This is a genomic window from Gordonia sp. NPDC003424 (assembly GCF_053588655.1).
In genome coordinates, this window is the sequence record NZ_JBSFQJ010000015.1 from 113363 (window position 1) to 154030 (window position 40668).

A 40668-nucleotide genomic window follows, 5' to 3' on the forward strand; every position below is an offset into this window, starting at 1 on the left:
ATGACCGCCTGGGGCCGCCGGTCGTCTCCGACGACCGGCGCGTCCGGTGCGGTGTCGGTGTATGCCCAGAGGGTGAGCGCCGACGGACCGGCACCGGTGGGCCGCACGACCCGCAACGCCGAGACGTCGATGCCGCGTCGTGTCAGTGTGCGGACCGCGTCGTCGAGCGGCACGACCAGTGCGGGGGTGCCGGCCACCCAGACGATCAGCGCGCCGACGAACCACCCGGTCGACAGCCCCAGGATCGCGCGGGACGGGACCACCGAACTGACCACCAGGTGGATGGGCACGAACGCCAACAGCAGCGTCCACCACCATCGCCGCTGCCGGGCCGGCAGCCACGGACCGGACACGGTGAGCACCGCGGCCAGCATCCCGATCCAGCGGGGGTCGTCGAGGAACTGCGACAGCAGAGAATTCAGCTGGTCGTCGACGTCGATGTGCCACTGCGGGGCGGCGATCCCGTTCTCCGTGATGGACAGGGCCAGGACACTGACCACCGCGGCGGCCCCGTAGGCCGCCAGCATCCGCCATTGGCGGGCGGCCAGCAGACCGAGGAGGATCGCGAACGGCAGCGCCAGGATCGCGAGACCGTAGGCGAGATACACCAGATTCGACAGCGTGGGCGACAGCACGCCGACGATGCCGGAGATGGACTCCTCCAGCGCCACCCAGTCGTTGCGGGTGATCAACGAACTGGCGACGACGACGGCGAGGACCGTGGTGGCGAGCAGGAGGCGCAGGATGTCGCTGGTGCGTCGGGTCAACGGCTGCAGCAGGCTGCCCGTAACGGTGATCTCCCGCCCGTCGACCCGCATCTGCCTGAAGTCTCCCCGCCGTCTGCTCTTCGGGCCGACGTGTCGCGGCCGGTCCGCTGACCAACATATCGGGGTCGGTCCGCGGGGATGTCGGGTCAGTCGGCCTTGCGGCGGAAACCGAACCGCAACGCCTCCCGGTTGACGGCCGCGACGGCGTTGAGCTCGATGCCGGCCGGGCAGACGTCGGCGCACTCGCCGTAGGTGGAGCACGGTCCGAAATCCTGTTCCATCGCCCCGGTGATCGCCCGGGCGCGGCGTCCGCGTTCGGCCCGTCCGTAGGCGGTGGCCGCGAGGTGCAGCAGCTTCGCGCCGGCGAACAGGTGGGCGGCGCCGTTGGGGCAGGCGGCGACGCAGGCGCCGCACCCGATGCAGGCCGCGTAGTCGAGGGACTGCTCACTGGTCGCGTGCGGGGTCAGGGTCTCGTCCGCGTCGGCGGCCTGCCCCGCGTTGATCGCCACGTGGCCACCGGCCTCGATCACCCGGTCGAGTGCCGCCCGATCCACCACGAGATCCCGGATCACGGGAAAAGACTTGGCGCGCAAGGGTTCCAGCTTCAGGGTGGTGACGGTGTCGGGGAAATGCCGCAGATGCTGACGGCACGACGGGGTGTTCGGCGTGGGGCCGTGCGGACGGCCGTTGACCATCATCCCGCACGCGCCACAGACCCCCTCGCGACAATCCGAGTCGAAGGCGATCGGTTCGACGCCGGCCTCGACCAGGTTCTCGTTGAGCCGGTCGAGCACCTCGGGCAGCGACATCTCCGGTGTCGCGTCCTCGACGACGTACGTCTCGAAATGGCCGTCCGCGCCGGTGTCGGTCTGCCGCCAGGCCTCGATGGTGATCCGCATGCGTCCCCCTACCGGTAGTTCCGTGTCTGCAGCGGCACCGCGGTGAAATCCAGCGGTTCCCGATGGCGCACGTGGCCGCCCTCGGGGGTGGTCTCCCACGCCGAGGCGAAGCACCAGCTGTCGTCGTCGCGTAACGCCTCGCCGCGGTCGGTCTGGTGATCGGTGCGGAAATGGGCACCGCAGGATTCGTCGCGATCGAGGGCGTCGATACACATCAACCGGGCGAGTTCGAGGAAGTCCGCGACCCGGCCGGCGTGTTCGAGTTCCTGGTTGAAACCGTTGCCCGAGCCGGTGACCCGCAGATCCGACCAGAACTCGGCGGTCAGCGCGTCGATGCCGTCGATGGCGCCCGACAGCGACTCGACGCTGCGGGAGACACCGCAGCCGGCGTAGAGGATCTCGCCCAGCCGGCGGTGGAACACCCGTGCACTCTGGGTGCCGCCGACCGACGTGAGCCGCGAGATCCGGTCTCCGACGGCCGCGGCCGCCGACATCACCGCGTCGTCGTCCTGGCCGAGGATCGGCTCGCCGAGGTGACCGGCCAGATAGTTCGGCACCGAGTAGGGGAGCGTGAACCAGCCGTCGACGCAGGCCGACAGCAGCGAGTTGGCGCCGAGGCGGTTGGCGCCGTGGTAGCCCCAGCCGACCTCGCCGCCGACGAACAGGCCCGGGATGGACGTCATCTGGTCGTAGTCCGACCACAGCCCGCCCATCGTGAAGTGCGCGGCGGGCGCGATCCGCATCGGCACGACGTACGGGTCCTCGCCGGTGGCGTCGTGATACATCGAGAACAGATTTCCGTAGCGCTCGGCGATGGTGGCCTTGCCCAGGCGGCCGAGCGCGTCGGCGAAGTCCAGGTACACGCTGTTGTGCAGCGGTCCGACCCCGTGCCCGCTCTCGATCTGTTCGCGCGCGGCCCGCGACGCGACGTCCCGGGGCGTGAGGTTGCCGTAGGTCGGGTACTTGCGTTCCAGGTAGTAGTCGCGCTCGGCCTCGGGGATGCTGCCCGGGGGTCGGTCGTCGCCGGGCTGCCGGGGCACCCAGATCCGCCCGTCGTTGCGCAGCGACTCGCTCATCAGCGTGGTCTTCGACTGCCACGGCGCGCTGACCGGCAACGCGGTCGGATGGAACTGGACGAACGACGGCGACGCCAGGTAGGCGCCGCGCCGATGCGCCCGCCACGACGCGGTGGCGTTGCAGTTGCGGGCCAGCGTCGACTGGTAGAACACGGTGCCGTAGCCGCCGGTCGCGAGGACCACGGCGTGCGCGGTCTCCGCGGTGATCTGCCCGGTGACCAGGTCGCGCGCGACGATGCCCTGCGCGCGACCGTCGGCGACGATCAGGTCGAGCATCTCGTGGCGGGTGTGCAGCGTGACCGTGCCTGCGGCGACCTGCCGCAGCAGCGCCTGCGATGCGGCCACCTGCAACTGCTGTCCGGTCTGGCCGCGCGTGTAGTAGGTACGGGAGACCTGCACCCCGCCGAAGCTGCGGGTCGCCAGCGCGCCGCCGTACTCGCGGGCGAACGGGGCGCCGATCGCGTTCAGGTGGTCGATGACGCGGATGGACTCCTCGGCCAGGCGGAAGGCGTCGGCCTCGCGGCCCCGGAAGTCGCCGCCCTTGACCGTGTCGACGACGAACCGGTGGATCGAGTCGTTGTCGACCTTGCGGGCGCGTGCCGCGTTGATGCCGCCCTGCGCGGCGACGCTGTGGGCGCGGCGCGGTGCGTCGTGAAAGGTGTACGACGACACGTTGTAGCCCAGTTCGCCGAGCGCCGCCGCGCAGCCGGCGCCGGCCAGCCCGGTGCCCACGACGATGACGGTGAATTTCCGGCGGTTCAGCGGGCCGACCAGCGTGTACGAGTCGCGGCGTCGCCGCCATGCGGTGGCCGGGTCCCCGTCGGGCAGCCCCGAGGAGACGTCGTCGCCGACCGAGCGGAGTGCGTCGATGTCGGTGGTGACCGGGCGGGCGTGGCTCATCTCAGCTCACCACCCCGGTCAGCACCGCGAGCGGGATGGTGATGTTGCCCAGCATGACCGCGGCCGCGAGCAGGAACGCGACCGCCGCGCCGACCTGACGGACCCGCCGGCCGGTCGCCCCCAGGTCGTTGACCACGCTCCACAGCCCGTGCACCAGATGGATCCCGAGCAGGACCATCACCACGACGTAGAACAGCGCGACCGGCCAGCGCGCAAAGCTCTCCACCAGATTGTGGTAGGCGTGCGAACTCTGCTCGGTGGTGCCGATGAACTCCTCGCTGGCGACCGGCCGGGTTCCGGTGGTCAGGTCCAGGATGTGGAAGACGATGAAGACCAGCAGGATGATGCCCGTGTAGGGCATGAGAGTTGCCGGCAGTCGTCGCCAGCCCATGCCCGTGCGGCGGTAGCGACCCTTGGCCTTGTGCGCGCGACCGATCAGCATGAACGATGCCCCCACATGGGCGACGAGGCACACCAGCAACACGATGCGGAAGATCCACAGCGCGCCCTCGTAGGGGAGGAGGGGCTCGAGCAGGGTGCGCAGCCAATGGGCGTAGGCGTCGAAGTGCTCGGCGCCGGTGTAGACCTTCAGGTTGCCGATCATGTGGACCAGGACGAACAGGGCGAACACCGTGCCGGTCAGCGCCATCGTGACCTTGAGGGTGATGTTGCTCGGACGCGGTGGCGAGGTGGTCGGCTCGACACGCACGCTGCGCGGGGTGGGGATCGACCCGTCGGCGTCGTCGAGTTCGTGGCCGGTGTCGGGTGGCACAACCGTGCTCATGTGCAGGCCTTCCGGGTCGGCTCGGGGCTGGCGAGCCGGGTTCAGGTCCCTGTCGTGAGGTTAGAGTGCCGATGACACCGGTGCTCGGTGAATCGCCGATCGTCGCGCGCATCGACGCCACCCGCGGACACGTCAGCCGGCCACCGGAGGGCGGATTTGAATCCGCACCCCGACCTGGTGCATACTTGTCGGGTTGCCTTGACCGGCGGACGCGGGCTTTTGTGCGGCCTCCGATCGGGTGAATGACTCCCAGGACCCGGAAATCCGGCCTTGGGCGTGTAACGCGTGCCCTGAATCAGGCGTACGGACACGACACGCCCGACCGCGGGTGCCGGAGCGAAACGGTTCGTCCCAGTGACGAGCCAACGTACAACGACAGATGAACAGCGTCGATCCCCGAATCTCACACGGGTGGTCATGTGCCCACCGGCCATCGAGCCGGCCCCTCGCCAGGGGAACCCCAAGGGTCACGCGGTGTTTGTCTGTCGAGAACAACTGACGGAAGAGGACACAGCGTGGCGGGACAGAAGATCCGCATCAGGCTCAAGGCCTACGACCACGAGGCGATCGACGCTTCGGCGCGCAAGATCGTGGAAACCGTGACCCGTACCGGGGCACGCGTGGTCGGCCCGGTGCCGTTGCCCACCGAAAAGAACGTCTACTGCGTCATCCGTTCGCCGCATAAGTACAAGGACAGCCGCGAACATTTCGAGATGCGCACCCACAAACGACTCATCGACATCCTCGACCCGACGCCGAAGACGGTCGACGCGCTGATGCGCATCGACCTGCCGGCGAGCGTCGACGTCAACATCCAGTAGGCGGGGGGCGAAGAGAATCATGAGCAATCAATCTGCGACCAAGGGCATTCTGGGCACCAAGCTCGGCATGACCCAGGTCTTCGACGAGAACAACCGTGTCGTTCCGGTGACGGTCATCCAGGCCGGACCCAACGTCATCACCCAGCTCCGTACGAGCGACCGCGACGGCTACACCGCCGTGCAGCTCGCCTACGGCGCCACCGACCCGCGCAAGGTCTCCAAGCCGGTTGCCGGGCAGTACGCCAAGGCCGGGGTCACCCCGCGCCGCCACCTCGCCGAGATCCGCATCGCGGACGTCTCGGAGCTCGAGGTCGGCCAGGAACTGACCGCCGAGATCTTCGAGTCCGGCGCCAAGGTCGACGTGACCGGTACCTCCAAGGGCAAGGGATTCGCCGGCGCCATGAAGCGCCACGGCTTCTCCGGCCTGGGTGCCAGCCACGGCGCGCACCGCGTGCACCGCGCACCGGGCTCGATCGGTGGCTGCGCCACCCCGGGCCGCGTGTTCAAGGGCATGCGGATGGCCGGTCGGATGGGTAACGACACCGTGACCACACAGAACCTGACCGTGCACAAGGTGGATGCCGACGCCGGTCTGCTGTTGATCAAGGGCGCGATCCCCGGCCGCAAGGGCGGCATCGTGGTGATCCGCGACGCAGTGAAGGGTGGTGCGACCAAGTGAGCACCGAAGCAACAACGAAGCTGACGCTGGACGTCAAGACCGCGGACGGCAAGACCAACGGAACCGTTGATCTGCCCGCCGAGCTGTTCGACGCCCCGGCCAACATCGCGCTGATGCATCAGGTCGTGGTGGCCCAGCAGGCCGCCGCTCGCCAGGGCACCCACGCGACCAAGACCCGCGGCAATGTCAGCGGTGGCGGCGCCAAGCCGTACCGCCAGAAGGGCACCGGCCGCGCCCGCCAGGGGTCGACCCGCGCACCGCAGTTCGCCGGCGGTGGCACCGTCCACGGCCCGCAGCCGCGTGACTACAGCCAGCGCACCCCCAAGAAGATGAAGGCCGCCGCCCTGCGCGGTGCCCTCTCGGACCGGGCGCGCAACGAGCGCATCCACGTGATCACCGAACTGGTGGCCGGACAGACCCCGTCGACCAAGTCGGCGCGGCTGTTCCTCGAGTCGCTCAGTGACCGCCGCAAGTTCCTGGTGGTGCTCGGCCGTGAGGACGACACCGCATGGCGCAGCGTCGCGAACCTGCAGAACGTGCTGCCGATCGCGCCGGATCAGCTCAACACCTACGACGTGCTGGATTCCGATGAGGTCGTGTTCAGCGTCGAGACGCTCAACGCGTTCATCGCGTCGAATACGAAAGAGGAGGCGTGAGCATGGCTACGCAGGCTGACCCCCGCGACATCATCCTGGCGCCGGTGATCTCGGAGAAGAGCTACGGGCTCATCGAGGACAACGTGTACACCTTCCTGGTGCACCCGGACTCGAACAAGACCCAGATCAAGATCGCGGTCGAGCAGATCTTCGACGTCACCGTCACCAGCGTCAACACCGCCAACCGTCAGGGCAAGCGCAAGCGCACCCGCTTCGGCTACGGCCAGCGCAAGTCGACCAAGCGCGCGATCGTGACGCTGGCCGCCGACAGCAAGCCCATCGAGATCTTCGGGGGACCGGTCAGCTGACCGGGACTCGAGAGTTGAGGGACTAGAGACATGGCTATTCGTAAGTACAAGCCGACGACCCCGGGTCGTCGTGGCGCTTCCGGCGCCGACTTCGCCGAGGTCACCCGTGACCATCCGGAGAAGTCGCTGGTTCGCCCGCTGCACGGTCGCGGCGGACGCAACGCGCACGGTCGCATCACCACCCGTCACAAGGGTGGCGGTCACAAGCGCGCCTACCGGTTGATCGACTTCCGTCGCAACGACAAGGACGGCGTCAACGCCAAGGTCGCACACATCGAGTACGACCCGAACCGCACCGCGCGCATCGCGCTGCTGCACTACGTCGACGGCGAGAAGCGCTACATCATCGCGCCGAAGGGTCTGAACCAGGGCGACACGGTGGAGAGCGGTCCGACCGCCGACATCAAGCCGGGCAACAACCTGCCGCTGCGCAACATCCCGACCGGTACCCAGGTGCACGCCGTCGAGCTGCGTCCGGGTGGCGGCGCCAAGATGGCCCGCAGTGCCGGCGCCTCGATCCAGCTGCTGGGCAAGGAGGGTGCACACGCCACCCTGCGTATGCCCTCGGGCGAGATCCGTCGCGTCGACGTGCGCTGCCGCGCCACCGTCGGCGAGGTCGGCAACGCCGAGCAGAGCAACATCAACTGGGGCAAGGCCGGCCGTATGCGCTGGAAGGGCAAGCGCCCGACCGTCCGCGGTGTCGTGATGAACCCGGTCGACCACCCGCACGGTGGTGGCGAGGGCAAGACCTCGGGTGGTCGCCACCCGGTCAGCCCGTGGGGTCAGCCGGAAGGCCGCACCCGCAAGAACAAGGCCAGCGACAAGATGATCGTTCGTCGTCGTCGCACCGGCAAGAACAAGCGATAAGCACAGGAGGGAGTTAGAGAATGCCACGCAGCCTCAAGAAGGGCCCGTTCGTCGACGACCACCTGCTTGCCAAGGTGGACGCGCAGAACGAGAAGGGCACCAAGCAGGTCATCAAGACCTGGTCGCGCCGTTCGACCATCATCCCCGACTTCATCGGTCACACCTTCGCCGTCCACGACGGTCGCAAGCACGTCCCGGTGTTCATCTCGGACAACATGGTCGGACACAAGCTGGGCGAGTTCGCGCCCACCCGTACCTTCAAGGGTCACATCAAGGATGACCGGAAAGCGAAGCGCCGCTGATGACTACGCAGACCGATAATCCGACCGCCAAGGCGACCGCCAAGCACGTGCGTGTCACCCCGATGAAGGCACGTCGCGTGATCGCCCTGATCCGCGGCAAGAATGTCGACGAGGCCCTGGACATCCTGCGGTTCGCCCCGCAGTCGGCGTCCGAGCCGGTGTACAAGGTGCTCGCCAGCGCCGTCGCGAACGCGGAGAACAACCTGGGTCTGGATCGCCGGACCCTCGTCGTGAACACCGCGTTCGCCGACGAAGGTGCCACGCTCAAGCGGTTCCAGCCGCGTGCGCAGGGCCGTGCGTTCCGCATCCGCAAGCGCACCAGCCACATCACCGTCGTCGTCGAGAGCCTTCCCGAGAAGGCCACCGCGTCGCGTGCTCGTTCGCGTCAGCCCAAGAAGGGAGCCCAGTAGTGGGACAGAAAATCAACCCGCACGGCTTCCGTCTGGGCATCACCACGGGATGGAACTCGCGGTGGTACGCCGACAAGCAGTACGCGGACTACGTGAAGGAAGACGTCGCCATCCGCAAGCTCCTCTCGCAGGGGCTCGAGCGCGCCGGCATCTCCAAGGTGGAGATCGAACGCACCCGTGACCGGGTCCGCGTCGACATCCACACCGCCCGTCCGGGCATCGTCATCGGTCGCCGCGGCGCCGAGGCCGACCGGATCCGTGGCGACCTGGAGAAGCTGACCGGCAAGCAGGTGCAGCTGAACATCCTCGAGGTCAAGAACCCCGAGTCGGATGCGCAGCTCGTCGCGCAGGGTGTCGCCGAGCAGCTGAGCAACCGTGTGGCGTTCCGCCGCGCGATGCGCAAGGCGATCCAGTCGGCGATGCGTCAGCCGAACGTGAAGGGCATCCGGGTACAGTGCTCGGGTCGCCTCGGCGGCGCCGAGATGAGCCGCAGTGAGTTCTACCGCGAGGGTCGCGTGCCGCTGCACACGCTGCGCGCCGACATCGACTACGGACTCTACGAAGCCAAGACCACCTTCGGCCGGATCGGCGTGAAGGTGTGGATCTACAAGGGCGACATCGTCGGTGGCAAGCGTGAGCTGACCGCAGCCGCGCCGGCCGCCGAGGACCGTCGTCCCCGCCGGCCCAGCCGGCCCCGGCGCAGCGGTGCTTCCGGCACCACTGCCACGAGCACCGATGCGGGTCGTGCCGCGGATGCTCCGGCCGAGGCCACTGCTGCGGCGGGCGCCGAGAAGCAGGAGGGCTGATCATGCTGATCCCCCGTCGGGTCAAGCACCGCAAGCAGCATCACCCGAGCCTGAAGGGTCAGGCCAAGGGCGGCACCAAGGTGACGTTCGGTGACTACGGCATCCAGGCTCTGGAGAGCGCCTACATCACCAACCGTCAGATCGAGTCCGCTCGTATCGCGATCAACCGGCACATCAAGCGTGGCGGCAAGGTGTGGATCAACATCTTCCCCGACCGCCCGCTGACCAAGAAGCCCGCCGAGACCCGCATGGGTTCGGGTAAGGGTTCGCCGGAGTGGTGGGTCGCCCCGGTCAAGCCGGGTCGTGTGCTGTTCGAGATGACCTACCCCAACGAGGAGATTGCTCGCGAGGCCCTGCGTCGCGCGCAGCACAAGCTCCCGATCAAGACCCGAATCGTGACCAGAGAGGAGCAGTTCTGATGGGACTCGGAGTTGCTGCGTCCGAACTGCGCGACCTCAATGACGCTGATCTGGTGGATCGCCTGAAGGAGTCGAAGGAAGAGCTGTTCAACCTTCGTTTCCAGATGGCCACCGGCCAGCTCGACAACAACCGTCGTCTGCGGACCGTGCGTCGTGAGATCGCCCGGATCTACACGGTGATGCGTGAGCGTGAGCTGGGTCTGGCGTCGGGACCGGAAGGTGATGACGCATGAGTGAGGACCAGAACGTGACGACAACGCAAGCACGCAACCGCCGCAAGGAGCGGATCGGTTACGTGGTCAGCGACAAGATGCAGAAGACCATCGTGGTCGAGCTGGAAGATCGTAAGAGCCACCCGCTCTACGGCAAGATCATCCGGACCACGAGCAAGGTCAAGGCGCACGACGAGCAGGAGATCGCCGGTGTCGGTGACCGCGTGCGGATCATGGAGACCCGCCCGCTGTCGGCGACCAAGCACTGGCGCCTCGTCGAGGTGATGGAGAAGGCCAAGTAAGGCGTCCTCCCCACGAGCTACACCACGAACGGCCCGTTCCCCATTGGGGAGCGGGCCGTTCGTCGTGGGAGGCATAATCCGCTCATGATGTGCGCTGACCACGCCGCGGCCGACGATGAGTGACGCCACCATCGCGGTGATCTGCCTGCTCATCTTCGCCTGGGCGGTCACCTCGCGGCTGCTGACGCGGCACGATGTGACCGGTCCGCTGCTGTTCGTGGTCGCCGGGTATGTCCTGGCGAATCCGACGTGGGGGGTGCTGACCGTCGACGTCGACACGTCGACGGTGCATCGGCTCGCCGAGCTCACGCTGGCGCTGGTGCTGTTCACCGATGCCTCGCGGGTCGACGTCGGCCGGTTGCGCCGTGCAGTCCGGTTGCCGGCCAGGCTGCTGCTGATCGGTCTGCCGCTGACCATGCTGCTGGGCACGCTGGGGGCGCAGTGGATGTTCGGCTCCCTCGGCTGGGCGCTGGCGTTGTTCGTCGGTGCGTCGCTGGCGCCGACCGATGCCGCGCTGAGCGTGCAGGTGATCAACGACGAGCGGATCCCACGTCGGCTGCGGCTGACGCTGAACGTGGAGAGCGGACTCAACGACGGTATCGCCACCCCGGTGGTCACCCTCGCCATCGCGCTGGCGGCGACCACGTTGGGGCTCGGCGAATCCGAGCACATCACCGTGCGCGACGCGGTCGTCGAACTGCTGGTCGGAGTGGTGATCGGCGTCGTGGTCGGCGCGCTGTGCGCGTGGATGACCAATCAGTCGGCGACGAGGCGGCTCTCGTCGGAGTCCACGCGGCAGATCGCCGCACTCGCGACCGCACTCGGGGTGTTCGTCCTCGCGATCGCGATCGACGGCAACGGGTTCATCGCCGCGTTCGTCGCGGGGATGACGTTCGGGTACGTCATCGACCGGGGGCGGGTGGAGTCCGACGACGAGGGCGCCCCGTCGGCACTCGGGGACGATCCGGCGCTCGAGGTACTCCCAGAACTCGGTGGGGAACTGCTGGCCGTGGTCGTGTGGTTTCTCTTCGGCGCCGCGTTGGTGCCTCTCGCACTGCGGGTCCTCGAGGCCGGTGACCTGATGCTGATGATCGTGTACGCGGTCTTGAGCCTCACCGTGTTCCGGATGGTGCCGGTGGCGTTGTCGCTGATCGGTGCCCGGCTGCCGCTGCGGGACGTGGCGATCATCGGATGGTTCGGGCCGCGCGGGCTCGCGTCCGTGGTGTTCGCGCTGCTCGGCGTCGAAGAACTCGCCGGGTCGAACGGGACGGCGGCGCCGATCGCGGCGTCGGCGATCGGCGTGACCGTGCTGCTGAGTGTGATCGCGCACGGGGTGTCGGCGGGGCCGGTGGCGCGGCGGTATCCGCAGGGCGGACCCGACACGGCCGCGGAGCCGGACGAGGCCGTCGCGACGGTGCGATCCCGGGGGATATTCGTCCGGCGATTCCTCACACCGGACCGTCGACCGACCACGGGAAGTTGATCCACTTGTCGGTGGTGCGCCAGCAGTAGTCGGGCCGGGTGATGGTGTGCGGCTTCTGGTAGATCACCGCGTTGCGGACCTCGGCGACGCGGCCCTGGTGTTCGCAGTAGTCGTCGACGAGCTTGAGCGTCTTGCCGGAGTCGGCGACGTCGTCGACCACCAGCACCTTCTGATCGTGCAGACCGCTCGACTCCAGCAGCGACGGCAGCATCACCGGTTCGGCCAGCGTCTCGCCGACGCCGGTGTAGAACTCGACGTTGAGCGAGATGAGGATCTTGCAGTCCAGCGCGTAGGCGAGGGCGCCGGCCGGGATGAGGCCGCCGCGCGCGATGCCGAGGATGATGTCGGGGACGAACCCGTCGTCGGCGACCATCCGGGCGAGTTCTCGGCAGGCCTGACCGTTGAGTTCCCAGGTGAGGATTTCGCGGTCGGCGGAGGCGGGTGGGGTGGTCATTCGTGTCACTCTGCCAAGGGTCGGGGTGGTGCGCCGGGCGAGGTCGGGCGTTGGTGGGCCTGAGGGCTGCGGATATGGTGACCTCGGTGCCGGTTTGTCGAATGGGCACGGGTCACCGTGGGCGCCGCGTAGTTCGAATGAGCGAAGCCGGCCCGATGTAGGACGCATTTCGCCGGATCTTTGGGAGACTCGCTAACCAAAAGGTCTCCGACAACGATTCACTGCGTAGGTTTGATTCGGAGTGCGTAGGTACGAATGAAGGAAACGATGTCCGAGGTTGCTGACGGTCCATACCCTGGTGTCGTCAGCGGCGGACGCCACCGTCGGCCGGACGCGTTGACACTTCCACCCGACCAGTCTGACCCGGTAATGGAGAAGCTGCGTCGGTGGCGTGAGGAAACCGACGCCCAACGCAGTCGGGGTCGCCACCGTCGAGTCGGCGATGACGTCGCTCCGGTGACGCCGATCGCGGTCCTGCCGACGGCTGAGTCGCACGTGCAGCCCACCGGTCTCGAAGAACCAGACGCCGTGGAGCATGCCGACCCGCCGGCGATCGAGGTGCGCAACCTGCACAAGCGTTTCAAGGACATGGTCGCGGTCGACGACGTGAGCTTCAGTGTGCCGGCGGGCCGGATCGTGGCGCTGTTGGGCCCCAACGGCGCCGGCAAGACCACGACGGTCAACATGTTGTGCACGTTGCTCAAACCGGACAGGGGGACAGCAACCGTCCACGGATTCGATGTGGTCGATGACGCTGCGGACGTGCGGCGCTGCATCATGCTGACCGGCCAGTTCGCGGCTCTCGACGAATCGTTGTCCGGCCGGGAGAACCTGGTGCTTTTCGGCAGGCTGTTGGGTTTGTCGAGCGCGGCGGCCCGGGCACGGGCCGATGAACTGCTGACGATGTTCTCGCTCGGTGACGCCGGTGGGCGGCGCGTCGGGCAGTACTCGGGCGGCATGCGCCGCCGCATCGACATCGCGTGCGGCCTGGTGACCGCGCCCAAGGTCGTGTTCCTCGACGAACCGACCACCGGCTTGGACCCGCGCAGCCGCCAGGAGGTGTGGACCCTCGTTCAGCGATTGCGGGATTCGGGGGTCACGATTCTCCTGACGACGCAGTATCTGGAAGAGGCCGACGCCATGGCGGACAAGATCGTGGTGATCGACCACGGCAAGGTGATCGCGGAGGGAACGGCAGACGAGCTGAAGGAAGCGACGGGTGCCGCGTACTGCGAGGTGATCCCTGCCGACATCGTGGATCTGCCGCAGTTGCACAGCGTCCTCGCCGACATGATGCCGGAGGGACATACCGAGGTTCGCCAGGATAATTCGGTCGCGGTTCCCGCCATCCACGGGACCGAGACGCTCGTCGAGGTGATCCAGCGCACCACGAAGGCGAACATCCGACTGTCGGACGTGACCATGCGGCGACCTTCACTCGACGAGGCGTTCCTGGCCCTCACCGAACCCGGAAAGGGAGACGAGTAGTCGTGGTTTCGCAGATGGTCGGCACCCGATCGGTGACCGACGGAACCTCCGAAGGACGTGCTCCGGGTACCGATCCCGGTGGAGGGGCGATCGGCGAATATCCGGTCCATATCAATGCATTTCGCCAATGGTGGGCGCTGACCGTCCGGGGAATCACCAAAGTGGCCCGAAATGGCGAATTCATTCTCGCGGTCGCGTCCCCGGTGCTTCTCGCGGTGTGTTTCTATATTCCACTCCGCAAGCTGATGGATTCTATTCCCGGCGTGAACTATGGGCAATTCCTGATGCCGATCATCATTTTGCAGTCGGTGTCGTTTGCCGCGTCCTCGGCTGCGATGCGCGCGGCCTACGACGCCGCCGAGGGCATCAACACCCGCTTCCGCGTGTTGCCGATGTCGTCGGCGACCCCGATGCTGGCGCGCACCGCCACGAACGGGGTGCTCCTGGCGGAGTCCTTGGCGTGCGCCGCCATAGCCTGCCTGCTGATGGGCTGGCGACCGCAGGCGGGAGTGACCGGAACGGTCACCCTGTTCGCGGTGGCGGCGGCCATCGGCCTGCTGCTGGGACAGGTCGCCGACGGGGTCGGCATGGTGGCGAGCAGTCCCCAGGCGACCAGTCAGGCGCTCGCGTTGCCCACATTGATCCTCGGCATGCTCTCGACCGGCTTCCTGCCGCTGCAGGGCTTTCCCACATGGATTCAGCCGTTCGTGCGAAACCAGCCGATCTCCCAGTTCACCAACGTCATGCGCGCCGCCGACCAGGGCACCCTGACCTGGCAGAAATTCCAGCCCACGCTGTTCTGGTGGATCGGGTTGATCGTGGCGTCTGCGCTGCTGCTCTGGATCCACGGGCGGCGGGTGGCCCGATGACCGATGCAGCTCTGAGCGCCGCGATGCATCAGCGCCCGGCGAGCGCAACCGGGCAACAGTCGGGCGTCAACGCGATTTCATCGACATTTCCGCAGCCACGGATCTGGGCTGAGGAATCGGTGCGCGCATGGGCGCGGCAAAGTGCGATTCTTGCCGGACGCCAGGTCCGTGTCTTTGCTCGGGACGTGCCCACCCTGTTGCAGGCACTCATCTTTCCCGCGCTCAGCATGGTCATGTTCAAGGTGGTCTTGGGTGACGTCATCGGCCGGGCCACCGGACAGAACAGCGCCTACGGAACAGTGCCGTTGGTCATCCTCGTCGGCGCGATGTTCGGCACCGTCGCGTCGGCGGCCCGCCTCAACAATGAGCGTCGCACCGCGTTGCTGAGCCGGCTGTATGTGCTCCCCTTGAACAGGTCGGCCGATCTGACGTCGCGAGTGATCGGCGAGATCGTCCGGGTGTTCGTCACGACCGTGATCCTGCTTGCCGCGGGGCACCTCATCGGGTTTCGGTTCACCCAGGGACTCGGACCGGCGCTGGGTCTGGTCGGCGTCGCGCTCGCCTATGGTGCCGCGTTCGCCATATTCACTCTGGCCATCGCGGTCAGCGCACGGCCCGGCTCACCGGTGGTGCCGGTACTCTCGTTGATCTCGACACTGCTGATGTTCTTCAATTCCGGCTTCGCCCCGGTCAGCGGGTATCCGGGCTGGTTACAGCCGATCGTGGCAAACCAGCCGATGACGCCGGCGATCGAAGTCATGCGGTCGCTCGCGGCGGGTGGCCCCATTGCCGCTAACCTCATCAAGGTCGCGATCTGGACGGTGGTCATCACAGCGTTGTCGATCAAGCCGGCCCTTCGCGGTTACCGCAAGGCGGCGACCGGACACTGACGTCGGTGGCCGCGCCGGCGTGTCGGTTGAACGAAGGAGTGCTGCCAGAGTATTAGCCCGTTCAGACGACATTGGCGACGATAAAGAGTCGATTTGAAGAAACAAAGAGGATTAAAGTAAGTACCGGACGTAACGATCGGTGACCCTTGTCAAGATAAACATTGAGTCGGTGATCCCTGGGCGAACTGTATGCACACGCGGATTACCGATTGCGGATTCGGGAGGGTAGGAAGATTGGCGCTGACTGTGGACGGTGGGACTGATAGTGATGACGCGGGCGTCACCATTGCCGCTGCATCGCATGGCGCCCTACGCCGCGAACTGCTGCCGCTGACCGCACCTCAGCGAGGGCTGTGGTTCGCGGAAACGCTGTCTCCGGGGTTCTCGGTCAACATCGCGCAGTACATCGACATCCGGCACGAGCCGGGTGGACTCGACATCGATCTGTTCGTCGAATGCTGCTACACGGTCGGCAAACTGATGGAGATCCCCTACATCCGCCTCGCCGATGCTGACGGCGTGCCGATGCAGTACCTCGACTTCGACTACGACCAGCACATCGAGTTCCTCGACTTCAGCGGTGAGCCCGACCCGTTCGCGGCCGCCGTCGAATGGATGGAGACCGAGTACCGGTTGCCGGTGGACCTCGTCAACGATCAATTGATCGTGGTCAATTTCCTGCGCGTCGCCGACGACCACACGTTGTTCTACCAGCGCGCCCATCACATCATCGTCGATGGCAACGCCGCTCTGACGATGGCGCGGCGCGCAGTGGACCGCTACAACGCCCTGCGCCGCGGGCAGGTGCCCGACGACAAGCCGGTGGCCACGCTCGCGGAAATCATCGCCTATGAGGCCGATTACCGGGACAGCACCCGCTACGTCCGCGACAAGGAACATTGGGGCGCACGGATCTCCGAGTTCCCGGAACCGGTGTCGCTCTCGACGGTGCCGGGTCCGGTTCCGCTGTCGTTCGACAACGTCGTTGCCGGCGGTGCGCTGCCGCAGAACCTGCAAGATCGGCTCGATGCGCTCGCCGGAGAGCTGCAGACATCCGTCGCGGTCCTGCTCACGGCCGCGTTCGCCGCGTTCATGGGCCGGATGGCCGGCAGCGACGACGTCGTCCTCAGTCTTCCGGTGACGGGGCGCGCGACCGCCAAGATCAAGGCCTCTGGCGGCATGGTGTCCAACGTTCTGCCCATCCGGCTGCGCGACGTCAGTGCGCGCACTGCCCGGGAGTTGATCGACGACGCCCAACTCGAGCTCACGGGCGCCCTGCGACACCAGCGCTACCGCTCCGACGACATCAGGCGGGACGCGGGCCTCGACGGGGGATCGGTCTATTTCGGTCCCGCCATCAACATGATGTTCTTCGACCAGTTGGAGATCGACGGGACGACCCTCGACTACCGGGTCCTCACCACCGGCATCATCGAGGATCTCGCCGTCAACCTGTACCAACCGGTGCCCGGGGAACCGCTTGCCATGGATTTCCACGGCAACCCGAATCTGTACTCGCAGAACGAGATCGAGGATCACCATCGCCGGTTCCTGGTCTTCGCGCGCCGGTTCGTCGACGGACTCGACCATTCGGTGGGCTCGATCGATCTGCTCGTCGCCGGCGAACACGAGCAGCTCGAGTCGGCATCGGCGGGTGGGTCCCGAGAATGGACGGTCGCCGACATCGGCCACGGCAACCTGCTGGACCTGTTCACGCGGAACGCAACCGACCACCCCGCACGGACCGCCGTGCTCGACGATTCGAGATCGTGGACGTACCGCGAACTCGACTGGCTACGCAGAGACCTGGCGGAGCGACTCGGCGAAGACGGCGTGGAGTCCGGTGACCGGGTGGCGATCTGTCTGCCTCGGGGTATCGACCAGGTCGTCGCGATCTATGCCGTGCTGACGGTCGGCGCCGCCTACGTTCCCGTCGACGTCGACGCACCCCATTCCCGCCGCCAACACATCCTGGAGACGGCGCGCCCGGTGCGGGTCGTCGACGCCGACTTCATCACCCGGGTGGGATTCCGGGCCGACCGGCCCGCGCCGGCCGAACTTCCCGAACTGCCGCCGAGGGTGGCCGCGGACGCCCCCGCGTACGTGATCTTCACGTCCGGGTCGACCGGCCGTCCGAAGGGTGTCGAGGTCTCGCATCGGGCGGTGCTCAATCGACTCGCGTGGGTGCAGGAGCGATTCGCGCTCGACGAGAACGACGTGTGGCTCTACAAGACCCCGTTCACCTTCGATCCGTCGGTGATCGAGTACCTGTGGCCGCTGCAGCGCGGTGCTCGGACCGTCATCGCCCGGGCGGGCGGCCACCGGGATCCCCGGTATCTGCGCGAGGTCATCGAGCGGCACGGCGTCACGGTCCTGCACTTCGTACCGTCGATGCTCGACGTGTTCGCCGACGATGTGCCCGACGCCGATGCCGTCATCCCGCCCGGGGTACGGATGGTCTTCGCATCCGGTGAGGCGCTTCCCGCCGGCCTGGCCGGCCGGATTCGGGCGCATTCGCAGGCCGAACTGATCAACCTGTACGGTCCGACCGAGGCTGCCGTCGACGTCACCGAACACGTGGTGACCGGCGACGAGCAGACGGTTCCGATCGGCCGGGTGGTCGCCAACACACAGGCGTACGTGCTTGATCGTCGCCTGCGTCCGTTGCCGTTCGGCCGCGTCGGAGAGCTGTATCTGGCCGGCGTGCAGCTTGCGCACGGCTATTTCGGTGCCGGTGGGCTCACCGCCGACCGGTTCATCGCCAATCCCTTCGTGCCGGGCGAACGGATGTACCGCACCGGCGATCTCGTGAGCTGGAACGCGAACGGGGAACTCGAGTATCTGGGGCGCACCGACTTCCAGGTCAAGGTGCGCGGACAGCGTGTCGAGCTGGGGGAGATCGAGAACACCCTCCTCGCGGAGGACTCGGTTCGTGCGGCCGTCGTGGTGCCCCGCGAGCTGCCCGGCAGCACGGCGCTCGTCGCGTACGTGAAGGTCGACGGCGCTCGGGCGGAGTCCCATCCGGAGGCCCCCGGTGCCGAGGAGCGTCTGCTGCATTGGTGCCGCTCGGAGTTGCCCGCCCACATGGTGCCGTCCGCCGTCGTGACGCTCGACACGCTCCCGACCAACTCGTCCGGCAAGCTCGATCGTGCAGCGCTGCCGGACCCGGTGGCGTCGACCTCGGAGCGTTCATATGTTGCGCCGCGCTCCGCCGCCGAACGCGAGATCGTCGCGCTGCTCGAGGAGCTGATCGACGTCACACCGATCAGCGTCAGCGACAACATCTTCAGCCTGGGGGCGAATTCCCTGGTGGCGGCCCGGCTCGCTGCCCGCGCGCGTTCGGTCGCGGGCTATGACATCGCGCTCGCGGACATCTTCGAGAGTGGGTCGGTGGCCGACATCGCGGCTGCCGCGCGACCGGTGGACGTATCCCAGGTGCGGCCGCCGCTCGTGCCGATGGAGCGGCCCGACCTGATCCCGCTCTCCTATCCCCAAGCGCGCCTGTGGTTCATCAACCGCGTGGACCCGGCAGCGCCCACCTACAACATGCCGGGGGCGATTCGGTTACCCGACGACATCGACGTCGCCGCGATGCGCGTCGCGGTCGCCGACCTGATCACTCGCCACGAGTCCCTGCGCACCCGGTTTCCGTCCGTGGACGGTGATCCCGTTCAGGAGATCGTCGACGTCGCCGAAGCGGTGGAATCGTGCCGGCTCTACACGGCGACGGTCGGTGAAGCGAAACTGCGTGACGCCGTCGCCGTGGAGGCGGCGATCGGCTTCGACCTGGCCACCGCCCTTCCGGTGCGCTGCTCGTTGTTCACCATCACCGACGACGACGGTGCCACGTGCGGGCATGTGCTCATGGTGGTTCTGCATCACATCGCCGGAGACGGTGCATCGTTGCGTCCGCTGATCAGGGATCTGCTGGTCGCGTACAGCGCGCGAGCCGCCGGGGTCGAACCGCCCTTGACGCCGTTGGCGGTCCAGTACGCGGACTTCGGGTTGTGGCAGCGTGAGGTGCTCGGTGACCGGCAGGACCCCCAATCGCGCATCCATGCCGAACTGGAGTTCTGGCGATCCGAACTCCGCGGTGCGCCCGAACTGCTGCCGCTGCCGACAGATCATCCCCGCCCCAGTGTGCCGACGGGCCGCGGCGGCTATGTGGACGTGGTGCTCGACGGTACGACCGTGGCCGCGATGCGCTCGCTGGCCGGCCGGTTCCGGGTGACCACCTTCACGGTGCTCCATCTGGCGCTGGCGACCTTGCTGTCGCGGCTCGCCGGTACCGAGGAGGTCTCGATCGGCACACCGGTGGCCGGCCGTGACGAGCCGGAGACCGAGAATCTGATCGGCATGTTCGTCAACACCGTGGTGCTGCGCACGCGGGTGGCGCCGGCGGACACCGTCGCGGAGGCCTTGGCCCACGCACACCGTGTGCGCTCGGACGCCCTGTCGCATGCACAGGTTCCGTTCGAACAGGTGGTGGAGGCACTCGGGGTGCAGCGATCGTTGTCGCGCACTCCGTTGTTCCAGGTCGCGCTCACCATGGTCGACGACCACCGCCGGGAGCTCGACATCGACGGCGTCAGCATCCTGGACGCCCGTGTGCCGGCCGCGAAGTACGAGCTCGCGGTGACGGCGGTCCAGATCCGCGGCGACGGCACCCCGAACGGTGATCAGATCGAACTCGAGTTCGCCTACTCGACGGACCTGTTCACATCGGAGTCGATGGAACGTATGGCGGGATATCTCGTCGACATCATCGGCACCATGGCGGCCCGTCCGCAGGGCCGGCTCGGCGGCATCGATCTGCTACCGGCCGACGAGACGCAGCTGGCGGTGCAGCAGGAGGGGCGGGGCGAGCCGCCGGCCACACTGCGCACCCTGCTGGCTGCCGGAACGGCCGCGGCCGACACCGGGACTCCGGCCATTCTCGGCACCGCGCACATCGACCGGCAGCATTTCGCGACCGCGACCAACCAACTCGCCCACGAACTGATCGCCCGGGGTGTGGGGCCGGGCGACGTTGTCGCGCTGGCAGTTCCGCGCTCGCACCTCTCGATCCTCGCGACCGTCGCGGTGATCAAGACGGGAGCGGCATTCCTCGGCGTCGATCCGCGACACCCGTTCGAGCGTCGCGCCGCGATGCTGGCCGACAGCCGTGCGATCCTGGGGATCGCATCCGCCGAGTCCGCGCCCGAGTTGACCGGGCACACCGATGTCGACTGGATCATCCTGGGTGACGCCACCCACGACGCGCGGATTCGTACCGCTCTGCCCACCGAACCGTCCGACGACGATCTGACGCGACCGATTCACCTCGATGACCCGGCGTACCTGATCTACACGTCGGGGTCCACGGGCCGGCCGAAGGCCACCGTCATCTCCAATCGAGGAGTGGCGAATCTGTTCGCGGCCGAGCGCGGGCACCTCGGCCTGACGAAACAGTCACGCGTACTGCACGTCGCGTCACCGAGCTTCGATGCATCTGTCCTCGAACTGACGATGGCGCTCGGCGTCGGTGCAACCCTTGTGGTCGCCGACGTGCACACCTTCGGCGGCCATGAACTGGAGTCCGTCATCGCCGGCCACCGGGTGACCCACGTGATGATGACGCCATCTGTTCTCGCCACCGTCGATCCCGAGGCGGTGCCCAGCGTGCGATGGGTGCTCAGCGGAGGGGAAGCATGCCCGCCTGAACTGATGCGGCGCTGGAGCACCGGCGGTCGCCGGTTCATGAATCTGTACGGACCGACCGAGGTCACCATCTGGAGTACGGTCGACGGTCCGTTGCAGCCCGACGACGATCTCACCATCGGTCGCCCCCTCAACGGCGTCGGCGCCGTCGTGCTCGATGCGTGCCTGCGACCCGCACCGGTCGGCGTCACGGGCGAGCTCTACCTCGCCGGAGACCAACTCGGTCTCGGCTACCTGCACCGGACCGAGCTCACGGCCACCCGCTTCGTCGCGAATCCCTTCGACTCGGGCACGCGGCTGTACCGCACGGGCGACCGGGTCGCACGACGACCCGACGGACGCCTGGACTACTTCGGACGCAGCGACTTCCAGCTGAAGATCCGCGGCCTGCGGATCGAACCGGCAGAGGTCGACTCGGTGCTGCTCGACCATCCGTGGGTGAGCAACGCCTTGACCGTCGGAGCGCCCGGACCCGCCGGAGAGACGTTGCTCGTCTCCTATATCGCGCCGGCCGACGGGCACGTGCTCACCGCCGACGACGCGCTCGCGCACGCGCGCAACCGACTTCCGTCGCACCTCGTTCCGCACTCGGTGGTGATCCTCGAGGAGTTTCCGACCACCACCGTGGGCAAGATCAACCGGCGAGAGCTGCCCGCGGTCGACTTCAACATCGGCCGAGAATTCGTCGCACCCCGGACACCGCTCGAAGAGGTGGTTGCCGAGGTGTTCGCCCAGGTGCTCGGGCTCGATCGGGTCAGCGTCGGGGCAGGGTTCTTCGAGCTCGGTGGCAACTCGCTGGGTGCCGCCAAGCTCGCGACCGCGTTGTCGAAGGTGGTGGGCCGGCCGATGCCGATCCGCGTGCTTCTCGAGGCGTCGACGGTGGCCGCCGTGGCCGAGTACATCGATCAACTGACCGGTGAGGGCGTCATGACGGTCCCGCTGGTCGCCCGTCATCGGCCCGATGTGGTGCCGGTCTCCGAAGTGCAGCGCGGTCTGTGGCTGCTCAACCGGGCCGAGCCGGACTCACCGAACTACAACGTGGATCTGGCCTTGCGGCTCACCGGTCACCTCGATGTGATGGCCCTCGACCAGGCGATCGTCGACCTGCTGCGCCGCCAGCAGTCACTGCGGACGTACTACCCCATGGTCGGTGGCGGACCGGTGCAGGTGCTCGCCGGTGTCGAGGAGGTGCTCGACACGCTGGACCTGCGGCCGACCCCGGTCACCGCCGAATCGCTGCGGGACGCGATCTGGGAGGTGAGCGGCCGAGGCTTCGACGTGACCACCGAGGTACCGCTGCGGCTGCGCCTGTTCCGGCTCGGCCCGGACGACCATGTCCTCATCTTCGTGATCCACCACCTGAACGCGGACGGTGCATCGATCCTGCCGATGGCGAGAGACTTCGTGTCGGCCTATGCGGCTCGGACGGCCGGCCAAGCACCGGCATGGCTGCCGCTGCGTGTGCATTACTCGGATTTCGCCCTGTGGCAGCGCGACCGCCTCGCAGTGGTCGATGCGGGCGGCCACAGCGAGCGTGATCGGCAGCTGGCCTATTGGCGCGAGCGGCTCGCGGGCGCACCCGAGGAGATCGGACTACCTTTCGACCGACCCCGCCCGCCAGTCCCGTCCTACGCCGGCGCCGAGGTCGCCTTCGAGGTCCCGGCCGAACTGGTCGCGGTGCTCGAATCGATCGCCCGCAGTCACAACGCCACGTTGTTCATGGTCCTGCACTCCGCCGTCTCGATCCTTCTCAGCCGCCTCAACGGCAGCGACGACATCGTCGTCGGAACACCGTACGCGGGGCGCACCGAACCCGCTCTCGACGACGTCGTCGGCATGTTCGTCAACTCGCTGGCGCTGCGCACCGCGGTCGATCCGACGATGGCCTATGGCGCGTTCCTGGACCAGATCCGCGACTCGGACCTGGCCGACATGACCAACGCCGACGTCGCCTTCGAGTCGGTGGTCGAAGCGGCCGGGGCCGCGCGGACCGCAGCGTTCAACCCGCTCTTCCAAGTGATGCTCGTCTACCAGAACGTCGAATTCCCGCGCGTCTCGCTGGCGGGCATCGAGGTGGCGCCGCACGACGAGCGTGTGGTTTCGGCCAAGGTCGACCTCGAACTGACTCTGTTCCCCGGCGACATGGCAGGTTCCGGGTCGGCAGACCCGCAACCCATGCGGGGCGCTCTGGTGTACGCCACCGACCTGTACGACGCCGCCACCGTCGAGGTGTTCGCCGAGCGATTCGTCGGTGTGCTCGAAGCGATAGCCGTCGACCCACACATACCGGTCGGCGACCTCTCGGTGTCCACGGTCGATGAGCTGCGCGCCGCCGCGGCACCGGCCCCCGAACCGACCATGTCGCTGCCCGACCTGGTATGGACCGCAGCCTCCGCGGCGCCCGACCATCCCGCGTTCGCGCACGGAGCGGTGGTCGTCACCTTCGCCGCGCTCGCCGAGGCGGCGCGTGCCATGGCCGCGGCGATGCCCGACGCCGATTCGGCGCTGGTCACCGCCCTGATGACCCTGGTCCCCACCGTGGCCGGTGCGGGACCGCAGGCACTGGGCGATGCGCTCGCCACAGTGCGAGAGACAGCACTCGCCACCGCACGCACGTCCTCCCACCTGACCGTGACCGAAGGAACCTGATCGGAATTGCTAGGCACTGACTCCTGCGTCGCCTTCTCGAACCTCTGGGGAAACCACCCAACCACCCTCAACCTGATCGCATTCGCCGCGGAGGCGGAGCCGGAGCGTACCGCTCTGATGGGCCCGGCCGGCCCCGTGTCGTTCGCGACGCTGCATGCGCAGGTCTCGGCGACCGCGCAGGTGTTCGCCGCGCAAGGGATGGACACAGAGGTCGCGGTCACGGCAGCGGTGACCGGACTGATCGCCGCCGCGGGGCGGGCGCCAGGCCAGGTCGCCGCGGTCATGCAAGAGACCGTTGCGCAACTTCGGCACAGCGCACTCGAGGTCGTCGGCAGCCACGACCTGGGGTCCCTGCCCGGCATCTTCGCCGCGGTCGTGGCACACAACCTCGACCGGCCCGCGGTCACCGACGACCGCGGGGAGACGTTGAACTATGGCGAACTCGACGAGCGGTCCACCGCCCTGGCCCGGTCGCTGGTCGCGGCCGGCGCCGGCCCGGAGACCCTGATAGGTGTCGCTCTGCCGCGCACCGTCGACCTGATCGTGGCCATCGTCGGCATCCTGAAGTCCGGAGCGGCATACCTGCCGCTGGATCTGTCGCAGCCGGCCGACCGGCTGACGAACATCGTGACCGACGCCGCACCGGTGCTCGTCATCGCCGAGAACGGTCAACTGTCGGGTGTCGACTCCACGGGCATTCCCGTCGTGGATCTCGGTGACCTGCCACCGACCGATCGGGCGATCGAACTGCCACCTGTCCACGACGGCCGTCTGCGCGCCTACATCATCGCCACATCGGGCTCGACCGGTCGGCCGAAGGGCGTGGAGATCACCCACCGCGACGTGGTGGCCCTGATGGCGGCCGCCGCCCGCGATATGGAGCTCCGCTCCGACGACGTGTGGACGATGTTCCACTCGTACGCCTTCGACTTCTCCGTATGGGAATTGTGGGGCGCGCTGCTGACGGGCGGGCGACTGGTGGTCGTCGATCGTGCGACCACTCGCGATCCGGAAGCGTTTCTGAGCCTGCTGGTCCGTGAGCAGGTCACCATGCTCAGTCAGACACCGTCGGCGTTCTACCAGCTCATCGACGCCCGGGCGCGCGGCGGTGTGCCACTCGAGCGGCTGCGCTACCTCGTCCTCGGTGGCGAGGCGCTGAGCTTCGATCAGGTCCGACGCTGGTATGCGAACAATCCCGCCGACACGTCGCGACTGGTCAACATGTACGGCATCACCGAGACGACCGTGCACGTGACCTTCCGGCCACTCGATCCGGCGTCGGTCGGCTCCGACGCCTCGCTGATCGGGCGGCCGTTGTCCTCGCTGCAGATGCACATCCTCGACTCCCGACTGCGGCCGGTCGTCGATGGAGCGATCGGCGAGATCTATGTGGGCGGCGACCAACTCGCCCGTGGCTATCTCCATCAACCGACGCTGACCTCCACCAGGTTTGTCGCGGACCCGTTCGCCACCGGGTCGCGGCTGTATCGCACCGGCGATCTCGCCCGCCGCCTCGGCGACGACATCGAATACCTGGGACGCGGCGACGCGCAGGTTCAGCTGCGCGGATTCCGCATCGAATACGGTGAGGTCGAGGGCGCCCTGTTGTCCGCGGACGGGGTGCTGGCGGCCGCAGCCGTCGTCAAGCACCGGGACGGTTTCGTCGACCAACTGGTCGGGTATGTCGTGGCGAACCCGGGCGAAGGCGATGCGGTCGACCTCGCTGACGTGAAACGCGCGGTCGCCGCACGGGTACCCGACTACATGGTGCCCGATGTCATCCTGCGCGTGCGGCGGCTCCCACTGAACGTCAACGGCAAACTCGACCGTCAGGCCCTCCCGGACCCGGTGAACCCGGAGAGCCGCAAGGTGTGGCGAGACGTATTGGCGCCGCTCTCCGCGCCGACCCTGGTCACCGGGGGACTGCAACTGAGCCGCACGCCAGACGCGGGCACTCGGACGGCGGTGCGGCCACTCGACGCGGCGTTGTGCGCAGATCTGGAAACGGCCGCCGCCGAACGTTCGGTGAGCCCGTCCACGTTCGTGCAGTTGGCATGGGCGGTGCTGGTGTCCCGGCTGACCGCTCAACAGGTCGTCGCGTTCGGTGACACGCGGCCGTCGCGCCAGGATGGCGGCTCGGTCCAGGAGTCCTTGGCGGTGGTGGATTCACCGGAGTCCACGATGCCGGTCATCGTGGATGTGGATCCCAGCGCCACGGTGGCGGACATCCTGACGCAGATCCGCGACACCGCGGCAAAGGTCGACGGGGTCGGGCATCCGGGATCGGAAGAGCTGGCGACACTGACCGGGCTGCCCACTCTGTTCGACACGGCCATCGAGTTCCGCCGATCATCCGACGTCGCGGCCGACCGCGGCGTGCATGCGGTACAGCTGACAGTTGCACTCTCCGGCGCTGTGCCGACCCTCGCCATCGAGGATGCGACAGCCCAGTTCGACGACACCGAACTGTCGACATTCGCGGTCGTGATCGAACGCATCCTGGCCGCAGCGATGGCCGCGCCGTCCACGCGCATCGGCGACATCGAACTGGTCGGCGCCGCCGAGGCGGCGGAGTTGCTGCCGGTGACCGGCGGCGACGGGCACGAACCGCAAAGCCTGGCCACCCTGTTCGGGAACGCCGCTCGCCGGTGGCCCGACCGCGTCGCAGTGGTCGACGACACCGGGGCCCGATTGACGTACGCCGAGCTCGACGAGCGGTCGAATGCGCTGGCGCGCCGGCTGATTGCCGACGGGGTCGCGGCGGAATCTCTGGTCGCGGTGGCGATCGGGCGATCCGTCGAACTCCTGACGGCGATCTGGGCCATCGCGAAGACGGGCGCCGGCTATGTGCCGGTCGACCCCGAGTACGGGGCCGAACGCGGGTCCTTCATGATCACCGACGCAGGCGTGCGTCGCGGACTCACGATGTCCGGCGTCGAGCTGCCTCCCGGTGACGTCGACTGGCTGATGCTCGATGACCCGGCGTTGCTCGACAGCCTCGACGGATACGGCACGGCGGCCATCGCCGGCACCGAACTGCGCACCCCGGTACGTCCGCACAACGTGGCCTACGTCATCTACACGTCGGGCTCCACCGGTCGGCCCAAGGGCGTCGCAGTCACGCACACCGGTCTGGCCAATTTCGCACGTGAGGAATCCGCGTGGCTGGCCGCCGAGGGACAGCCGGTGGTGCTCGGCTTCGCCTCGCCGAGCTTCGATGCGTCGCTGCTGGAGTATCTCCTCGCCACCGTCAACGGCGGCACGCTGGCCTATCGGTCCGCGGCGGCCGTCTGCGGTGAGGCCCTGGAAGACTTCATGCGTCTGCACCGGGTGACCCACACTTTTCTCACGCCCACCGTGCTGTCGACCCTGGATCCGGTCCGGCTTCCCGACCTCGGCACGCTGGCAGCCGGTGGTGAAACGGTGCCGCAGGTTCTCGTCGATGCCTGGGCCGAGCACACCCACATGCACAACGTCTACGGACCCACCGAGACCACCATCGTCGTGACGATCGGGGCGCCGATGACACCCGGTCGCCCGGTGCGGATGGGAGGACCGATCGCGGGAGTCGGGCACCAGATCCTCGACGCCGCCCTACGTCCCGTTCCGGTGGGGGTTCCGGGCGAGCTGTACGTGTCGGGATGTGCTCTGTCCCGCGGCTATCACCGCCGGCCCGGACTGACCGCGCACCGCTTCATCGCCGATCCGCACGGCGGCGTCGGAGCACGGATGTACCGCACCGGAGACATGGTCCGGTGGCGGCGGGATCCGTCGGGCGAGCTCGTCATGGAGTATGTCGGGCGTAGCGACGATCAGGTGAAGCTTCGCGGTCTGCGCATCGAACTCGGCGAGATCGAATCGGTCCTCGCCGCCCATCCGGCCGTGACCTCGTCGGTCGTCGTCGGGGTCGGGGGATCGGTGGCGACCGCACTGGCCGGCTATGTGGTCACCTCGGCGCCCATCGACACCACCGAACTCCGCGATTTCGCGCGTCGCCGATTGCCGTCCTACATGGTGCCGGCGTCGATCACCGTGCTCGACGCGCTGCCGCTGACCCCGGTGGGCAAGCTGGACAAGCGGGCGCTGCCCGCCCCGGTCATCGAAGCCGGCGAGTACGTGGCGCCCGACGGTCCCACCGAGGCGGCGATCGCGAACGTGTTCGGCGAGGTACTCGACGTGCATCACATCGGGGCAACCGAATCGTTCTTCGACCTCGGCGGCAACTCGCTCTCGGCGACCCGGCTCGTGTTGCGGGTGGCCGAGGAACTCGGCGTGGAGCTCTCGGTCCGCGATCTGTTCGAGACCCCGACGGTGCGTGGCCTGGCGGTCACCGCGGCAGGTCGTGGCGCCGCCCGGAAACCCATCGTGGCAGTCACCCCGCGACCCGAACGGGTGCCGCTGTCGTTCGCGCAGCAGCGGATGTGGTTCATCAACCGGTTCGACCCCACCGCGGCGACGTACAACATCCCGGTGGCGCTGCGTCTGACGGGTCACCTCGATCTGGACGCGCTGCGGAGTGCGATGGCCGACGTGGTCGTGCGGCACGAGGTGCTGCGCACGACCTTCCCGTCGGTGGACGGGGTGGCCTGGCAGCAGGTGCATCCGATCGACACGCTCGCCGAGCGACTCGACTGGCGGTCCGTGGACTCGGCGGCGGCCTTCGCAGCCGCGGTGACGGCCGGTTTCGATCTCGCCGTCGAGTGGCCCATCCGTGCGGTGTCGTGGTCCCAGGCACCGGACGAGTGCACGTTCGCGGTGGTCGCCCACCATATCGCCGCCGACGGCGAATCGATGTTGCCGCTGGTGACAGATGTGCTGACCGCCTACAGCGCACGAGTCCGCGGTCGGTCACCCGAGTTCGCCGCGCTTGCGGTGCAGTTCGCCGACTTCGCGATCTGGCAGCACGAGGTGCTCGGTGACCCTGCCGACGCGCAGTCGCCGGTCGGCGTCCAGCTCGCGTACTGGACCGATCGTCTCGCCGGACTGCCGGACGTCCTCGAGCTTCCGTCCGACCGAGCCCGGCCCAAGACCGCCTCCCATGCGGGGTCACAGGTCACGTTCGAGATCCCGGCAGAGATCGCCGACCGGGTCGCCGCGCTGGCGGCCTCCCGCGAGATGACGCCCTTCATGGTGGTCCACGCGGTGTTGTCGGTGCTGTTGGCGCGGCTGTCGGCGAGCGACGACATCGCGATCGGCACGCCGGTCGCCGGCCGGGGACAGAGCATCCTCGAACCGGTCGTCGGCATGTTCGTGAACACCCTGGTGCTGCGCGCACAGGTCGGGCCGGGCGTCGTCTTCGACGACCTTCTCGATGCCGTCCGCACCACCGACCTCGACGCACTGGCTCATGCCGACGTGCCGTTCGAGGCGGTTGTGGACGCGCTCGATCCCGTTCGTTCGGCTGCGTTCGCGCCTCTCGCCCAGGTGGTTTTGTCGTTCGATCCGGCGGCGTCGGCCCTGCGGTCCGAATTGTCCGTCGAGGGGCTGACCGCCGCCCTGCTCGATCCGCCGGTTCTGCCCGCGCAATTCGACATGACCTGGGAGATCGGGTCCGCGTCCGCGGGCGAGGCGTGGACCGCGACGATCATTTTCGCGACCGACCTGTTCGATGCCCCGACCGTGTCGGGCTTCGCCGATCGATTCGTCCGGCTCCTGGATACGTTGACCGCCGACCCGCGGAGCTGCGTCGGTGACGCGCCCGTGCTCACGGCCGACGAACGTGCGCGGCTCACCCGGGTGCAGCCGCCGATCACGGACACGATCCATGCCGGACGCAGTCTCGTCTCGCTGTTCGACGACGCGTCCGCCACCCACGCCGATCGGTCCGCGGTGACGGCGCTGGACGTGACGTTGACGTATGCCGAACTCGACGCACGGTCGAATGCGGTCGCCGCGGGTCTGCGTGCGCGCGGCGTGCTCGTCGGCGACCTCGTCGGTGTCGCCACCGGGCGCTCGGTGGATCTCGTGGTCGCGATCCTCGGTGTCCTCAAGACCGGCGCCGGTTATCTACCGTTGGATCTCGGGAACCCGGTCGAGCGGCTCGCGTTCATCGTCGACGATGCGAAAGCCACCGTGGTGATCTCCGACCACGAGACGTCGTCGCATGCCTTGTGGACGACGCTGGGCGACACCACGGAGCGGGTGGACATCGCGGAACTCGCCGGGGCTGACGGTGTGCAGATGCCACCGGTGTCGGTCCCCGCGGACAGCCGCGCGTACGTGATCTACACCTCCGGGTCGACCGGCCGGCCCAAGGGCGTCGCGGTCACGCACCGGGATGTGGTGACCCTGATGGACGCGGCGGGGGACGACTTCGAATTCCGGGCCGACGACGTGTGGACGATGTTCCACTCCTACGCCTTCGACTTCTCGGTCTGGGAGTTGTGGGGCCCGCTCCTGTCGGGCGGGCGTCTGGTGGTGGTGGATCGCGACGTCGCACGCGACCCGAGCGCATTCCTCGGGCTCCTCGCCGACGAGGGCGTCACCGTGCTGAATCAGACGCCGTCGGCGTTCTACCAGCTCATCGAGGCCCGCCGCCGCACGCCCATCGCGCTGCCGCTGCGTTACGTCGTCTTCGGCGGCGAGCAGCTGAACTTCGGCCAGGTCGCCCGATGGTTCGACGAGTTCGGTGACGACACCGCCGAACTGGTGAACATGTACGGCATCACCGAGACGACCGTGCACGTCAGCTACCGGTCACTCGAACGACCTTCCGCGCGGTCGGCCGACGCGTCCTTCATCGGGCGGGCGTTGTCGTCTCTGACCATTCACGTCCTCGACGCGCGGCTGCACCCTGTTCCCGACGGGGTCGTCGGCGAGATGTACGTTGCGGGCGGGCAGTTGGCGCAGGGCTATCTCGGCCGCCTCGGCCTGACGGCGACCCGATTCGTGGCCGACCCGTGGGGTCCCCCGGGCACTCGCATGTACCGCACCGGCGACCTGGCCCGTCGGGTCGACGGCGACATCGAGTATCTCGGGCGCGGCGACGCCCAGGTCCAGCTACGCGGTTTCCGGATCGAGTACGGCGAGGTGGAGGCCGCACTGCTGCGAGCCGACGATGTCGTCGCCGCCGCCGCACGCGTGGTCGATGTCGGTGGCCGGGGAGAACAGCTGATCGGTTACGTCGTGCCGGCACCCGACGCCGACATCGACGGTGTGCAGGTTCGTGAGGCCGTCGGACGATTCGTGCCCGGATACATGGTGCCCGACCAGGTGCTGTCCGTGGACACATTGCCGCTGACCGCCAACGGCAAGCTGGATCGCGGCCGGCTGCCGCTTCCCGAACTCGGCCCCGATGCCGCGTGTGTCGCACCTGCGTCCGATGACGAGATCGCGGTGGCCGCGGTTTTCGCCGACGTGATCGGCGTCGACCATGTCAGCGTCGTCACGTCGTTCTTCGACCTCGGGGGCAATTCGCTCTCGGCGACCAGGGTCGCGGCACGTACCGCCGACGTTCTCGATGTGGACGTCTCGGTCCGCGACCTGTTCGACACCCCGTCGGTGCGCGAACTCACCGCCGCGCTGTCCAAGCGTGGCCGTACCCGCGCGGCACTGCGCGCGATGGTGCGCCCCGACCGTTTGCCACTGTCGACCGCCCAGGCGCGGATGTGGTTCATCAACCAGTTCGACACCGACTCGGCCGCCTACAACATTCCGATGGCGGTGCGGCTGACCGGCCAGATCGACCTCGACGTTCTCGGTGACGCCCTGCGCGATGTCATCGAGCGCCATGAGGTGCTGCGTACCGTCTATCCGGCGGACGCCGACGGTCCTCACCAGGTGATCCTGGATCCCGTCCGTGCGCGCGAGGCCTTCGACTGGGCGACCGTCGAATCGATCGACGCGCTGCACGCCGCGGTGCGCGCAGGGTTCGACGTGTCCCGCGAACTGCCCATCCGGGGTCGCGTGCAGCGTACTGCGGCCGACACCCTCCACCTGGTGCTGATCGCCCACCACATCGCGTTCGACGGCGCGTCGGTGCGGGTGCTGCTGCGGGACCTGCTCGCCGCCTACCAGCACCGATCGGCCGGCGGCGAAGTGCCGGCGCCGATGCGGGTGCAGTACGGCGACTACACACTGTGGCAGCGCGAGGTGCTGGGCGACGCATCGGAAGCGAACTCGCCGATCGCGGCACAGACCCGTTACTGGCGCACCCGGCTTGCCGATCTGCCCGCGGTGACCGATCTCCCCATGGATCATGCGCGTCCGGCCGTCCTCGACACCGCAGGTGCCGAGGTGTCGATCGCCGTCGACAACGAACTGGTCGAGGGCGTCGAACGCGTGGCGCGCGATCACAACGTCACCGTCTTCATGGTCGGGCATGCGGCGCTCGCCATCACCGTCGCACGACTCGCCGGAACCCGGGACGTGGTGATCGGTTCGCCGATCGTCGGACGAACGGATGCCGCGCTCGACGACCTCGTCGGCATGTTCGTGAACACGCTCGTGCTGCGGACCGCGGTCGACCCGGCCGCCCCCATCGCCGATTTCCTCGCGGACGTGCGAGCGGCCGACCTTGATGCCTTCGCCCATGCCGACGTCGCCTTCGACGATCTGATCGAGGAGCTGGCGCCGGAACGGTCCACGTCGCATCAGCCGCTCGTGCAGATCGCCTTTTCGCACACCTCGGCCGAGGAGGCCGCCAACAACCTCGTACGCCTAGACCTGCCCGGACTGGTCGTCGAAACACTCACGACGCCGGACCCGGTGGCGAAGTTCGACCTGACCGTGGGTCTGACGGATCGGTCGCCGGACTCGCCGATGACCGCGCACTTCCTGTATGCGACCGCACTGTTCGACGAGGTGACGGTGCGCGCGTTCGCCGAACAGTGGCTGCGTGTGGTGCGGGCGCTTGTCGCCACCCCGCAGCTACCGCTCGGCGACATCGAGTTCGCCGCCGCGGACCTCGAGACCGTCGGACAGGTCAGCCGAAACTCCACCGGCGGACGCGAACCGGCGTCCGACGGCGGCGTCACCATTGCCCGCCCGCTGGTCGACGTCCTGGCCGCGCGGACGCTGGAGCCGTCCCATCCCGCTCTCATCTGCGGCGACACGACACTCGACTACGCCGAGTTCACCGCGCGCGCCAACCGTGTGGCGCGCGGCCTGATCGCCCGCGGCGTGCGGCCCGACGACGTGGTGGCGGTCGGCCTGGAGCGGTCGATCGACTCGGTGGTCGCCGTCTTCGGCGTCATCGGTTCGGGTGCGGCCTATCTACCCGTCGACCCGACCTACCCGCAGGATCGCATCGCCTACATGCTGGCGGATTCGCGCGCGCGGCTCGGCATCACCAACGGTGAGACGGCCGGGCGGCTGGGCGACTCGGACTGCGAGTGGCTCGACATCGCGGAGTTGACGGCCGCAGACCTCCCCGACACTCCGGTCACCGCCGGTGACCGTAACGGGCAGGTGGGGCTCGATCACCTCGCCTACCTGGTCTACACGTCCGGTTCGACCGGACGACCGAAGGCGGTCGGGGTCACCAACCGCGGCATGGCCAACTTCGTGGCGCAGTTCCGCGAGATCAGCGGCGACCCCACCGACGCCCCCGACACCCGGGTCCTGCATGTCGCCTCCCCGAGCTTCGACGCATCGGTGCTCGAGATGATGTGGGGGATCGGGCTCGGACACACGCTGGTCATCGCACCGGCGTCCGACTACGCGGGTGACGCACTGGGGCGGATCATCGAGGATCATCGGGTCACCGACACGATGATCACCCCTACCGTGCTGGCCACCGTGGACCCGGCATGCGGAGACGGCGTGCGCAATCTGGCGACCGGCGGCGAGGCGTGCTCGTCGGAGCTGGTCGCGCGCTGGGCCCGCCCCGGACGTCGCATGTTCAACTTCTACGGACCCTCCGAGGCGACGGTGTGGTCGCTGACCGGTCGGCCGGAACCCGGCCGTCCGGTGACGATCGGTGGGCCGGTGCGTGGTTTCGCCGTCCACGTTCTCGACGCCCGCCTGCACAGGGTGCCGCGCGGTGTCGTCGGCGAGCTGTATCTCGCCGCCGAGAACTCGCTGGCGAGAGGGTACCTGCGACGCGCCGGTCTGACCGCCGCCGCGTTCGTCGCCGACCCGTACTCGCCGATCGGCGGTGCCCGCATGTACGCCACCGGCGACCTCGTGCGGATCACCGATCGCGGGGAGATCGAGTTCGCCGGGCGTGCCGACGATCAGGTGAAGATCAACGGCCAGCGCGTCGAACTCGGTGAGATCGAGTCGGTCCTGGCCGACGATCCGTCGGTCGGGATCGCGGTGGTGATGGGTGCCCATGACACGTCCGGGCGCACCCGTCTGGTCGCCTACCTGGTGGCGGCCTCGGGCAAGAACATCGACCCTGCGAGCGTCCTGACCGCCGCCGGGACCCGGCTGGCGCGCCACATGGTGCCCCAGCACGCGGTGGTGATCGGTTCGCTGCCGCTCACCCCGGGCGGAAAGCTCGACCGTCGGGCGCTGCCGGTGCCGTCATTCGACGCCGAGACGGCAGGCTATGCGGCGCCCGAGACGTCTGACGAGGAATCGCTGGCGGCGATCGTCGGCGGACTGCTCGGCCTGCCCCGGGTGAGCGTCACGGAATCGTTCTTCGCCCTCGGTGGCGACTCGATCATGTCGATCCAGCTCGCATCCGCGGCCCGGGCGGCGGGTCTGGAACTGTCGCCGCGCGAGATCTTCGAACACAAGACGGTGCGCGCGCTGGCGCGTGTGGCGGCCGAAGGCGGTCGGCGACTACCGCTGCTGTCCGATCCACCCGAGGGGCCGGCCGTCCTGCCGCCGATCGTGAGCTGGATGACCGGGCAGGCGGCTTCTGGCACGGACTTCGCCGACTTCAACCAGGCACTGGTGCTCAGCGTGCCGGCGGAGATGACCGCCGACGATCTGGGTGATCTTCTCGCGACGGTCGTCGCGGCCCATCCGATGCTGTCGGCGAGGCTGACCGGCGCCGCAGGCGCATGGGAACTGCAGGTGGGAGCCGAGTTCGATCGCATGGGAGCGGTCACCGAACTGCACACCGATGCGCAGAGCGGCACGCCGGAGTTCGACGACGCGGTGCTCGCGGCGCACCGGGTGGCCGCCCGCCGCCTGGACCCGGCGGCCGGCCGACTCGTCCAAGCGGTGCTGCTCGACGGTGCCGATACGCGACAGTTGGTGTTGACCATCCATCACCTCGCGGTCGACGCGGTGTCTTGGCCGATTCTCGTCGAGGACCTGGTGACCGCCTGGGTGCAGAAGACCAGCGGGCAACCGGTCCAGGTGCGGCCCGAGGTCACGTCTGCCCAGGCCTGGACCGTTGCACTGGAAGGCCGGATCGACGAACGATCGTCCGAGTCCGCGTTCTGGCTGGCGCGGTCGCCACAGCGGCCGACGCCGTTGGCGCGTGACACCGATGGTGAGCGCTACCGCCACCGCGCGATGAGCGTGGTCACTCACCGGATCGGCTCGACGCAGACCCAGGCACTGCTCACCGACGTTCCCGAGGCGTTCGGCGGACACGTCAACGATGGTCTGCTGGGCACGCTCGCCCGCGCGGTCCGCTCGTGGCAAGAGGCGCGGGGGATCGTCGACGATCGTGCTGTCTCGGTACTTCTCGAGAGCCACGGTCGGCAGGAAGAGGCCCTCGCGTCCGGCGAGGACCCGCGCCGCGCCGACCTGTCCCGCACGGTCGGCTGGTTCACCAGCGTGGCCCCGATGCTCCTCGAACCCGGACCGGATTCCGTGCACGCGGTGAAAGCGGCCAAAGAGGAACGCCGTGCCCAGCCGGACGGTGGCATCGGGTACGGGCTGTTGCGCATGCGTGCCGACACCGAGATCTCGAGTCGGCCGATGCCGTCCATCGCTTTCAACTACCTCGGCGGCCGAGGTGCGGCCGAGGGACCGGCGTCTGACAACGCCGGACCGGGGCTCCTGCCGGTGCCCGGCGCGCCCACGTTGCCCGCGATCGTCGACGGTGATCTGCCGGCGATGACGCCGCTGACCATCAACGCGAGTGTCGCCGCCGGACCCGACGGTCCCGCGCTCACCGCAGAGTTCCGTTACCCTCCCGAGTTGCTGTCCGAGGCTGAGGTCGACGATCTCGCCCACCGGTGGTCCGATGAGCTGACCGCGTTGGTCTCCGTGGTCGGGTCGGCCGGCGACGTCGGCCTCTCTCCGTCGGATGTCCCGGGGGTCGACGTCGGTCAAGACGATCTCGACGCACTGGCCGACCGGTACCCCGGTGCCGATGTCTGGCCGCTGGCACCGCTGCAGCGTGGTCTCTACTTCCAGGCGGAACTCGGTGGCGACGAGGTCGTCGACGTCTACGTCACGCAGGCCGTGCTGCGGCTGGCCACCGGCGTGGATCTCGATCGGCTGCGGGCAGCGGTCGACGGGCTCGTCGCGCACCATCGGGTGCTGCGCTCGGCGTTCGTGCGAACCGCCGGAGGGTCGGTGGTCACGGTCGTGCCGCAGACCGTCGCGGTGCCATGGGAGCTGATCGATCTCGGCGGTCTCGGACCCGACGAGGTCCGGGCTCGGCTCGAGCGCATCTGCCGCGAGCAGAAGACCCAACCGTTCGACCTCACCCGCCCGCCGCTGATGCGGGTGGTCGCCGCGGTGCACGACGACGGGGTTGCTGTCGTCGTCACAACGCACCACATCCTGTTCGACGGCTGGTCGGCGCCGCTGGTCCTCGCCGACCTGCTCGCCGTGTACGCCACCGGAGCGACCTATACCGGCCGGCTGAATCCGTCGGGCCGCGACTTCAAGGATTTCGTGCAGGGCCTGCCCCGCGACGACGTCGCGGGTCTCGAAGCCTGGGCGCGTGCCCTCTCCGCGGTCGAAGGACCCACGCTGGTGGCGCCGGGCGCGCAACCGTCGCCCGACGCCATGCCCACCGAACACGTGGTGGAACTCGACCGGTCGCTGGTGGCCGCGCTCGAGGCGGTCGCGACACGCAACGGCGCGACCGTGGCCACCGCGCTGCAGTTGATGTGGGCGGTGTTCCTGTCCCGACTGACCGGCATCCGTACGGTCTCGTTCGGTGAGACGGTGTCCGGGCGTCCCGCCGACCTCGACGGTGTCGAGTCGATGGTGGGACTGTTCATCAACACCCTGCCGGTGATCGTCGACGTCGATCCGTCGGCGTCGGTCGACGACCTGCTGGCGGCGCTGCAGCACGACAAGGTCGGGCTCCTCGACCACCAGCACCTGGGTATGCCCGAGATCCTCGGCTACGCGGGTCGTCATGAACTCTTCGACACCCTGACCATCCACGAGTCCTATCCGGTGAACTCCGCTTCGGTGTCGAGCGCCGCCGACGGCCTGAGCGACGCGCTCGACATCGTCGGACTCGAGCTGACCGACGCCACCCACTACCCGTTGAACCTGTTCACGGGCCCGAAGGACGGCGCGATCGAGCTGAAGCTCAAGTACCTGCCGTCGGCCTTCTCCGATGAACAGATCCGCGTGTTCGGGGATGTCATCGTCGAGATCGCACGATCGATGTGCCTGCGGCCGGAGATGCCGGTCGGTGACCTCGAGCTGGTGTCGTCGACCGCCGCGGCGGCGATGGCGGCGGCCGAAGCGGGCGTGGTCCGTGTCCTTCCTCCCGTCCTGTCGGTGTCCGAGGCGGTCCACGCCCAGATCGCGGCCACACCGCACGCCCTCGCGCTGATCGCGGGCGACCGAGAGGTGACCTATGCCGAGTTCGGTGCCAGGGTCAACGCCCTGGCACGCGAGCTGATCGGACTCGGGGTGGGACCCGACGTCGCCGTGGCGGTGTGTCTGCCACGGTCGGTGGAGATGCTCGTGGCCATCCACGCGGTGATCACCGCCGGCGGTCAATACGTGCCGATCGACACCGGCGCCCCGGGGGAGCGGGCACAGTACATGCTCGACACCGCGCAGGCGCGGCTGCTGCTCGTCGGCGACCCGTCCACGGTGACCGACATCGTGTTCGCCGCGGCGTCGACCGGCGTCCGCGTCCTGCGCGTGGACGCCTCGGCCGACGTCGACATCGCGACCCCTCGCGTGACCGACGCCGAGCGGCTCGGTCAGATCCGCCCCGATTCGGCGATCTACACGATCTTCACGTCGGGCTCGACCGGACGGCCCAAGGGGGTCACCCTGCCGCAGGAGGCGGTGCTCAACCGCCTGTGGTGGGGGCTCGAGGAGCTGCCCATCGATGCCACCGACCGGGTGATGCTCAAGACCCCCTACACCTTCGACTGTTCGGTACCGGAGCTCTTCGCGCCGCTGATGGTGGGCGCGACCACCGTCGTGCTCGCCGACGGCGCGCACACCGATCCGCGTCAGGTCATCGACGAACTCACCCGCACCGGCGTCACGATGGTCCACTTCGTGCCGTCGATGCTGTCGGTGTTCCTGGAAATCGCCGGCGAGGCGCGGGTGCGGGAGCTCGAAGCCCTGCGGATCGTCTCGACGACCGGTGAGGCGCTGCCCCCGGCGGTTGCCGCCGACCTGCGACGCTGGTTGCCCCACGTGCTGTTCTACAACCTCTACGGTCCCACCGAGGCGGCCGTCGAGATCACCTTCGAGAACATCGGGTCCGTCGACGAGCGCGACCCGTCGGTGCCGATCGGTGTCCCGGTGTGGAACTCGACGGCGGTGGTCCTCGACGCCCGACTCCATCGGGTGCCCGCCGGGGTGCCCGGCGAACTCTATGTCGGTGGCGTGCAACTGGCCCGCGGCTACGCGGCGCGGCCGGACCTCACCGCCGAGCGCTTCATCGCCGACCCGCTCGGCGCGCCCGGTGCCCGGCTCTACCGGACCGGCGACCTCGTCCGGCGTTTGCCGACCGGTCACCTCGAGTATCTGGGCCGCACCGATTTCCAGGTGAAGCTCCGCGGTCAGCGCATCGAACTCGGCGAGATCGAGTCGGTGCTCGCGTCCGCACCGGGCGTGGTCCACGCCGCGGCGACGGTGGTCACCGCACCCGGCGGCGGCGAACATCTCGTCGGGTATGTCGCCGGTGTGTCCGGCGAGAACCTGGATCTCGACGCCGTCAAGCGGGTGATCGCGTCGTCCCTGCCCACCTACATGGTTCCGTCGGTCTGGATGGTGCTCGACGACATCGCGTTGAACACCGCCGGAAAACTCGACCGCCGCGCCCTTCCCGCGCCCGAGTTCGGTCATCTCGGGGCCGACCACGTCGACCCGGAGACCGACACCGAACGCGAACTGGCGGCGATCTTCGCCGACGTGCTCGGCGTCGAGCGGGTGTCGGTCGTCGATTCGTTCTTCGATGCGGGCGGCAACTCGCTGTCGGCGATGCGGGTGGTTGCCCGCGTCAGCCAGGCGTTCGGTGTCGACGTCTCGGTGCGGGACCTGTTCGGTGCGCCGTCGGTCCGTGAACTGCTCACCGTCCTCGCGGAGGCCGAGCGCTCCGGCCGCAGCGCCATCACCGCTGTCACGCCGCGTCCGGACCGAATCCCGTTGTCCTTCGCGCAGCTGCGTATGTGGTACATCAATCAGCTGGACACCACCTCCCCGGCCTACAACCTGCCGTTGGTGCTCCGGTTGTCCGGAGACCTCGACGTCGACGCACTGCATGCGGCGATCATCGACGTCATCGCGCGCCACGAGATCCTGCGCACGACTTTCCCGACCGACGACGGCGTGCCTCGTCAGGTCGTCGCGTCCGTCACGGCCGTGGCGGCCCGACTCGACTGGGCCATCGTCGACTCGATGGCCGATGTCGAACGCGCCGTCTCGCTGGGATTCGACGTCACCCGGCAACTGCCGCTCCGCGTCCGGGTCTGGGAAGCGGTGCCGCGGGAGTTCGTGCTCGCGATCGTGATCCACCACATCGCCTCCGACGGTGAGTCCACCGGTCCGCTGGTCGCCGACCTGGTCACCGCCTACACCGCACGGCGTGACTCGATCGATCCCGAATTCTCCCCGTTGGCAATACAATTCGCCGACTACGCGCTGTGGCAGCACCGAGTGCTCGGGGCCCCGGACGATCCGGACTCGATCGTCGGCGGGCAGCTCGGGCATTGGCGCGATCGACTCGCCGGTCTCCCGGAGCTTCTCGATCTGCCCACCGATCGCCCGCGGCCCGCAGTTGCCAGTGGCCGTGGCGCACAGGTGAATTTCGCCGTCTCGGCGGCCACCGGAGCGCGGATCGACGAACTGGCGGCGACCACCGCCACGACCCCTTTCATGATCGTGCACGCCGCGCTCGCGGCGCTGCTGGCGCGGTCCTCGGGCGCCACCGACATCGCCGTCGGTACGCCGGTCGCCGGTCGCGGGCAATCGGTGCTCGACCCACTGGTGGGCATGTTCGTGAACACCTTGATCCTGCGGACCACGGTCGACGGTGGCGAACGGTTCACCGATCTGCTGGACCGCGCCAAGGTCGTCGACCTCGATGCCTTTGACAACGCCGATGTCCCGTTCGAGACAGTGGTGGAGGCCGTCGGCGCGGTGCGCTCCAAGGCGTTCGCGCCGCTGAGCCAGGTGTGGCTGACGTTCGGGCAGTCGTTGCTGCCCGAGTTGGCCGCGTCCGGAATCGCCGGGGACGCAGGTGAATTGAGCATCGCGCCGATCGAGTCGCCCGAGGTGCCCGCCAAGGTCGACCTGGTGTTCGCGGTCGGTCGGGACCCGGAAGGCCCGTGGGAGTTGTCGGTCATCTACGCGACCGACCTGTTCGACGAGGCGACCGCCTTGTCGTTCGCGCAGCGCCTCGGTGCGATTCTCGACGCCGTGGTGAGCGAGCCCGGGGTGATCGTCGGCGACATCGCCCTGGGCGATGCGCCACTACCCGCACCCGTGGTGGCTCCGGAGTCGGTGGCCGAACGTGCGGCCGCGGTGATCCCGGAGTCCGACGCACTCGTCTCGGGTGGGGTTGGTGTGGTGCCGGTGGTGTTGGGTGATGTGTTGGGTGGGGCGGTGTCGCGGTGGGGTTCGCGGCCGGCGGTGGTGGATG

22 protein-coding genes (1 of these 22 running past the window's edge) are annotated in these 40668 nt (G+C 68.3%); 17 read left to right on the forward strand and 5 right to left on the reverse strand.

Annotation, left to right across the window (positions count from 1 at the left end; translation table 11 throughout):
* The 4 genes from ACWDTI_RS20120 to ACWDTI_RS20135 form a co-directional block, all read right to left on the reverse strand.
* Positions 1 to 818, reverse strand: the 5' portion of a protein-coding gene (locus tag ACWDTI_RS20120) for a lysylphosphatidylglycerol synthase domain-containing protein (RefSeq protein ID WP_449739887.1). The gene continues 1594 nt to the left of window position 1, outside the view; 818 of the gene's 2412 nt are visible here — the first part of the coding sequence; it begins with the start codon at positions 816 to 818; its stop codon lies off the left edge, out of view.
* Between the two features lie 95 nt (positions 819 to 913).
* On the reverse strand, positions 914 to 1666 hold the full coding sequence (locus tag ACWDTI_RS20125; RefSeq protein ID WP_449739888.1) for a succinate dehydrogenase/fumarate reductase iron-sulfur subunit: 753 nt from the start codon (positions 1664 to 1666) through the stop codon (positions 914 to 916).
* An 8-nt stretch (positions 1667 to 1674) separates the two neighbouring features.
* Positions 1675 to 3642 (reverse strand): fumarate reductase/succinate dehydrogenase flavoprotein subunit, encoded by a 1968-nt coding sequence (locus ACWDTI_RS20130; protein ID WP_449739889.1) that lies wholly within the window; start codon positions 3640 to 3642, stop codon positions 1675 to 1677.
* Between the two features lies 1 nt (position 3643).
* Positions 3644 to 4426 carry a succinate dehydrogenase cytochrome b subunit gene (locus tag ACWDTI_RS20135; RefSeq protein WP_449739890.1) on the reverse strand — a complete coding sequence of 261 codons (783 nt, stop codon included), beginning with the start codon at positions 4424 to 4426 and terminating at the stop codon, positions 3644 to 3646.
* A gap of 515 nt (positions 4427 to 4941) precedes the next feature.
* Here ACWDTI_RS20135 and rpsJ point away from each other — a divergent pair.
* The 12 genes from rpsJ to ACWDTI_RS20195 all read left to right on the forward strand — a co-directional run bounded on the left by rpsJ (position 4942) and on the right by ACWDTI_RS20195 (position 11691).
* A complete protein-coding gene (gene rpsJ / locus ACWDTI_RS20140) occupies positions 4942 to 5247 on the forward strand; it encodes a 30S ribosomal protein S10 (protein WP_003938093.1) in 306 nt (101 codons plus the stop codon).
* 19 nt (positions 5248 to 5266) lie between these two features.
* Positions 5267 to 5926 (forward strand): 50S ribosomal protein L3, encoded by a 660-nt coding sequence (gene rplC, locus ACWDTI_RS20145; RefSeq protein ID WP_449739891.1) that lies wholly within the window; start codon positions 5267 to 5269, stop codon positions 5924 to 5926.
* Positions 5923 to 6582: a 50S ribosomal protein L4 gene (gene rplD, locus ACWDTI_RS20150; protein WP_449739892.1), complete on the forward strand. Its 660-nt coding sequence runs from the start codon at positions 5923 to 5925 to the stop codon at positions 6580 to 6582. Before rplC ends, rplD begins: the two co-directional genes overlap by 4 nt.
* A 2-nt stretch (positions 6583 to 6584) precedes the next feature.
* Positions 6585 to 6890, forward strand: a complete 306-nt coding sequence (gene rplW / locus ACWDTI_RS20155) for a 50S ribosomal protein L23 (RefSeq protein ID WP_449739893.1) — start codon at positions 6585 to 6587, stop codon at positions 6888 to 6890.
* Between the two features lie 30 nt (positions 6891 to 6920).
* Positions 6921 to 7757 carry a 50S ribosomal protein L2 gene (gene rplB, locus ACWDTI_RS20160; RefSeq protein ID WP_449739894.1) on the forward strand — a complete coding sequence of 279 codons (837 nt, stop codon included), beginning with the start codon at positions 6921 to 6923 and terminating at the stop codon, positions 7755 to 7757.
* 20 nt (positions 7758 to 7777) lie between these two features.
* On the forward strand, positions 7778 to 8059 hold the full coding sequence (gene rpsS / locus ACWDTI_RS20165; protein ID WP_005193585.1) for a 30S ribosomal protein S19: 282 nt from the start codon (positions 7778 to 7780) through the stop codon (positions 8057 to 8059).
* Positions 8059 to 8469, forward strand: a complete 411-nt coding sequence (rplV, locus tag ACWDTI_RS20170) for a 50S ribosomal protein L22 (RefSeq protein ID WP_449739895.1) — start codon at positions 8059 to 8061, stop codon at positions 8467 to 8469. The genes rpsS and rplV overlap by 1 nt, the downstream gene beginning before the upstream one ends.
* The gene (gene rpsC, locus ACWDTI_RS20175; RefSeq protein ID WP_449739896.1) at positions 8469 to 9275 is read left to right on the forward strand and encodes a 30S ribosomal protein S3; all 807 of its coding nucleotides are present in this window, start codon (positions 8469 to 8471) and stop codon (positions 9273 to 9275) included. The genes rplV and rpsC overlap by 1 nt, the downstream gene beginning before the upstream one ends.
* A gap of 2 nt (positions 9276 to 9277) precedes the next feature.
* Entirely contained in the window at positions 9278 to 9694 is a 417-nt protein-coding gene (gene rplP / locus ACWDTI_RS20180) for a 50S ribosomal protein L16 (RefSeq protein WP_020793368.1), read from the forward strand.
* Positions 9694 to 9927, forward strand: coding sequence for a 50S ribosomal protein L29 (gene rpmC / locus ACWDTI_RS20185; protein WP_449739897.1), 234 nt, complete (start codon positions 9694 to 9696; stop codon positions 9925 to 9927). The genes rplP and rpmC overlap by 1 nt, the downstream gene beginning before the upstream one ends.
* Positions 9924 to 10208, forward strand: a complete 285-nt coding sequence (gene rpsQ, locus ACWDTI_RS20190) for a 30S ribosomal protein S17 (RefSeq protein WP_449739898.1) — start codon at positions 9924 to 9926, stop codon at positions 10206 to 10208. Before rpmC ends, rpsQ begins: the two co-directional genes overlap by 4 nt.
* 115 nt (positions 10209 to 10323) lie before the next feature.
* The gene (locus ACWDTI_RS20195) at positions 10324 to 11691 is read left to right on the forward strand and encodes a cation:proton antiporter (protein ID WP_449739899.1); all 1368 of its coding nucleotides are present in this window, start codon (positions 10324 to 10326) and stop codon (positions 11689 to 11691) included.
* On the opposite strand, the gene ACWDTI_RS20200 is transcribed toward ACWDTI_RS20195, so the two are convergent.
* A complete protein-coding gene (locus ACWDTI_RS20200) occupies positions 11657 to 12145 on the reverse strand; it encodes a phosphoribosyltransferase (RefSeq protein ID WP_449739900.1) in 489 nt (162 codons plus the stop codon). The genes ACWDTI_RS20195 and ACWDTI_RS20200 overlap by 35 nt on opposite strands.
* A 369-nt stretch (positions 12146 to 12514) precedes the next feature.
* On the opposite strand from ACWDTI_RS20200, the gene ACWDTI_RS20205 reads away from it, so the two are divergent.
* The 5 genes from ACWDTI_RS20205 to ACWDTI_RS20225 all read left to right on the forward strand — a co-directional run.
* Complete coding sequence (locus ACWDTI_RS20205) at positions 12515 to 13633, forward strand: ATP-binding cassette domain-containing protein (RefSeq protein ID WP_449739901.1); 1119 nt, start codon at positions 12515 to 12517, stop codon at positions 13631 to 13633.
* A gap of 14 nt (positions 13634 to 13647) precedes the next feature.
* Positions 13648 to 14502: an ABC transporter permease gene (locus ACWDTI_RS20210; protein ID WP_449739910.1), complete on the forward strand. Its 855-nt coding sequence runs from the start codon at positions 13648 to 13650 to the stop codon at positions 14500 to 14502.
* A complete protein-coding gene (locus tag ACWDTI_RS20215; protein ID WP_449739902.1) occupies positions 14499 to 15392 on the forward strand; it encodes an ABC transporter permease in 894 nt (297 codons plus the stop codon). The genes ACWDTI_RS20210 and ACWDTI_RS20215 overlap by 4 nt, the downstream gene beginning before the upstream one ends.
* Positions 15393 to 15626: 234 nt before the next feature.
* Entirely contained in the window at positions 15627 to 23741 is an 8115-nt protein-coding gene (locus ACWDTI_RS20220; RefSeq protein WP_449739903.1) for an amino acid adenylation domain-containing protein, read from the forward strand.
* 6 nt (positions 23742 to 23747) lie between these two features.
* A partial coding sequence (locus ACWDTI_RS20225) for an amino acid adenylation domain-containing protein (RefSeq protein WP_449739904.1) occupies positions 23748 to 40668 on the forward strand: 16921 nt, incomplete at its 3' end.

What these genes read in the sequence shown, in the direction of transcription:
- ACWDTI_RS20125 (WP_449739888.1), bottom strand. Translation starts at nt 1,666, where the DNA reads ATGCGGATCACCATCGAGGCCTGGCGGCAGACCGACACCGGCGCGGAC.
- ACWDTI_RS20130 (WP_449739889.1), bottom strand. Translation starts at nt 3,642, where the DNA reads ATGAGCCACGCCCGCCCGGTCACCACCGACATCGACGCACTCCGCTCG.
- ACWDTI_RS20135 (WP_449739890.1), bottom strand. Translation starts at nt 4,426, where the DNA reads ATGAGCACGGTTGTGCCACCCGACACCGGCCACGAACTCGACGACGCC.
- rplC (WP_449739891.1), top strand. Translation starts at nt 5,267, where the DNA reads ATGAGCAATCAATCTGCGACCAAGGGCATTCTGGGCACCAAGCTCGGC.
- rplW (WP_449739893.1), top strand. Translation starts at nt 6,585, where the DNA reads ATGGCTACGCAGGCTGACCCCCGCGACATCATCCTGGCGCCGGTGATC.
- rplB (WP_449739894.1), top strand. Translation starts at nt 6,921, where the DNA reads ATGGCTATTCGTAAGTACAAGCCGACGACCCCGGGTCGTCGTGGCGCT.
- rpsS (WP_005193585.1), top strand. Translation starts at nt 7,778, where the DNA reads ATGCCACGCAGCCTCAAGAAGGGCCCGTTCGTCGACGACCACCTGCTT.
- rplV (WP_449739895.1), top strand. Translation starts at nt 8,059, where the DNA reads ATGACTACGCAGACCGATAATCCGACCGCCAAGGCGACCGCCAAGCAC.
- rplP (WP_020793368.1), top strand. Translation starts at nt 9,278, where the DNA reads ATGCTGATCCCCCGTCGGGTCAAGCACCGCAAGCAGCATCACCCGAGC.
- rpmC (WP_449739897.1), top strand. Translation starts at nt 9,694, where the DNA reads ATGGGACTCGGAGTTGCTGCGTCCGAACTGCGCGACCTCAATGACGCT.
- rpsQ (WP_449739898.1), top strand. Translation starts at nt 9,924, where the DNA reads ATGAGTGAGGACCAGAACGTGACGACAACGCAAGCACGCAACCGCCGC.
- ACWDTI_RS20195 (WP_449739899.1), top strand. Translation starts at nt 10,324, where the DNA reads ATGAGTGACGCCACCATCGCGGTGATCTGCCTGCTCATCTTCGCCTGG.
- ACWDTI_RS20200 (WP_449739900.1), bottom strand. Translation starts at nt 12,145, where the DNA reads ATGACCACCCCACCCGCCTCCGCCGACCGCGAAATCCTCACCTGGGAA.
- ACWDTI_RS20205 (WP_449739901.1), top strand. Translation starts at nt 12,515, where the DNA reads ATGGAGAAGCTGCGTCGGTGGCGTGAGGAAACCGACGCCCAACGCAGT.
- ACWDTI_RS20210 (WP_449739910.1), top strand. Translation starts at nt 13,648, where the DNA reads ATGGTCGGCACCCGATCGGTGACCGACGGAACCTCCGAAGGACGTGCT.
- ACWDTI_RS20215 (WP_449739902.1), top strand. Translation starts at nt 14,499, where the DNA reads ATGACCGATGCAGCTCTGAGCGCCGCGATGCATCAGCGCCCGGCGAGC.